General features: G+C 72.2%; 48 protein-coding genes (1 of these 48 running past the window's edge). 20 read left to right on the forward strand and 28 right to left on the reverse strand.

The features are described from left to right. Positions 1-2834 precede the first annotated feature (2834 nt). From ACYVOM_RS00220 to hflX, 3 genes are all read right to left on the reverse strand, one after another. Positions 2835-3677: a DegV family protein gene (locus ACYVOM_RS00220; RefSeq protein ID WP_460301108.1), complete on the reverse strand. Its 843-nt coding sequence runs from the start codon at positions 3675-3677 to the stop codon at positions 2835-2837. A 144-nt stretch (positions 3678-3821) separates the two neighbouring features. Further along, complete coding sequence (gene hutI / locus ACYVOM_RS00225; RefSeq protein ID WP_460301109.1) at positions 3822-5033, reverse strand: imidazolonepropionase; 1212 nt, start codon at positions 5031-5033, stop codon at positions 3822-3824. A gap of 282 nt (positions 5034-5315) precedes the next feature. After that, positions 5316-6746, reverse strand: coding sequence for a GTPase HflX (hflX, locus tag ACYVOM_RS00230; RefSeq protein WP_460301110.1), 1431 nt, complete (start codon positions 6744-6746; stop codon positions 5316-5318). A gap of 276 nt (positions 6747-7022) precedes the next feature. Between hflX and aceB the strand changes: the two genes are divergently transcribed. The 5 genes from aceB to ACYVOM_RS00255 all read left to right on the forward strand — a co-directional run bounded on the left by aceB (position 7023) and on the right by ACYVOM_RS00255 (position 13165). Further along, positions 7023-8618, forward strand: coding sequence for a malate synthase A (aceB, locus tag ACYVOM_RS00235; protein WP_460301111.1), 1596 nt, complete (start codon positions 7023-7025; stop codon positions 8616-8618). A gap of 23 nt (positions 8619-8641) precedes the next feature. Continuing rightward, positions 8642-10060: an FAD-linked oxidase C-terminal domain-containing protein gene (locus ACYVOM_RS00240; RefSeq protein WP_460301112.1), complete on the forward strand. Its 1419-nt coding sequence runs from the start codon at positions 8642-8644 to the stop codon at positions 10058-10060. Continuing rightward, entirely contained in the window at positions 10060-11184 is a 1125-nt protein-coding gene (locus ACYVOM_RS00245) for an FAD-binding oxidoreductase (RefSeq protein ID WP_460301113.1), read from the forward strand. The genes ACYVOM_RS00240 and ACYVOM_RS00245 overlap by 1 nt, the downstream gene beginning before the upstream one ends. Next, positions 11185-12483 (forward strand): (Fe-S)-binding protein, encoded by a 1299-nt coding sequence (locus tag ACYVOM_RS00250; protein WP_460301114.1) that lies wholly within the window; start codon positions 11185-11187, stop codon positions 12481-12483. A gap of 97 nt (positions 12484-12580) precedes the next feature. Then, positions 12581-13165 carry a hypothetical protein gene (locus ACYVOM_RS00255; protein ID WP_460301115.1) on the forward strand — a complete coding sequence of 195 codons (585 nt, stop codon included), beginning with the start codon at positions 12581-12583 and terminating at the stop codon, positions 13163-13165. Positions 13166-13193: 28 nt separating this feature from the next. Here the strand turns inward: ACYVOM_RS00255 and ACYVOM_RS00260 are convergent, their stop codons facing one another. The 7 genes from ACYVOM_RS00260 to miaA form a co-directional block, all read right to left on the reverse strand. Further along, positions 13194-14789, reverse strand: a complete 1596-nt coding sequence (locus ACYVOM_RS00260) for an ABC transporter family substrate-binding protein (RefSeq protein ID WP_460301116.1) — start codon at positions 14787-14789, stop codon at positions 13194-13196. Next, positions 14786-16168, reverse strand: a complete 1383-nt coding sequence (locus ACYVOM_RS00265) for an ABC transporter ATP-binding protein (protein ID WP_460301117.1) — start codon at positions 16166-16168, stop codon at positions 14786-14788. The genes ACYVOM_RS00260 and ACYVOM_RS00265 overlap by 4 nt, the downstream gene beginning before the upstream one ends. Next, positions 16165-17004 carry an ABC transporter permease gene (locus tag ACYVOM_RS00270; protein WP_460301118.1) on the reverse strand — a complete coding sequence of 280 codons (840 nt, stop codon included), beginning with the start codon at positions 17002-17004 and terminating at the stop codon, positions 16165-16167. Before ACYVOM_RS00270 ends, ACYVOM_RS00265 begins: the two co-directional genes overlap by 4 nt. Before the next feature lie 5 nt (positions 17005-17009). After that, a complete protein-coding gene (locus ACYVOM_RS00275) occupies positions 17010-17978 on the reverse strand; it encodes an ABC transporter permease (protein ID WP_460301119.1) in 969 nt (322 codons plus the stop codon). Between the two features lie 323 nt (positions 17979-18301). After that, positions 18302-19042 carry an SCO6745 family protein gene (locus tag ACYVOM_RS00280; RefSeq protein ID WP_460301120.1) on the reverse strand — a complete coding sequence of 247 codons (741 nt, stop codon included), beginning with the start codon at positions 19040-19042 and terminating at the stop codon, positions 18302-18304. A 105-nt stretch (positions 19043-19147) separates the two neighbouring features. Beyond that, positions 19148-19969: a diaminopimelate epimerase gene (gene dapF / locus ACYVOM_RS00285; RefSeq protein ID WP_460301121.1), complete on the reverse strand. Its 822-nt coding sequence runs from the start codon at positions 19967-19969 to the stop codon at positions 19148-19150. Beyond that, on the reverse strand, positions 19966-20856 hold the full coding sequence (gene miaA, locus ACYVOM_RS00290) for a tRNA (adenosine(37)-N6)-dimethylallyltransferase MiaA (RefSeq protein ID WP_460302323.1): 891 nt from the start codon (positions 20854-20856) through the stop codon (positions 19966-19968). Before miaA ends, dapF begins: the two co-directional genes overlap by 4 nt. A gap of 120 nt (positions 20857-20976) precedes the next feature. Between miaA and ACYVOM_RS00295 the strand changes: the two genes are divergently transcribed. Next, complete coding sequence (locus tag ACYVOM_RS00295; protein ID WP_123662887.1) at positions 20977-21168, forward strand: antitoxin; 192 nt, start codon at positions 20977-20979, stop codon at positions 21166-21168. A gap of 16 nt (positions 21169-21184) precedes the next feature. Here the strand turns inward: ACYVOM_RS00295 and ACYVOM_RS00300 are convergent, their stop codons facing one another. Continuing rightward, positions 21185-21847, reverse strand: coding sequence for a class III extradiol ring-cleavage dioxygenase family protein (locus ACYVOM_RS00300; protein WP_460301122.1), 663 nt, complete (start codon positions 21845-21847; stop codon positions 21185-21187). Between the two features lie 10 nt (positions 21848-21857). Further along, positions 21858-23339: a tRNA (N6-isopentenyl adenosine(37)-C2)-methylthiotransferase MiaB gene (gene miaB / locus ACYVOM_RS00305; protein ID WP_460301123.1), complete on the reverse strand. Its 1482-nt coding sequence runs from the start codon at positions 23337-23339 to the stop codon at positions 21858-21860. Positions 23340-23521: 182 nt separating this feature from the next. Between miaB and ACYVOM_RS00310 the strand changes: the two genes are divergently transcribed. The 6 genes from ACYVOM_RS00310 (at position 23522) to ACYVOM_RS00335 (ending at position 29225) form a co-directional block, all read left to right on the forward strand. After that, on the forward strand, positions 23522-24271 hold the full coding sequence (locus tag ACYVOM_RS00310) for an amino acid ABC transporter ATP-binding protein (protein ID WP_460301124.1): 750 nt from the start codon (positions 23522-23524) through the stop codon (positions 24269-24271). Between the two features lie 88 nt (positions 24272-24359). Next, complete coding sequence (locus ACYVOM_RS00315; RefSeq protein WP_460301125.1) at positions 24360-25205, forward strand: glutamate ABC transporter substrate-binding protein; 846 nt, start codon at positions 24360-24362, stop codon at positions 25203-25205. A 47-nt stretch (positions 25206-25252) separates the two neighbouring features. Further along, the gene (locus tag ACYVOM_RS00320; protein ID WP_460301126.1) at positions 25253-25939 is read left to right on the forward strand and encodes an amino acid ABC transporter permease; all 687 of its coding nucleotides are present in this window, start codon (positions 25253-25255) and stop codon (positions 25937-25939) included. After that, positions 25936-26829 (forward strand): amino acid ABC transporter permease, encoded by an 894-nt coding sequence (locus ACYVOM_RS00325; protein WP_460301127.1) that lies wholly within the window; start codon positions 25936-25938, stop codon positions 26827-26829. Before ACYVOM_RS00320 ends, ACYVOM_RS00325 begins: the two co-directional genes overlap by 4 nt. 71 nt (positions 26830-26900) lie before the next feature. Continuing rightward, positions 26901-28883, forward strand: a complete 1983-nt coding sequence (locus tag ACYVOM_RS00330) for a S9 family peptidase (protein WP_460301128.1) — start codon at positions 26901-26903, stop codon at positions 28881-28883. A 147-nt stretch (positions 28884-29030) separates the two neighbouring features. Then, positions 29031-29225, forward strand: coding sequence for a DUF3046 domain-containing protein (locus ACYVOM_RS00335; protein ID WP_460301129.1), 195 nt, complete (start codon positions 29031-29033; stop codon positions 29223-29225). A 19-nt stretch (positions 29226-29244) separates the two neighbouring features. Here ACYVOM_RS00335 and ACYVOM_RS00340 read toward each other — a convergent pair whose 3' ends face one another. From ACYVOM_RS00340 to ACYVOM_RS00355, 4 genes are all read right to left on the reverse strand, one after another. Beyond that, positions 29245-29688: a DUF350 domain-containing protein gene (locus ACYVOM_RS00340; RefSeq protein ID WP_460301130.1), complete on the reverse strand. Its 444-nt coding sequence runs from the start codon at positions 29686-29688 to the stop codon at positions 29245-29247. A 64-nt stretch (positions 29689-29752) separates the two neighbouring features. Next, positions 29753-30889: a glutathionylspermidine synthase family protein gene (locus ACYVOM_RS00345; RefSeq protein ID WP_460301131.1), complete on the reverse strand. Its 1137-nt coding sequence runs from the start codon at positions 30887-30889 to the stop codon at positions 29753-29755. Positions 30890-30892: 3 nt separating this feature from the next. Beyond that, positions 30893-31216 carry a hypothetical protein gene (locus tag ACYVOM_RS00350; protein WP_460301132.1) on the reverse strand — a complete coding sequence of 108 codons (324 nt, stop codon included), beginning with the start codon at positions 31214-31216 and terminating at the stop codon, positions 30893-30895. A gap of 143 nt (positions 31217-31359) precedes the next feature. After that, entirely contained in the window at positions 31360-32223 is an 864-nt protein-coding gene (locus ACYVOM_RS00355) for an ATP-grasp domain-containing protein (RefSeq protein ID WP_460301133.1), read from the reverse strand. 257 nt (positions 32224-32480) lie between these two features. Here ACYVOM_RS00355 and recA point away from each other — a divergent pair, with 257 nt between their 5' ends. From recA to ACYVOM_RS00385, 6 genes are all read left to right on the forward strand, one after another. Further along, positions 32481-33608 carry a recombinase RecA gene (gene recA / locus ACYVOM_RS00360; RefSeq protein ID WP_460301134.1) on the forward strand — a complete coding sequence of 376 codons (1128 nt, stop codon included), beginning with the start codon at positions 32481-32483 and terminating at the stop codon, positions 33606-33608. 269 nt (positions 33609-33877) lie between these two features. Next, positions 33878-34441, forward strand: a complete 564-nt coding sequence (locus ACYVOM_RS00365) for a regulatory protein RecX (RefSeq protein WP_460301135.1) — start codon at positions 33878-33880, stop codon at positions 34439-34441. Positions 34442-34798: 357 nt separating this feature from the next. Continuing rightward, positions 34799-35920, forward strand: coding sequence for a hypothetical protein (locus ACYVOM_RS00370; RefSeq protein ID WP_460301136.1), 1122 nt, complete (start codon positions 34799-34801; stop codon positions 35918-35920). Then, positions 35917-37008, forward strand: a complete 1092-nt coding sequence (locus tag ACYVOM_RS00375) for a hypothetical protein (protein WP_460301137.1) — start codon at positions 35917-35919, stop codon at positions 37006-37008. The genes ACYVOM_RS00370 and ACYVOM_RS00375 overlap by 4 nt, the downstream gene beginning before the upstream one ends. Positions 37009-37065: 57 nt before the next feature. After that, positions 37066-42102, forward strand: coding sequence for an Lhr family helicase (locus tag ACYVOM_RS00380; RefSeq protein ID WP_460301138.1), 5037 nt, complete (start codon positions 37066-37068; stop codon positions 42100-42102). A 235-nt stretch (positions 42103-42337) separates the two neighbouring features. After that, entirely contained in the window at positions 42338-42487 is a 150-nt protein-coding gene (locus tag ACYVOM_RS00385) for a hypothetical protein (RefSeq protein WP_460301139.1), read from the forward strand. A gap of 224 nt (positions 42488-42711) precedes the next feature. On the opposite strand, the gene ACYVOM_RS00390 is transcribed toward ACYVOM_RS00385, so the two are convergent. Continuing rightward, positions 42712-43905: an ROK family transcriptional regulator gene (locus ACYVOM_RS00390; protein WP_460301140.1), complete on the reverse strand. Its 1194-nt coding sequence runs from the start codon at positions 43903-43905 to the stop codon at positions 42712-42714. A gap of 271 nt (positions 43906-44176) precedes the next feature. Between ACYVOM_RS00390 and ACYVOM_RS00395 the strand changes: the two genes are divergently transcribed. After that, positions 44177-44656, forward strand: coding sequence for an RrF2 family transcriptional regulator (locus tag ACYVOM_RS00395; protein ID WP_460301141.1), 480 nt, complete (start codon positions 44177-44179; stop codon positions 44654-44656). Positions 44657-44964: 308 nt separating this feature from the next. Here the strand turns inward: ACYVOM_RS00395 and ACYVOM_RS00400 are convergent, their stop codons facing one another. From ACYVOM_RS00400 to ACYVOM_RS00450, 11 genes are all read right to left on the reverse strand, one after another. Then, positions 44965-45429, reverse strand: coding sequence for a Dps family protein (locus ACYVOM_RS00400; RefSeq protein ID WP_460301142.1), 465 nt, complete (start codon positions 45427-45429; stop codon positions 44965-44967). Between the two features lie 174 nt (positions 45430-45603). Beyond that, a complete protein-coding gene (locus ACYVOM_RS00405) occupies positions 45604-45969 on the reverse strand; it encodes a helix-turn-helix domain-containing protein (protein ID WP_460301143.1) in 366 nt (121 codons plus the stop codon). A 111-nt stretch (positions 45970-46080) separates the two neighbouring features. Further along, positions 46081-47358 (reverse strand): CinA family nicotinamide mononucleotide deamidase-related protein, encoded by a 1278-nt coding sequence (locus ACYVOM_RS00410; protein WP_460301144.1) that lies wholly within the window; start codon positions 47356-47358, stop codon positions 46081-46083. 5 nt (positions 47359-47363) lie between these two features. Further along, entirely contained in the window at positions 47364-47897 is a 534-nt protein-coding gene (pgsA, locus tag ACYVOM_RS00415; protein ID WP_460301145.1) for a CDP-diacylglycerol--glycerol-3-phosphate 3-phosphatidyltransferase, read from the reverse strand. Positions 47898-47914: 17 nt separating this feature from the next. Continuing rightward, entirely contained in the window at positions 47915-49345 is a 1431-nt protein-coding gene (gene rimO / locus ACYVOM_RS00420; RefSeq protein WP_460301146.1) for a 30S ribosomal protein S12 methylthiotransferase RimO, read from the reverse strand. A gap of 38 nt (positions 49346-49383) precedes the next feature. Next, positions 49384-50133 carry a helix-turn-helix domain-containing protein gene (locus tag ACYVOM_RS00425; RefSeq protein ID WP_460301147.1) on the reverse strand — a complete coding sequence of 250 codons (750 nt, stop codon included), beginning with the start codon at positions 50131-50133 and terminating at the stop codon, positions 49384-49386. 84 nt (positions 50134-50217) lie between these two features. Beyond that, positions 50218-52791 (reverse strand): DNA translocase FtsK, encoded by a 2574-nt coding sequence (locus ACYVOM_RS00430; protein ID WP_460301148.1) that lies wholly within the window; start codon positions 52789-52791, stop codon positions 50218-50220. A gap of 72 nt (positions 52792-52863) precedes the next feature. Next, on the reverse strand, positions 52864-53547 hold the full coding sequence (locus ACYVOM_RS00435) for a Crp/Fnr family transcriptional regulator (protein WP_460301149.1): 684 nt from the start codon (positions 53545-53547) through the stop codon (positions 52864-52866). A gap of 79 nt (positions 53548-53626) precedes the next feature. Then, the gene (locus ACYVOM_RS00440) at positions 53627-54484 is read right to left on the reverse strand and encodes a 1,4-dihydroxy-2-naphthoate polyprenyltransferase (protein ID WP_460301150.1); all 858 of its coding nucleotides are present in this window, start codon (positions 54482-54484) and stop codon (positions 53627-53629) included. Next, positions 54481-56043, reverse strand: a complete 1563-nt coding sequence (locus ACYVOM_RS00445; RefSeq protein ID WP_460301151.1) for an MFS transporter — start codon at positions 56041-56043, stop codon at positions 54481-54483. Before ACYVOM_RS00445 ends, ACYVOM_RS00440 begins: the two co-directional genes overlap by 4 nt. Positions 56044-56159: 116 nt before the next feature. Beyond that, positions 56160-57140: a DMT family transporter gene (locus tag ACYVOM_RS00450; protein WP_460301152.1), complete on the reverse strand. Its 981-nt coding sequence runs from the start codon at positions 57138-57140 to the stop codon at positions 56160-56162. On the opposite strand from ACYVOM_RS00450, the gene ACYVOM_RS00455 reads away from it, so the two are divergent. Beyond that, positions 57139-57311 carry the beginning of an aminotransferase-like domain-containing protein gene (locus ACYVOM_RS00455; protein WP_460301153.1) on the forward strand. Its footprint extends 1219 nt past the window's final position, so the window shows 173 of its 1392 coding nt (coding positions 1-173); its start codon is at positions 57139-57141; its stop codon lies off the right edge, out of view. The two genes, ACYVOM_RS00450 and ACYVOM_RS00455, sit on opposite strands and share 2 nt — an antisense overlap.

The following is a 57311-nucleotide window of genomic DNA, read 5'->3' on the forward strand; positions in this document are numbered from 1 at the left end:
GACCTCCCCCGGCCACCGCCCCACCCGAGACGCGCCCGCCCGCTCAGAACGCACCGCAGCATCTCCCCCACCCGCGCGAACCCCCTCCCCAACCGAAGAACCGCCACCGCCATCAGAACGCACCCCGGCCTCCACCACCGCCCGCACACCCTCCTCAGCCGGAGCATTGCTGGCTCGATCAGAACGCTCCCCGGCACCCTCCGAGCCGCAGAATCCCTCACCCACAGGAGATTCGCCCGCACGATCGGAACGCAGGGCAGCATCTCCCACACCGGTACGGACACCCTCCGACGCCCAGGGACCCCCCGCACGACCACGACGCGCCACAGCGTCCCCGGTGCCCGGGGCTCCCTCCTCCGCCAGCCAGGCACCCGCATGATCGGGACGCGCCGCAGCATCTCGCACACCAGCACCGACACCTTCCATCACCCAGGGACCGCCCGCACCGGCGCGACGCGCTACGGCGTTCCCCGGGCCCGAAGCGCCCTTCCCCGCCTGCGACGTGCCCGCGCCAGCGGGACGCACCGCTGCATCTCGTGCGTTCGGATGGGTGCCCTGCCCTTCGCCGGGGTGGGCGGCGCGGTCGGGGCGTGTCAGCGCGTCGCCGGGAGCGATGTCGTCATCGGGCGGGGCATCCTGGGCGAGCGCCTCGGAAGGGTTCGGGGTCTTCGCCCGTGCCTCCGCGTCGAGGTCTTCGGGCTGGGGTTTCGGCTCGGGCGGGGGCACCGGGAGGCGATGCGGCCGAGGCTCCGCATCGAGACGGGCGCACACCTGAAGTCCGCCTGAGGCGGCGGTGTCCCTCCCAAGGCGACGACGGCCCGTGGGGACAGGGCGGGCCATGGCATCGTCTCCTCTCGCGGGCATTCCGCTGTTCCAAGTGCGACCTGAACCATGGGGAGGCGCTATGGCATCGCCCGCGCCTGATCCGTCAGCTCCGCCGAAGCGAGGGCGACCCGGACCGGAAGCGCGGACTGCCGCGTCATCCGGGCTCGATCGGTCGGCCTCATCGGAGCGAGAGTGACCCGAACCGGAAGCGCCGACCGCGAGATCGCCCCCGTCCGAACTGTCGAAGCGAAGGCGACCTGAATCGGACGCGCGAATTGCCGCGTCATCCGCACGCGGTCGGTCGGCCTTATTGGAGCGAGAGCGAGCTGAACCGGGAGCACGCACCGCAGGGTCTCCTGCGCCCGAGCGGTCCGTATCGCCAGAGCGAGGGCGATCCGGGTCTGTAGCGCCAACCATGGGATCGCTCGCGCTGGATCGGTCGGCGTCGGCGGAGCGGGGGCGCCCCTGGGCGGTGGCGCGAGGTGCGGCGTCGGTCGGGAACGATCGGCCGGTCTCGCGGGAGTGAGGGTGGGCCGGCGCGGTGGCGCGGGGTGCGCTGTCGTCTGCGGGCGTGTGGTCGGGCTCGGCGGATCGGCCGTGGTCGGAGTCGTGGGGGCGAGGCTCGGGGGCGGGATCGGGCGGGGTCGGGTGGGGGGCCTGTTCAGGGGGTGCCTCGGTGTCGGCCGGGGGTGCGGCGGTGGCGTCCCCCGCCGGGGCGGGCGGGGGTGCGGCGAAAGGGGTGCGGGGCCTCGTGGGCTCGGGAGCGGTGAGGCGGTGCGCGGTGGGAGGGTCCGGTTGGGAGGGATCGCGGGTCGGCGGCGGTGCTGTGGAGAGGTGTGAGCCCGGCTGTTCGGGGGTGAACTGAGCAGGGTCAGGACGGAAGGCGGCTGCGGTGCGGGTTGAGCGGGCCGGGGAGTCCGGGTCGGCTTTGGGTGCCGTGCTTGTCGTGGATCGGCGGAATCCGGTGGCCGAAGGCCTTTCGGGGGATCGCGGCGAAGATGCGGCGAATCGGAGGGCTCCGCGCGGCGGCATCGCCGACAGGACGATCACGGGGCTCTCCACGGCTTCTCGGGCCGTGCCGCGCGTCCACTCCGGCACGGGCCGCTCGTGAAGGGTGCGGGCTGCCTGCCATGCGCCGGTCGTGCCTCTGACGGGCGGGAGGGCGGCCACGGGCGGAGGGGTGGCACCAGCGCGGTTGGCGGGCGGAGAAGTGGTGCCGGGGCGGGCGGCAGGGAGGGTTCTGATCTCCTGGCGGCGGGACTTGCGGCGGGGACGGCCGCCACGGGACGGACCTGACCTGTAGGTCGCCGAGGGAGGCGCCACCGCCTCGGCCGGTCCGCCCGCATCCGACGGAACTGCCTCGGATCCGGGCAGGAGCCGTGCCTTCTGAGCGGTGGCCGCAGCGCGTCGCCGGTGCCGACCGCGCTCGTCGGGTGAGGCGGCTCCCGCGACGCGTTCACGCCTCGTCGCCTCCGGGCGAGCGGGCAGGCGGTCGCCGGGCACGGTGCGCTCCCCGCCGCCCCGAGGCTTCCCGCCGGAAAGGAGCCGTTCGGCGGGCTCGGAGCCGCGCGAGCGTTCCTCGGTCGGTGTGACGGCACGTTCCCGCCCGTGGGGCTCCCCGGCCACCTCCGTGGAAAAAGGCTCGCTGCGCGGCCTCTCCGCCGGGGGTACCCGGTCAAGGGCCGGCCGGCGCGGACGGCCCCAGAAATCGACGTCCTGGCTGTCGTCCCAGCGGACCCACTGCTCGCTGTTCCTGCCCCACATGTCCGTTCGCCCCTTCGTCTCCCCGCACCGCCGGACGGGCTGCCGTCGGCGGTGTGCTCCCGCGCTGAACCGTTCGTGCGCGGGCAGGGCGGAGCACGGGCGTGGCGGCGGGCCGCGCAGGGCAGGGCGAAGGACCGCTCCAGGTGGCGGATCCGACACGTCGCGTGATCACTCATGCAGCCGACGCTAGGCCCGAAATCAGCCCGCGAACGGACCGAATTCGATTCTGTGGATAACTTCTCGCGTCAGGCGCGGGGCGAGATGGCCACGCCGAGCATCCCCGGCCCGACGTGCGCGCCGATGACGGGGCCGACCTCGCCCAGATGCAGGGTCCGCAGCGCCGGAATGCGGCGCCGCAGGCTCTCGGCAAGGCTCCGCGCCCGCGCCGGGGACGCGACGTGCTGCACGGCGACGTCGACCGACCCCGACCCGGCCCGGGACACCGCAAGTTCCTCAAGACGGGACAGCGCTTTCGCCGACGTGCGGACCTTCTCCAACGGGGCGATCCTGCCGTCGGCGAGGCCCAGCAGCGGCTTGACCATCAACGCTGATCCGAGAAGGGTCGCGGCGGCGCCGATGCGGCCGCCGCGTCGCAGATGCTCCAAGGTGTCGACGTAGAACAGCGCGCTGCTCGCCTCCGCCCGTTCCCGGACGGCCTCGGCGACCTCGTCCAGGGTGCCGCCCCCTTCGGCCGCGACGGCCCCGGCGAGCGCGGCGAACCCGAGGGACATCCCGATGGTCCGGCTGTCCACGACGCGGACGGGCACCGCGGCCTCCGCCGCGGCGATCCGGGCACACTCCACCGTGCCGGACATGTCGCCCGACAGGTGGACGGAGACGACGGCGTCCGCGCCCGCCCCGGACGCGGCCTTGTAGGCGTGCGCGAACCTGTCGGGCGAAGGACGCGACGTCGACACCGGCTGCCAGGACCGGAGCGCGTCCGCGGCGTCGGCCGAGGTGATGTCCACCCCGTCGTCGCGCACCTTGCCGCCGATGATGATCTGGAGCGGCACGACACCGATGTCGTACCGGGCGAGGAGTTCGGGAGGCAGATAAGCGGAGGAATCCGTGACTATCGCAACGCCCATACCGGCCAACCTACCGCCGTACCGTTAACCGGCCGTCACAGCGAAGTGACCGCGATGCTGCCGGTTGCGGACCCCCGAAACACGGCCGCCACGGGAACTCCCCGGGCGGCCAGGAACGTTCCCGAACCGGACATACGCCGATGATCAGGGCTGAACCGGGACACCGCCCCGCCAGACGCGCAGGGCACGCAGCCCGTACGCCCAGGCGAAGGCGCCCTCGTGGTCGGCGTCCCACAGGACGATGTCGGCGTACATGCCGCGGGCGAGGGTGCCGCGGTCGGACACCCGCAGGGCCGCCGCGCCGCCGATGGTCGCCGCGCGCAGCGCCTCGGTGACGCTCATGCCGAACATCGCCACCGCGAGCCCGACGACGAGCGGCATCGAGGTGATCCCGCTCTCGCCCGGGTTGTGGTCGGTGCCGAGTGCGACGGTGACGCCGCGGTCGAGCATCGCCCGGACCGGTGGCACGCGTCCGCTGCGCAGCGCGCTGGGCGGGCAGACGGTGGCGGCGACGCCGGCGTGGGCGAGCGCCTTGATGTCCTCGTCGGTGGCCTCGGTGAGCAGGTCGGCCGAGGCGCAGCCGATCTCGGCGGCGACCTGGGCGGCGCCGCTGCGCTCGGACAGGCACGCGTGCAGGCGGGGCTTCAGCCCGACCTGCTGGGCCGTGTAGAGGACGGCCCGCGCCTCGTCGGCGGAGAAGTGTCCCTCGTCGCAGTACACGTCGACGCTGTCCGCGCCGGCCGCCTGCGCGTCCGCGGTCCACTGCCGGACTGCGTCGATGTAGTCGCGGCGGCGGCCGAAGAACTCGGGCGGCAGCACGTTGGCGGCGAGGAAGGTGGCGTGGATGCGCGGCATGGCCGGTTCGTTCTCCAGCGACCGGAGCATCCGGATGTCGGCGAGTTCGCCGTCGCGCGTGAGGTGGAAGCCGGTCTTGGCCTCGACGGTCGTGGTGCCCGACATGACCCAGGCGCGCAGCCGTTCGCGCACGGCGCTGCACAGGGTCCACGGGTCGGTGCCGCGGGTGACCGTCACGGTCGAGCCGATGCCGCCGCCCGCCGAGGCGATCTCCTGCTGGCTCGCGCCGCTCGTGCGCATCGCCAGCTCCGCCCAGCGGTTGCCCGCGTAGACGGGGTGGGAGTGCGCGTCGATCAGGCCCGGGGTGACCAGGCCGCCGCCGAGGTTCTCCACGTGGTCGACGTCGACGATGTCGTTGATGACGCCGGGAACGCTTTCCGGAAGGTCGGCGGACGGGCCCGCCCAGACGATCCTGTCGTTGTGGATCAGAATCGCGGCATTGCTGCACACATCGGTGCCGGTCCACAGGCGCCCGATGTTCGTCAGCAGACGAACCGTCATAGTCGTGTCACCGAACCGTCCGCTGGGAGGGGTCGACCGGGGAGCGTCAAGAGCCACCTGCTCTCGCTGGTACCGTCCGGCTGGCTGCCGGTCGGCGGAAACTGGCCGCTGCTTCGACGGGCGCCGAGCATCGGGACGACAAGACCGGAGATATCGGTTTCGTCACGGTAGTGCACGTCCGGGCTGCCAGACAAGCTCTTGACATGCCCAACGTGACACGGTCCGCCCGGGTTCCTCAGCGTAGTCCGCGTGTCCGCGAAACGTGGGCGAAACGTCGGAGAATCACGACCCCGAAGGCGCCACCTCGAAGACTTCCAACTCGGCGGCGAGGGCGAGGGGAACGCGGGCGATGAGCTCGGTCCCGTCCTCCCGGTGCTCGGTCTTCACGACCTCGCCCTGCTCGTGCACGCGGGCCGCGAGCGCGCCCTGGCTGTAGGGCAGCAGCACGTGGACCTCGCGGTCGAACTCGGGCAGTTCGGCCTCGATGAGCTCCAGCAGGTCGGCCATGCCGGCGCCGGTGCGCGCGGAGACGACGACGCTGCGCTTGAACTCGCGCCGGAGCCTGCCGATGACGACGGGGTCGGCCGCGTCCGCCTTGTTGATGACGATGACCTCGGCGATCGAGGTGGCGTCGACGTCCGACAGGACCTCGCGCACGGCCGCGATCTGCGCCTCGGGGTCGGGGTCGCTGCCGTCGACCACGTGGAGGATGAGGTCGGAGTCGGCGACCTCTTCCAGCGTCGAGCGGAACGCCTCGACGAGCTGGTGCGGCAGGTGCCGGACGAACCCGACGGTGTCGGCCAGCGTGTACGGCCTGCCCGACGGGGTCGCCGCCTTGCGGACGGTCGGGTCGAGCGTGGCGAACAGGGCGTTCTCCACCAGGACTCCCGCACCGGTCAGCCGGTTCAGCAGCGAGGACTTGCCCGCGTTGGTGTAGCCGGCGATCGCGACGGCGGGGACCTGCCTGGCCCGCCGTACCGCGCGCTTGGTGTCGCGGGTCTTGGACATCTCGGCGATCTGCCTGCGCAGCTTGGCCATCCGGGTGCGGATGCGCCGCCGGTCCAGCTCGATCTTGGTCTCACCGGGACCTCGGCCGCCGATGCCGACGCCGCCGGCCGCCCGGCCGCCGACCTGGCGCGACAGGTTCCCGCCCCAGCCGCGCAGGCGCGGCATCAGGTACTGCAGCTGGGCGAGTTCGACCTGGGCCTTGCCCTCGCGGGACTTGGCGTGCTGGGCGAAGATGTCGAGGATCAGCGCGGTCCGGTCGATGACCTTGACCTTGCAGATCTCCTCCAGCGTGCGCAGCTGCGACGGGGTCAGCTCGCCGTCGGCGATGACGGTGTCGGCGCCGGTCGCGAGGACGACGTCGGCGAGCTCCTCGGCCTTCCCGGACCCGATGTAGGTCGCGGGGTCCGGCTTGGCCCGCCGCTGGATCAGGCCCTCCAGAACCTCGGACCCGGCGGTCTCGGCCAGCAGCGCGAGCTCCCGCAGGGAGTTCTCGGCCTGGACGAGGGTGCCGTCGGTCCAGACGCCGACGAGGACGACCCGCTCCAGCCGCAGCGAGCGGTACTCGACCTCGGTGACGTCGGCCAGTTCGGTGGACAACCCGCCCACGCGCCGGAGCGCGTGCCGTTCGGCGAGGTCGTAGTCGCCCGTGGTCTCAGGACCCTCGTAGGCGTCGTCGAACTCGTCGAACTGATTGAACTCGGTCATGTTCCTCCTGGTTGGCACAACGCCGCCGACCGGCGGGTTCTTCCCCCAGCCTGCCACGACGAGGTGACGTTCTCACCTCAATATCCCCCGCGCGGGACCACCCTCGGCCACCGGGGTGGGCGCGCGGAAGGCCCCGGCTTGGACTCGCCGCTGCCGAGTCGGCTAGTCTTTTCATTACTCAGAAGTAGTTTTTCATCTAGCGAAAATCGACTACTGAGCCCGTTCCACCGCAAGCACGGGATAGCCGACATCCCGAGACGACAGGAAGGTCCCGAGATGGGCATCGAGGTCACCGGAACCCGAAACGAGCGATTCGACGAGATCCTCACCCCCGAGGCCCTTGATTTCGTGGCCTCCCTCCAGCGGGAGTTCGGGGCGCGCCGCCTCGAACTGCTCGCCAAGCGCGCCGAGCGCCAGGAGGCGCTGAACAACGGCGGCACGCTGGACTTCCTGCCCGAGACCGCGGGCGTCCGCGCCGACGACACCTGGCGCGTCGCCGAGCCCGCGCCCGGTCTGGAGGACCGACGGGTCGAGATCACCGGCCCGACCGACCGCAAGATGACGATCAACGCGCTCAATTCCGGCGCGAAGGTCTGGCTGGCGGACTTCGAGGACGCCAACACCCCGCTGTGGGACAACATGATCGAGGGCCAGATCAGCCTGCGCAGCGCCCTCGACCGCACCATCGACTTCACCGACGAGCGCACCGGCAAGTCCTACGCGCTCAAGGCGGACGAGGAACTGGCGACCATCGTGGTCCGCCCGCGCGGCTGGCACATGGAAGAGAAGCACGTCACCGTCGACGGCCAGACGATGTCCGGCTCGCTGTTCGACTTCGGCCTCTACCTCTTCCACAGCGGCAAGCGCCAGATCGCCAAGGGCAAGGGCCCGTACTTCTACCTGCCGAAGATGGAGTCGCACCTTGAGGCCCGCCTCTGGAACGACGCCTTCACCTTCGCCGAGAACGCCCTGGAGATCCCCCACGGCACGATCCGGGCGACCGTCCTGATCGAGACGATCCCCGCCGCCTTCGAGATGGAGGAGATCCTCTTCGAACTGCGCGACCACTCCGCGGGCCTCAACGCGGGCCGCTGGGACTACCTGTTCTCGGTGATCAAGAAGTTCCGCTCGCGCGGCGCCCAGTTCGTCCTGCCCGAGCGCAACGCGATCACCATGACCGCGCCGTTCATGCGCGCCTACACCGAGCTGCTCGTCCGCACCTGCCACAAGCGCGGCGCCCACGCGATCGGCGGCATGGCCGCCTTCATCCCGTCCCGCAAGGACGAGGAGGTCAACCGGGTCGCGTTCGAGAAGGTCCGCGCCGACAAGACCCGCGAGGCCGGCGACGGCTTCGACGGCTCCTGGGTCGCCCACCCCGACCTCGTCCCGGTCTGCCGGGAGGTCTTCGACGGCGTCCTGGGCGACAAGCCCAACCAGCGCGACCGCCTGCGCGAGGAGGTCAAGGTCTCCGCGAGCGACCTGCTGTCGGTCGACAAGACCCCGGGTGAGATCACCGAGGCGGGCCTGCGCAACAACATCGACGTCGCGCTGCGCTACCTCGCCGCCTGGCTGAACGGCTCCGGCGCGGTCGCGATCCACAACCTGATGGAGGACGCGGCGACCGCCGAGATCTCCCGCTCGCAGGTCTGGCAGTGGATCAACAACGGCGTCAAGCTGCCCGACGGCACGCTCATCACCAAGGAACTGGTCACCACGCTCCTCGACGAGGAGCTGGCCAAGATCCAGACCGAGCTGGGCGACGCCTACAATTCCGACCGGTACAACGAGGCGGTGGCCCTGTTCAAGGAGGTCACCCTCGCCGACGACTACAGCGAGTTCCTCACCACGCCGGCCTACGTCCGTTTTCCCTGACGAGCGTCCCGTAAGGAGCGCCGATGCTGCAGAGCCTGGCCGAACACCTCCGGAGCGTGCTGCGGCCGGACTCTGTCATCGATGACCCCGTCCGGCTGCGCACCTACGAGTGCGACGGGCTGACCGTCCACCGGGCGTCCCCGGGGCTCGTGGTGCTCCCGGAGTCGGCCGAGGAGGTCGCCGCGGTGGTCCGGGCCTGTGTCGCGCGCGGCGTCCCGTACGTCGCGCGCGGCAGCGGCACGGGCCTGTCCGGCGGCGCCCTCCCCCGGACGGACGGGGTCCTCATCGTCACGTCGCGGATGCGGCGCATCCTGGAGATCGACCTCGACGACCAGCGCGCGGTCGTCGAGCCCGGGGTGATCAACCTGGACGTCTCCAAGGCGGTCCGGCCGTACGGCTACCACTACGCGCCCGACCCTTCGAGCCAGCAGATCTGCTCGATCGGCGGGAACGTCGCGGAGAACTCCGGCGGCGCGCACTGCCTGAAGTACGGGTTCACCGCCAACCACGTGCTGGCCTGCGAGATCGTCACGCCCGACGGCGACATCGTCACGCTCGACGACGGGCCCGGCTACGACCTGCTGGGCGCGTTCGTCGGGGCGGAGGGCACCCTCGGGATCACCACGAAGGTGACGGTCCGGCTGACCCGGACGCCGCAGGCCGTCCAGACGCTCCTCGCGGCGTTCCCGTCGATCGAGACCGCGGGGGCCGCGGTGAGCGCGATCATCGGCGCGGGGATCGTCCCGGCCGCCATCGAGATGATGGACGCCCTGGCCATCGAGGCCGCCGAGGCGTCCGTCGCGTGCGGGTACCCGGCCGGGGCTGGCGCGGTGCTGATCGTGGAGCTCGACGGCCACGAGGCCGAGGTCGCCCACCAGTTCGCGCAGGTGACGGCGCTGTGCGGGGACGCCTTCGAGCAGCGGGTGGCCCGCGACGACGCGGAGCGGGCGCTCATCTGGAAGGGCCGCAAGTCGGCCTTCGCGGCGGTCGGCCGCATCTCCCCCGCCTACATCGTCCAGGACGGGGTCGTCCCGCGCACCGCCCTCCCGGACGTCCTGGCGGCCATCGACACGCTCTCCCAAGAGTCGGGGGTAAGGGTGGCGAACGTGTTCCACGCCGGAGACGGCAACCTCCATCCCCTGGTCCTCTTCGACGACGCGGAGCCGGGCGCCGAGGAGCGCGCCGAGGCCGTGTCGGGGGCGATCCTCGACCTCTGCGTCTCCAGCGGCGGCTCCATCACGGGCGAGCACGGCGTGGGGGTGGACAAGGCCAAGTACATGCCCCGCATGTTCACCGAAGCCGACCTGGACACCATGCAGCTCCTGCGCTGCGCCATGGACCCGTCGAACCTGTGCAATCCGGGCAAGGTGTTCCCCACGCCGCGGCTGTGCGGGGAGATCCCGCGCGTCCGGCGGGGCGCGCCCGAGGGGGAGCTGTTCTGATGCGCGAACCGCGGACCGGCGGCCCGGGGGACGAGATCCTCGGAGTCGTGCCCGAGCAGGTCGTCCGCCCCGAGACGGTCGAGGAGGCCGCGGAGGCGATGCGCGCGGCGCACGCCGCCGGGCGGACCGTCGTAGCGCGCGGCAACGGCACCCGGCTGCACTGGGGAGGAGCGCCCCGGTCCTGCGACGTCCTGCTCGACACCCGTTCGCTGGACCGGGTGGTCGAGCACGCGGCGGGCGATCTCGTCGTCACCGTCGAGGCCGGGATGCCGGTGGCCCGCCTACAAGAGCTTCTGGCCCCCGCTAGGCAGCAGCTCGCCTTGGACGCCCCGTTGGAATCGACCGTCGGCGGCACCCTCGCGACCGCGTCGGCGGGCCCGAGGCGCCTGCTGTACGGGACGCCCAGGGACCTCCTCATTGGCGTCACCGTCATCCGCGCGGACGGGGAGATCGTCAAGTCCGGCGGCAAGGTGGTGAAGAACGTCGCGGGGTACGACCTCGGCAAGCTCTACACAGGGTCGTTCGGCACCTTGGGGCTCATCGTGCGCGCCTCCTTCCGCCTGCACCCCCTGCCCGAGCAGCGCGTGTTCGTCACGGCGGCCGAGCCCGATCCGCTGCGGGCCGTCCTGGCGCTCCTGCACTCGCCGCTCGTGCCGAGCGCGATCGAGGTCGACGGCGCCGGAGCGAACTGCACGCTGGCCGTCCTGTTCGAGGGGAGCGCGGCCGAGACGCGGGCGGCGGAGGCCGTCCGGCTGCTCGGCGGCTCCGCTCGGGTCGCCGAAGAGCCGGCGTGGTGGGGCCGCTACCCGGACGGCGAGGTGCTCCTGGAGGTCAGGGCGAAGCCGAGCGACCTGGCGGAGGTGCTGGCGCTGGGCGGCTCCCGTATTCGCGGCTCGGCTGGGAGCGGCGTCTGGTTCATAGGCACCTTCGCCGCCTCCGCTCCCGATCTCGTGGCCCGCCTCCGGCGCCGCTGGACGACGATCGTCCGCAGCGCGCCTCCCCGTCTGCACGGCTCCCTCGACCTGTGGGGCCCGTCTCCGGCCCTTCCCCTGATGCGCAGGGTGAAGGACCGGTTCGATCCCGGCCACCGGCTGTCCCCCGGCCGCTTCATCGGAGGTGTCTAGATGAGCGACGAGTTCGGCGAGCTGCTCGGCGACTGCGTCCACTGCGGCTTCTGCCTCCCGACCTGCCCGACGTACGTGCTGTGGGGCGAGGAGATGGACTCCCCCCGCGGCCGGATCCACCTGATGGCCCAGCACCACGAGGGCACCCCGCTGACGCCGGAGATGGCGGGCCACTTCGACGCCTGCCTGGGCTGCCTGGCATGCGTCTCCTCGTGCCCTTCGGGGGTGCGCTACGACCGGCTCATCGACACGACGCGCGCCGAGGTCGAGCGCGTCCATCCGCGCTCCCGCGCCGAGCGGGCGCTGCGCGAGGCGGTCTTCGCCCTCTTCCCGCATCCGCGCCGCCTGCGCGCCGTACGCGGCCCGCTGCGGCTCTACCAGGCCACGGGCCTGGCCAGGGCGGTCCAGCCCGTCCTCGCCCGGCTCAGCCCCGCCCTGGCCGCCATGGAGCGGCTGGCGCCGCCGCTGGGCCGGGCCGTGCGGCTGCCCGAGCGGGTCGCGGCGCGCGGAGAGCGCCGCGCGGTGGTCGGAATGCTCACCGGGTGCGTGCAGCGGGAGTTCTTCCCGCAGGTCAACTCGGCGACCGCGCGCGTGCTGGCCCTGGAGGGCTGCGACGTGCTGATCCCCAAGGGCCAGGGCTGCTGCGGCGCCCTCTCCCTGCACTCGGGCCGGACGGAGGAGGCGAAGTCCTTCGCGCGCAAGGCGATCGAGGCGTTCGAGCGGGCGGACACGCTCGTCGTCAACTCCGCCGGCTGCGGCTCGGCCATGAAGGAGTACGCGCAGCTGTTCTCCGACGAGCCCGAGTGGGCCGAGCGGGCGGCGGACCTGTCGGGCAGGACCCGCGACTTCACCGAGTTCCTGGCCGAGCTCGGCCCGCGGGCGGTGAGGCACCCGCTGAACCTGACGGTCGCCTACCACGACGCCTGTCACCTCGCCCACGGGCAGGGCGTCCGGGCGCAGCCCCGCGCGCTCCTGAGCGGCATCCCGGAGCTGCGGATCCGCGAGGTGGCCGACCCGGACGTGTGCTGCGGCTCGGCCGGGACCTACAACCTCTTCCAGCCGGAGGCCGCGGCGGAACTCGGCGACCGCAAGGCCGCCCAGGTCGGGGCGACCGGGGCGGACCTGCTCGTGGCCGGCAATCCGGGGTGCACCGCCCAGATCGCCGCGGCGCTGGCGCGGAACGGCGCGCCGATGGCGGTCGCGCACCCCGCGCAGGTGCTCGACGCGTCGCTGCGGGGACTGGGCGCGAAGTCACTCGTGTCCCTGCCGCACCATGTTGCCCGTGCAACGGTGCGCTAGGCTCCGGTCTCCAGCACCTCAGATTGGACGCTCCATGTCTGGATCGCACCGTTCTCCAGGTAGCCGGCGCAAGAGCCAGAGCCGAAAGGGCGCCGTGGTGGCCACCACCGCCCTCGCCGGTCTGCTCGCCATCGCCGCCATAGGCGCGGGCTCCTACATCGCCCGCGAGACCGGCGCGGGAGCCGGCGAGCCCAAGGCCGGCCCCGCACCCGCCGCCTCCGGGCTGGCCCGCCCCGCGACGGGCGAGCCGATGACCCTCACCGACACCGACGGCTTCGGCTACACCATCGCCGCCGTCGCCGCCGGACGCGACGACGAGGGCCACGCCTACGCCGACTACGTCATCGCCAACACCGGAGACGAGCAGGCCCCGCTGGAGACCCCTGGCGACCTCTTCGTCCCCAAGGCCAAGGCGAAGTCTGCGGCCTGCATGGAGCAGCCGGGGGCGCCCGGCTCGATGTGCACCCCGCCGAACTCCTCCAAGGTGGTGGGCCCTCTGGAGGGATCCGCCGCGGTCGTCGAGGAAGGCGTGGACAGGTACATGCCTCCCCACTCCGAGTTCCTCATCCGGGTGACCACCGACGACAAGGTCGGCGAGGTGTCCGAAGACGACCTCGGCCTCTACGTCTGGGACGCCCGCTTCGTCGAGGACCGCAAGGCTCGCCTCATCTCCTTCCCCTGACCCCGCCCGGGAAGCCGACCCGCCGCCTTCACCTGAAGCCGATGTCCTCGTACACGAGGTTCGACAGGCCCGGCGCCCCTATGTTCGCGAGGCGGGCGTCGACGGCGACGAGTTGAGGCCGCTGGTACAGGGGCAGCACCGTGGCGAGCCCCCAGAGCCGGGCGTCGGCTTCGTCGAGCAGTTCGCGGCTCTTCGCCGGGTCCAGGGAGCGGCCCGCCTTGGCGAGCAGGTCGTCCACCTGCCCGTCCCCCGCGCCGGTGAAGTTCTGGCCGCCGTCGGAGGTGAACACCGACGCCATCAGGGAGGCGGGGAAGGGCCCGCCCAGCCAGGAGAACGCGACGAGGTCGAAGTCGCCGCGCGCCACATACTGGGCGATCATCGCGTTCTGCGGCACGGGGCGCAGCACCACGTCGAATCCCACCTCGCCCAGCAGCTTCTGGACGAGTTCGGCCTCCTCCCGGTAGGCGGTGTTGCCCGCGGGGATCACGTACCGCAGCCGGGGTCTCGCCCCGCCGAGCAGCCTCTTCGCCTCGGTCACGTCCCGGGCCGGGCCGAGGTCGCGGTAGCCGGGCTGCCCCGCGACGAAGAAGCGGCTGCCGAGGGTGCGCGGCGGGGCGTCCAGGCGCGCCAGGGCGGCGCGCGCCAGCAGGTCGCGGTCCAGCGCCAGCAGGACGGCGCGGCGCGCCGCCGGGTCGGCGAGCGGCCCTTGGGCGGCGTTGAGGGTCAGATGCCTCCAGTCCGCGCCCGCCGCGCGCCGGATCCGCGCCCACGGCAGGTCCCGGGCGCGCAGGTAGGCCGCGACGTCGCCTCCGACGTCGAGCAGGTCGATCTCGTGGTTGGCGAACGCGCCCGCGCGCGCCGCGGCGTCCAGCGCCCGGAACCTGATCTCCGCGAGCTTGGCGGGCTCCCCCCACCAGGCGGGGTCGCGCTCCACCGTGACGGTGCCCGCCGTCCGGTCCAGCGCCGCGGGGCGGAACGGGCCCGCCGAGACGGGCAGCGCGGACACCCAGCCCCGGTCGAAGACCTGGGGATCGCGCATGGTGGAGGCCGGGTAGAGCGGGGAGAACAGGCCCTGCCAGTCCGCGAACGGCCTGCGGAAGACGACCACGACCTCGTCCGGAGCCTCCCCCTTGCGCACTTCGGCTATGTCGGCGTACCCGGTGCTGGAGGCGACCTTGAACCTGCGGTCCCTTCCCGACAGGGCGCGGGCCTGCGCGGCGAAGTCCTCGTAGCCGATGCGCCTGCCGTCCGACCAGCGCGCGCGCGGGTTCAGCAGATACCTGACGGTCTGAGGCGAGCGCCGGACGACACGCGCTTCCAGGAGGTAGTCCGGATCCGGCGTCACGTGTCCCGAGGGGTCGGACACCATCGGGAACGGAAGGATCGCGCGCAGAACGAGCTCGGCGGCCCCGTCCATCCCGCTCACGTGGTGGGCGTTCCACTGCGCGGGGAAGGAGGGGAGCGGCCAGCGCAGAACGCCGCCCTCACGGAGCTCCTCGCGCGGCACAGGGGTGAGGTCGGAGGCGGCGGCCTCGGCCGGCGCCCTGGTACGCGCGGCCGTACAGGCCACCATGCCGGACGCGGCGACGAGCAGCGCCGCCAGCGCGTGCGCGGTCCTGTTCACCAGATCCTCCCCTCGCGCAGCACCAGCGTCCGGTCGGCGAGCGCGGCGAGCACGTCCTCGTCGTGGGACACCAGCAGGCAGGCCAGGTCGAGCGCGGCCCGCAGCTCGCCCAGCAGGTCGACGATCCCGGTCTTGGCGCGCGCGTCCAGCGCCGACACCGGCTCGTCCAGCAGCAGCAGGCCGGGGCCGAGCGCCAGGGCGCGGGCGATGGCCACCCGCTGGCGCTGCCCTCCCGACAGCGCCCCCGGCCGGCGCGCGGCCAGGTCCGCGGGCAGCCCGACCAGCGCCAGCAGCTCCGCGACCCTGCCCCGCACGGGCCGGCGGTGGACGCGCAGCGGCTCCGCGAGGCTCTGGGCGACCGTCATGACCGGGTCGAGGGCCGCCCACGGGTCCTGGAAGACCGGCTGGACGCGGGTCCGCAGCGTCCGTCTCGCGGCCGGCTGGAGGGTCCTGGTGTCGCGCCCGTAGACGGTCACGCGGCCCGACTGCGGCGGGGCCAGCCGCAGCACCTCGCGCAGCAGCGTGGTCTTGCCCGCGCCCGACGCCCCCGCCAGCCCGACGATCTCTCCGGCGCCCACCTCCAGCGTCGCCCCTTCCAGCACTTTGCGGCCGTCCACGACGCAGCCGAGTTCGGTCACCGAGAGCACCGGGGCGCCCGTCGGCCGGGCCCGCGGCAGGCGCCCGGCGGGCGCCCTGCCGGGTGCGGGCGCGCCGAGCAGGCCGTCGCGCAGCGCCAGCACCCGGTCGGCGCGGCGGGCGACGAGCCCGGGGTCGTGCGAGATGAGCAGCAGCGCGCTGTCGGCGTCGCGGCACAGCCCGCACAGCAGATCCATGATCCGCTCGCGGACGGCCGGATCGAGCGAGGCGGTCGGCTCGTCGGCGACGACGACGGCGGGCCGGTGCGCGACGGCCATCGCGATGAGGACCCGCTGCCGCATCCCGCCGGAAAGCTCCGCGGGATAGGCGCGGTACCTGTCGGCCGGGATGCCGACCAGGGCCAGCAGCTCCGCCGCGCGCTCACGGGCGCCCGGCCTCCCCGCGTGGATCCGGACCGCCTCGGCGACCTGGGCGCCGACCCCGCGCACCGGGGTGAGGGCGGCGAGCGGGTCCTGCATGACCAGCGCGATCCGGCTTCCCCGCAGCGGGGACCAGGCCCGGTCGCCGAGGCCGTGCACGGGCGTCCCTGCCACGTGGATCTCGCCGGACGAGCGCGCCTGCCGCGGGAGCAGCCCCAGCAGGGCCAGGGCGACCGCCGACTTGCCCGCTCCCGACGGCCCCGTCAGGGCGACGACCTCGCCCGGCGCCGCGTCGAAGCCGATGCCTTTGATGATCTCCGTGTCGCCGTAGGCGATCCGCAGATCCCGCACCCTGAGGTTCACCGGTCCTCCAACGCGCGGTGCAGGCCGTTGCCCAGGAGGTTGACGGCCGCGGTGAGGGCGACGAGCACCAGGGCGGGGGGCAGGAACAGCCACGGCTGCACGGTGGCCAAAGGCGCGCCCTCGGCTATGAGCGTGCCGAGCGAGACGTCCGGGGGCGCCACGCCGAAGCCGAGGAAGGCGAGTCCGCTCTCGCCGAGGATCGCCATTCCCACGTTGACCGCGACGTCGGCGAGGAGCAGCCCCGCGAGGTTCGGCAGGATGTGCCGGAGCACGATCCAGCGGCGCGACGCCCCCAGGTACACGGCGGCCAGCACGAACTCCCGCGCCCGCAGCGACCGGGTCTGCGCCCGCACCGCGCGCGCGGTGAGCGGCCACAGCAGGAGGGCGAGCAGCAGCACGAGCACGGCCGGGGAGGTGCCTTGCGGGGCGACCACGGCGACCAGGAGCACGCCGGGCAGGACCAGCAGCAGGTCCGTCGCGCCCATCAGCAGGCGGTCCGGCAGGCCGCCCACGAGCCCGGCGAACGCCCCGACGAGGGCGGCGACCGCCGTGGCGGCGATCCCGGCGGCGACGCCCACCAGCAGCGACGAGCGCAGGCCCCGCATCGTCAGCGCCGCGACGTCGCGGCCCGTGCCGGTCGTGCCGAACCAGTGGCGCGCCGAGGGTCCTTCGCGCAGGGCGTCCAGATCCATCGCGCGCCAGCCGTCGCCGCCGCGCGCGAGCGCGGCGAGGGCGAGGACCGCGAGGACGAGCAGCCCTCCGGCGACTGCCTTATCGCCGTACAGGGCGCCGATGAGGCGCGTGCCCGGCTTCGCGCCGCCCAGCGGCTGCGTCACGCCCGTCACAGGGCACCCGCCCGCTTGCGGGACGCCATCGGATCCAGAAGGCGGTGCGCCACGGCTGCGGCGAAGGTGGCGACCGGGACGGCGAGGGCGGCGACGGCGGTGCAGGCCGCGACGGGATGCGGGTCGGAGGCCCGCAGGGAGTCCAGGAGCCAGGCGCCCATCCCTTGGCGGCCGAAGGCGACCTCCACGTAGGCGGTGCCCAGGAGCAGGAAACCGAGGCTGTAAGCGAAGTAGGTGACTGTGGGCACGAGGGCGGTGCGCAGGCCGTGGCCGAAGTACGCGGGGTACAGCCGGAGGCCCCGTGCGCGCGCGGCGCGCACGTGCTCGGACTCGGCGGCGTCGCGCATGAGCGCCTGCTGGTATCGCCCGAACAGGGCGAGCTGGGCGAGCGCGATCGTCAGGGTGGGCAGCAGCAGGTGCTGGAGGCTCGCGGCGAGCCCTCCGTCGCCGTCGCCGACCCACCGCACAAGCGGGATCCCGGTGGCGGTGTTGAGCCGCTCCCCGAGGAGCTGGAGCCCGATCGCGATGACGAAGACCGGGGTGGCCAGCAGCACGTGCGACACGGCGGTGAAGACCCGCCCAGGCCCCCGCGCGAGCGCCGCCCACGCGCCGAGCGCGATCCCGGCGAGCGCGCCGAGCGCGGTGCCGGGCAGTAGCAGGCCGACGCTCGTGGCGAGCCTGCCGGGCAGTTCCGCGGAGACCTCCGCGCCCTGGACGGTCCGGCCGAAGTCGCCCCTGAGCACGCCGGACGCCCATGTGAGGTACCGCTCGTGCAGCGGCGTCCGGTCGTTGAGGTTCAGCTCCGTCAGCTCTGCCTCGACGGCCTCCTGCGCCGGGCGCGGCTGCCGCCCTTCGAGCCGCGCCCGCGGATCGAGGCTCAGCGCCGCGAGGAGGTACCCCAGGCTGGCCGCGGCCGCCGCGAGGGCGAGCGCCACGGCGGCACGCCGGACAAGGGGGAAGAGCAACACCGCTCCCGTCGGTCGGCAACGCAGAGCAAGTGAGATATCACGTTGAGACACATCCGCGCGCTCGAGCCGAGGGATTGGGCATGGGACGAACCGCCCTCCCGGGGCCCCGGCCGACTCCCGGGGACTTCGGGACAGCTGTCCCTTCGGGGCGGGATGCCCGGGACCGTACCTTCGTAGACGTAAGGGGGTACGCGCCCCCCGGGTCGGGAGCCCCGGGACGCGAACCAGATGAGCCGGTGGTCATACTCTTGGCGGGGGACGACCACCGGCTCTCTTCGTTTCCGGTTCCTTTCTCTGGCCTCGCCCGAGGCGTCCCGGGCCTAGCGCGTGAACGCGGCGGTGTGGGCCGCGGCCAAGAGCGCGACGAGTTCTTCGCCTTCGGCCTTGTCGAGGGCCTCGAAGGCCTGCTGGGCGAGCCTGTCGGTGACGGCCTCGGCGTCCCGCCACAGCGCCTGATGCGCCTCGGTGATGTCCGCGAACGGCTCCGGCCAGCCGAACAGCCGGGCCTGGTCGGGTCCGGAGTTGAGCGGGGAGCCGCCGATCAGGACGGCCTGGAGCGCGGTCAGGCCACTGGCCTTGACCGCGACGAAGTGCAGTCCGCCGCGCAGTTCGCGCAGCGCGTGGACGAGGTGCATGACGCGGCCGCGCGGGTCCTCGTCCAGGGGCAGCGCCCGCCAGCCGCCGAACAGCGGCGCGCCGATAGGGTCCGCGTGCCGGACGACGGCGAGCAGGAGTTCGGCGAGGCGCTCGGGCTGGTCGAACGAGGCGAGCTTGCGCTTTCCGAAGGCCTGGCAGGCGCGCAGGTAGCCATCGGCGGCCTCCTCGGGGGCCATGGCCACAGACTCCCAGGAGGAGCGCACGACCTCCCCGGGGAAGAACCCGGCGGCCGAGGCCACGACGTCGGCGTCGACATCGCCGAGGACGCCGCAGCGGCCCCGGAAGTAGGGGCCGAGGAAGCCTTCGACGCCTGTCGTCTGCCCGAACTCCCGGACCTCGCGCGAGAACATGAATGCCCCGCCCAGTTCCTGGATGTGCCGCTGCACGGCGCTCGCGAGGGTCATCGGCGCTTCCTCCCACTAGAAACCGAATCCTGTTCAGGAGAGGCTAGGACACCCGTCGCGGGCGCGCCATACCGCCCCCTGACGCGCAGGCGGCGGCTTCGGACCTCAGCGCAGGACGCCGTCGGCGACGAGGACGGCGGGCCCGCGCAGGAAGCTCGTCGCGCCGTCGAACAGGACCTCGACCGTGCCGCCCAGCACCTCCACGGTCCAGGTGGAGGCCTCGCGCAGCGGGTCGCTCCCCTCCGCCACGGCCGCCGCGACGGCGGTGGCGACCGCGCCGGTGCCGCAGGACCGGGTCTCGCCGGAGCCGCGCTCGTGCACCCGCATGGCGACGCGGCGCGCGCCGACCGGGCGGAAGAACTCGACGTTGACGCCGGCCGGGAAGTCGGCGGCGGAGAAGGCGGGCTCGCGGGTGAGGTCGAGGTCGGCGACGTCGTGGCCGATCAGGCAGGCCAGGTGGGGGTTGCCCATCGAGACCTTGAGACCGCGGTAGACCGTGCCGCCGATCGCGGCCTCGCTCTCGGTGAAGACCTCCGGGGCGCCCATGTCGACGGTGACGTCGCCGCTCGCGCCGAGCGAGACCGCCTTGACGCCGCCACGCGTGGCCACGGGCAGGTCGCCGGGGGCGGCGAGGCCGGAGTCGACGAGGTAGCGGGCGAAGACGCGGACGCCGTTGCCGCACATCTCGGCGATGCTGCCGTCGGCGTTGCGGTAGTCCATGAACCATTCGGCGGGGGCGTCGAGGCCGGCGGCCTTGGCGCGGACGACCCGCAGCACCCCGTCGGCGCCGATCCCGGCGCGGCGGTCGCAGATCCGGGTCACCTCTGCGGCGGTGAGGTCGAGCTCGCCGTCGGGGTCGGGGAGGATCACGAAGTCGTTCTCGGTGCCGTGCCCCTTGGTGAAGGGGTGCCCGCTGAGGGTGCTCATGTACCGATTTTAAGGGCGCGATCGAGGAGGTCAGGGGCGTCGTAGGGCAGCCACTCGATACGCGGGTCGCGCCTGAACCACGATTCCTGACGGCGGGCGAAGCGCCGCGTGGCCCGGACGGTCTCCTCCTTGGCCTGCTCCTCGGTCCACTCCCCCGACAGGTGCCGCAGGACCTGCGCATAGCCGAGAGCCGCCGAGGCGGTACGCCCCTCCCTCAGGCCCTCGGCCTCCAGGGCGCGTACTTCCTCGACAAGGCCGGCCTCCCACATGCGGTCCACCCGCAGCGCGATCCTGTCGTCGAGTTCGGGGCGCGGTACCAGCAGGCCTATCTGGACGGTCCGGGGATCACGGTAGAGGTGGGCGGGAAGGGTGGCGGTGAAAGGGCGCCCGGTGATCTCGATGACCTCGAGCGCGCGCACGATCCGTCGGCCGTTGGACGGCAGGATGGTCTTCGCCGCCAGCGGGTCCGCGTCCTTCAGCCGCGCGAACAGGACCCCGGAGCCGACCTCCTCCAGCTCCGCCTCAAGGCGGGCGCGCACCTCCGGGTCGGTACCGGGGAACTCCAGGACGTCCAAGGCGGCCCGGATGTACAGCCCCGAGCCCCCGACGAGGACGGGGACGGCGTCCCTGGCCCGGATGTCCTCGATCGCCCGGTGCGACAGCTCCTGGTACTCCGCGACGCTGGCGGGCCGGGTGACGTCCCAGATGTCGAGGAGGTGGTGCCGGACCCCTCGCCGCTCGGCCTCGGTGAGCTTGGCCGTCCCGATGTCCATGCCGCGGTAGAGCTGCATCGAGTCGGTGTTCACGCACTCGCCGCCCAGGCGCAGCGCCAGCTCGACGGCGAGGTCGGACTTGCCCGCCGCGGTCGGTCCGGCCACGGAGATCACGTTCACGTTTTATCGGTTTCCAGGAGGCATGATGATAGCGGTAAGGATATGGGTAGTAACACAGTGAAATCGGGCGCTCGGAAGACCCGTGCCGCCCGGACCAGTATCGGGGGGAAGCCGATGAGCATCGTCCAGAAGGTCATGGACATGTTGGGCAAGCACGCCGACAAGGCGGACTCGACCATCGACAAGACCGGCGACATGATCGACAAGAAGACCGGCAACAAGTACAAAAGCCAGATTGACTCCGCGCAGCAGAAGGCCAAGGAGACCGCCCGGCAGATCGCCGACAAGCAGCGCCGGAGCCGCTAACCGTACAGCGGACCCGCTAACGCCACACGGCGGCGAAATAGCCCACGCCGTAGGGGGCCTCGTCCGCGAGCAGTTCGCCGCTGAACCGACGCCCTCGGGCCGCCCCGGCGAGCACCTGCCAGGCCGCCCGCCCGGCCGCCATCAGCTCGTCCGACAGCCTCGGATCGAGCAGACCGAGCGCGGCGGCATCCGCATCCCCGAGAGCCCGGGCGACCTCCCTGTCGTAGGGCGCCGCCCGCTCGTCCAGGTAGCCGGGCGCCTTCTCGTCCCGGCAGGCCGAGCCGTCCCCCATAACGAGCAGGGACACATCCCTTGCCGCGAGCCTTGCCCCGAGCGCCAGGCACTCCTCCACGGGCGCGTCGAACGCGATCGCCTGGAACGCCGAAGGCTCCCGTCCGCCCAGGAGCCATCGCCCGATCGTCAGGGAGAGCGGCAGGACAGGTTCGCCCTCCCCCACCCGAAGGTCCAGCCCATAAGGCGCGAACGTGCCTGAGGCCGTTCCGGGATACTCCGCTGTGCGCTCGGCGCCGCCGACCACCACCAGCTCCCCGCCACCGGCCACGGAGGCCGCGGCGCGGAGGCAGGAGCCGCGCAGCGCGTCGAGCTCCGGGGCCGCCAGCCCGGCGAGTTCCGGGACGAGCATGGGCGGATGCGGGCACACCGCCGCCGCGATCAGCACACGGTCTCCTTCAGGGGCAGGTCGAGCAGCCGGACGCCGCCGGCGCGGGCGCGGGCACACCGATCTTGGGCATCCCCAGCGAGACCGAAGCTCCGGCCGCGGCCGGCGCGGCCTGCCGGGCCTCCCAGGCGTCGCCCGCCCTGGTCCGCCGGACCTCCTGCACGGGGGCGTCGGCGAGCAGGTGGTGGGGCGCGGCGTAGGTGACCTCGACGGTGACCATGTCGCCCGGGCGGACCGGACCGTCCGGGCGGGTGAAGTGCACGAGGCGGTTGTCGGGGGCGCGGCCGGACAGGCGCCGCGTCTCGGCGTCCTTGCTGCCCTCGCCCTCGGCGACCAGCACCTCCAGGGTGCGGCCGACCTGCTTCTTGTTCTCGTCCCAGGAGATCTGCTCCTGGAGCTCCACCAGGCGCTCGTAGCGCTCCTGGACGACCTCCTTGGGCACCTGGTGGTCCATGGTCGCCGCCGGGGTGCCGGGCCGCTTGGAGTACTGGAAGGTGAACGCGCTGGAGAAGCGGGCCTCGCGCACGACGTGCAGGGTCTGCTCGAAGTCGGCGTCGGTCTCGCCGGGGAAGCCCACGATGATGTCGGTGGTGATCGCCGCGTCGGGGATCGAGGCGCGGACCCGCTCGATGATCCCGAGGTAGCGGTCCTGCCGGTAGGAGCGGCGCATCGCCTTCAGCACCGGGTCCGAGCCGGACTGGAGCGGCATGTGCAGCGACGGCATGACGTTCGGGGTCTCGGCCATGGCCGCGATCACGTCGTCGGTGAAGTCGCGGGGGTGCGGCGAGGTGAAGCGGACCCGCTCCAGGCCGTCGATGCCGCCGCAGGCGCGCAGCAGCTTGGCGAAGGCCTCGCGGTCGCCGAACTCCGAGCCGTAGGCGTTGACGTTCTGGCCCAGCAGGGTCACCTCCAGGACGCCTTCGGCGACCAGCGCCTCGACCTCGGCGAGGATCTCACCGGGACGGCGGTCCTTCTCCTTGCCGCGCAGCGAAGGCACGATGCAGAAGGTGCAGGTGTTGTTGCAGCCCACCGACACCGAGACCCAGGCGGCGTAGGGCGACTCGCGCCGGGTGGGCAGGGTGGAGGGGAAGACCGACAGGGACTCTTCGATCTCCACCTGCGCCTCCTGCTGGACGCGGGCGCGCTCCAGCAGCACCGGCAGGGCCCCGATGTTGTGCGTGCCGAACACCACGTCGACCCAGGGCGCCCGCTTGACGATCGTGTCGCGGTCCTTCTGGGCGAGGCAGCCGCCGACGGCGATCTGGAGGCCGTTCTCGGCCTTCTTGCGCAGATGCCCGAGGTTTCCGTAGAGCCGGTTGTCCGCGTTCTCCCGCACCGCGCAGGTGTTGAAGACGATGACGTCCGGCTCGCCTTCGGCCTTGACGTACCCGGCCGATTCCAGCAGCCCTGCCAGGCGCTCGGAATCGTGGACGTTCATCTGGCAGCCGTAGGTGCGCACCTCGTACGTGCGGGGAGACTCAGCAGTGTTCATGGCGTGCCCAGGGTACCCCCGGGAGACGAACGGCAGGTGGGCGTCCGGTACGGAAGGGGTAGGGACCCTGGGAAAGGCGGCGAGATGATACGACCAACGCGATCCGGATAACACGCTCGTGACCAGATCGGTACCCGCAGATCCCTCCCTTCTCGTGATCAAGTGAACTAGCGTCTCGCCCTATGACGGTGAGCGGCGACCCCTTGGTGGTCCTGAAGAACGTCAACAAGTACTTCGGCGATCTCCACGTGCTGAAGGACATCGACCTCGAGGTCGCCAGGGGCGAGGTCGTGGTCGTCGTCGGGCCGTCCGGCGGAGGCAAGTCGACGCTCTGCCGGACCATCAACCGGCTGGAGACGATCGACTCCGGGTCCATCACCCTCGACGGCGTGCCCTTGCCGCAGGAAGGCAAGGCCCTGGCCCGCCTCCGCTCGGAGGTCGGGATGGTGTTCCAGAGCTTCAACCTCTTCTCCCACAAGACCATCCTCCAGAACGTCACCCTCGGCCCAGTCAAGGTGAACAAGACGCCCGCGGCGCAGGCCGAGAAGGAGGCGATGGAGCTCCTGGAGCGGGTGGGGATCGCCGCCCAGGCCGGCAAGCACCCCGCCCAGCTCTCCGGCGGCCAGCAGCAGCGCGCGGCCATCGCGCGGGCGCTGGCGATGAAGCCCAAGCTCATGCTCTTCGACGAGCCCACCTCCGCCCTCGACCCCGAGATGGTCGCCGAGGTCCTCGAGGTGATGACCGGCCTCGCCGAAGGCGGCATGACCATGATCGTCGTCACCCACGAGATGGGGTTCGCGCGCAGCGCCGCCCAGCGCGTGGCCTTCATGGCCGACGGCCAGATCGTCGAGGAGTCCTCCCCCGGGGAGTTCTTCACCGAGCCCCGGACCGACCGGGCGCGCGACTTCCTGTCGAAGATCCTCCGCCACTGAAACTCGCCGCCGGCCTTCGCCACGACCCCACCCGGCCACTTTCGAGGACGCCCCAGACCCGCACCACCGGACCTGAAGGGAACTCCCCATGAGACGCATCGGCATGGCCCTCGCCGCGTTCGCCCTCGGCGCCGCCACCTTGGCGGGCTGCGGCGGCGGTGACGCGACCGACCTCGTCACCAAGGCCAAGGAAGACAAGAAGATCAAGGTCGGCATCAAGTTCGACCAGACCGCGCTCGGCGTGAAGAAACCCGACGGCACCGTCGAGGGCTTCGACGTGGACGTCGCCAAGTACGTCGCGGGCAAGCTCGGCGTCCCGGAGAGCGGGATCGAATGGGTCGAGACGATCTCGGCCAACCGCGAGCCCTACATCATGCAAGGGCAGGTCGACATGGTCGTCGCGACCTACTCGATCCTTCCCGAGCGCAAGGAGAAGGTCACCTTCGCGGGCCCGTATGTCATCGCCCACCAGGACATCATGATCCGCGGCGCCGACACCTCCATCACCAAGGTGGAGGACCTCAAGGGCAAGCGCATCTGCCAGGCCTCGGGGTCCAACTCCTACAAGCGGATCACCGACCCGCCGCCCAACGGCCGGGAGATCGCCGCCGACCTCGTCCCGGCGGGCAGCTACTCGGAGTGCATCCAGAAGCTCTCCGGCGAGACCCTCGACGCCGTCACGACCGACGACTTCATCCTCGCCGGCTTCGCCTCGCAAGGCGGCGACTTCAAGATCCTCGGCACCCCGTTCACCGATGAGAAGTACGGCATCGGCATCAAGAAGGGCGACGTCGCGTCCTGCGAGGCGATCAACACCGCCCTCTCGGAGATGTACTCCGACGGAACCGCGACCAAGCTCCTCCAGAAGTGGTTCGGCACCGCCAAGGGCCTCGAACTGCCGACGACCGTACCCCCCGCAGAGGGCTGCTCCTGACCTGGAGAGGCCCGTGACACCGGCGTGAGCGGAGGACCCACCCGCGCATGGACGCGTTGATCGACAACCCCCTGTTCGAGAACTGGGAGGCCGTCAGTGCCGCCTTCTGGGCGACCATACGGCTGACCGCGGCGAGCGCCGCGTTCGCCTTCGTCCTCGGCACCCTGCTGGCCGCGCTGCGCGTCTCGCCGGTGCCCGTCCTGCGCTGGATCGGGACGATCTACGTCAACATCGCGCGCAACACCCCGCTCACGCTGGTGCTGCTGTTCTGCTCCCTCGGGCTCAGCAGCACCCTCAAGATCAACTTCGACGTCGAGGACCCGTCGTTCAACGGGTACTGGCTGGCCGTCCTCGGCCTGTCCGGCTACACCTCGGCGTTCGTCTGCGAGACCCTGCGGGCCGGGATCAACACCGTCCCGCTCGGGCAGGCCGAGGCCGCCAGGGCCATCGGCCTGTCCTTCGCCCAGTCGATGCGGCTCGTCGTCCTGCCGCAGGCGTTCCGGGCCGTGATCGCGCCGCTCGGCAGCGTCCTGATCGCCCTCACCAAGAACACCACGGTGGCCGCCGTCGCCGGGTACGCCGAAGCGGCGTTCCTCATGCGGGAGATGCTCTACGAGAGCACGGGAGGGGCGATCGAGATCTTCCTGGGCTTCGCCGCAGGTTTCGTCGTGCTCACCCTGCCGGTCGGCGTCATCACCGGACGGCTCGCCAAGCGGCTGGAGGTCAAGCGATGAAGACCGCCGCGCCCCGCAGGCGCCCCCGGCCCTCCGGGGCCGCCGGGGTCCTGTTCGACGCGCCGGGCCCGCGCGCCAGGGCCCGGCACAACGCCCTCACCCTCGTCGGCGTCGCCCTCCTGCTCGTGCTCGCCTGGTTCGGGTGGAAGCGCATGGACGAGGCGGGGCAGTGGGACGGCGGCCTGTGGAGCCCGTTCCTCGACCCCCAGGTCTGGACGGGGCTCATCCTGCCGGGCCTGTGGGGGACGCTGACGGCCGCGGCGACCGCGTCGGTGCTCGCCGTCACGTTCGGGATCGTCTTCGGTCTGGGGCGGCTCTCAGAGCGCGCCTGGATACGGCTGCCGTCGGCGTGGATCGTCGAGATCTTCCGCGCGATCCCCGTGCTCATCATGATCTTCTCCGCGCAGTACCTCAGCTTCGCGCTGGGCGGCGAGATCCTCCCCGCGTTCTGGGCCGTCGTCGTCGGGCTCACGCTCTACAACGGCTCCGTGCTGGCCGAGGTGTTCCGGGCGGGCGTCCTCGCCGTCCCGCGCGGCCAGTCCGAGGCCGCCTACGCCCTCGGACTGCGCAAGGGGGCGGTCATGCGCCTCGTGCTGCTCCCGCAGGCGGTGACCGCGATGCTCCCGGCGATCGTCAGCCAGCTCGCCGTCCTCCTCAAGGACACCGCGCTCGGCTACATCATCAGCTACGAGGATCTGCTGAACTCCGGCTTCCGGATCGTCCCGGCGAACTTCGGCAACCTCATCCCCGCCGCCGTGGTGATCGCGCTCATCTACATCCTGATCAACCTCGCGCTCGGCTGGGCGGCCAACCGCCTCGAGGCGCGCGGCAGGCTCGGCCGGAAGTCCGCGGCCGAGCCGGTCACCGCCCCGCCCGTCCCCGGTTCCTGATCACGTTACTTTCAGGTGGCAAACGCCCGGTCTTGGCTTCAATGGGCCTCAGCATGCGGGACGATTCCGGTATGACCGCTCGCGTGACCTCCTTCGGATCCTGGCCCTCACCTATTTCCGCCGCCGACGTCGCCCGAACGCGCGTCAAACTCAGTTTTCCCACCGCCGTCGGAGACGACGTGTGGTGGCAGGAGAGCAGGCCGGAGGAGAACGGTCGCACGACGGTCGTCCGCAACGGGCGGGAGGTTCTCCCCGCTCCGTGGAACGCGCGCACCAGGGTCCACGAGTACGGCGGCAAGTCCTATCTTCCGACCCCTCGCGGCGTCGTCTTCGCCAACTACGAGGACCAGCGCCTGCACATGCTGTCCCCCGGCGACGCCCGGCCGCGTCCCCTGACGCCCGAGCCGGCGATCCCCGGCGGGCTCCGCTACGCCGACATGGTCCTGTCCCCGGACGGCTCCGAGGTCTGGTGCGTCTGCGAAGGGCACGTGGCCGCCCCTCCCGCGGCGGCGGGCGATCCCGTCCCCCCGGCGGGCGTGCGGCGGGCCATCGTGGGCATCCCCCTGGACGGGCGAGCGGCCAACGACCCCGGCGCCATCAACGAGATGGTCACGGGCAGCGACTTCTACGCCTCCCCCGCGCCCTCGCCGTCCGGCGGGCACCTGGCGTGGGTGCAGTGGAACCACCCGCGCATGCCGTGGGACGGCACCGAACTGCGGGTCGGCGTCATCGAGCAAGGCAGGGTCGTCTCTCCGCGCACGGTCAAGGGCGGCATGTCCGAATCGGTCCTCGCGCCGCTGTGGCGCGACGACACCAGCCTGTACGTCGCGTCGGACTGGCCGGGCTGGTGGAACATCTACCAGGTGGGCCTGTACGGCGAGTCCCCTCAGGCGCTCTACCCGGCCGAGGAGGAGTTCGCCGGCCCTCTGTGGACCCTGGGCGGCATGCCTTACGCGCTGCTGGCCGACGGCCGCCTCGCGGTGACGCACGGCCAGGGCAACCAGCGGCTCAGCCTGTACGACCCCGAAACGCTCGAACTGGAGTCCCTCGACCTGCCCTACACCGACTGGCAGATGAGCCTGTCGGCCGACGGCTCGACCATCGTCGGGATCGGCGCGTCCCCCGCGCAGCCCGCCTCCGTCGTCCGGATCTCCGCGGCCGACGGACGGGCCACCGTGCTGCGCCGCGAGCTGGACCGGGTGCCTCCGGAGGCCTACCTGCCGGTCCCCCGCGACGAGATCTTCGAGGGGCAGTTCGGGCGGCCCGTCCACGCGCTGGTCTACGAGCCCGCCAACCCCGACGCGATCGCGCCCCAAGGAGACCTGCCGCCTTACGTGGTGTGGGTGCACGGCGGCCCCACCGCGCGCTCGTCGGGCACCCTCAACCTGGAGCGCGCCTACTTCACCAGCCGCGGCATCGGCGTCATCGAGGTCGACTACGGCGGTTCCACGGGCTACGGCCGCGCCTACCGCGAGCGGCTGCGCCGCCAGTGGGGCGTCGTGGACGTGGAGGACGCGGTGTCCGTCGCGGCGGCGATGGTCAGGACCGGGCGGGCGCACCCCGAGCGGCTGGCCATCCGGGGCGCCAGCGCCGGCGGGTGGACCACCCTGGCGGCCGTCACCTCCGGCACGGTCTTCAAGGCCGCCACCTCGTACTTCGGCGTGAGCGACGCCACCACGCTGCTCGCCGAGACGCACGACTTCGAGTCGCGCTACCTCTTCGGGCTCATCGGGCCGGTCCCCGGCTACGAGCGGGCGTACGAGGAGCGCTCCCCCCTGCACCGGGCCGACAAGACGTCCTGCCCGGTGCTGCTGCTCCAGGGCCTGGACGACCCGGTCGTGCCGCCCGCCCAGTCCGACGCCTTCGCCCGCGCGCTCGGCGACAACAAGGTCCCCTACGCCTATCTGGCGTTCCGCGGCGAGTCCCACGGCTTCCGCAAGGCCGAGACCCTCCAGACCTGCCTGGAGGCCGAACTCTCCTTCTACGGGCAGACCCTCGGCTTCCAGCCGCTCGGGGTGCCCGTCCTGAAGCTCACGGACGGCGAAGCCGCCTGAAACCCGCCCCTCGGATCCGCCTCCTGAACCGGTCGAAGTCCTCCGCCCTCCGGCGCGTCCCTTGCGGGGCGTACCGGAGGGCGGAGGGGTTCCGGGCCGTCGGGGAACGCGGTCCAGGCGGTTCCCTGCGGCTGGCAGACTGACCGGGTGAGGCTGACCGCGTTCTGGGAGAAGATGAACCGCCAATTCGGCGAGGCGTACGCGCAGAGCGTCGCCAAGGACTACGTGCTGGCCGAACTGGGCGGGCGCACCGCCTACCAGGCATTCGCCGAAGGGGTCGACACGCGGACGGTCTGGAGGGCCGTCTGCTCGGCCTTCGACGTGCCCGACCGGCTGCGGTAGCGGCCCGCCCGGATCCGGGTCAGATCAGCGCGAGGGCGGTGACCAGGCCGATCATCACGTGGGTGACGGCCAGCAGCCAGGTGCCCGGCTGGAGGGTGGTCTCCTTGCACAGCTCCTTGATCTTCAGCCCGATGAGCAGGTCGAAGACGAGCATCGCGACCACCTGGCCGATGATCCCGACAAGGCCGTAGACCGCGGTCGCGATCAGGCCCTCCAGCAGCACCGCGTCGGTGGCGAAGATCGACGCCGACACGATGACGCCGACCGCCACCATGCCCGCCGCGGCCAGCAGCGTCGCGTTGGGGTTGCGGTCGTGGCGGATGACCGAGACGAGCCGGCCCGGGGTCGCGAGGTCGACGACGTAGAAGCCGACCACGAACAGGACGAGGCCCAGGGCTGCGTAGGCGAGGATCGCCAGGACGTTCTCGCCCAGGATCTCGGCGAAGGCGCTGTCGAGGGACATGGTGTGGGTTCCTTACGGGGGATGCGGGGGTTCTACGGGGCTGAGAGGGGTTCGGCGAGCGGGATCACAGAGGGATGCGGTGCGGGATGAAGGAGGAGGTGTCGTCGGTGATGAGCCCCGAGGTCTCCCGGATGCCCAGCCCCGCCGCCTCGTCGGCGACCATCCACGCGCCGAGGACGGGGTGCTGTCCGTCGAAGTCGGGAAGCGGTACGAACTCCTGGAAGACGAACCCTTCCGCGCCGTACGCTCCGGCCGTCTCCGTCCGGTAGGTGGGCGTCGTCACCGTCATGCTCGCCCCTTCCCTGCCCAGGAGGGGCTTGCGGATGTGCGAGGCGAGGTCGCGGGGGCCGTCCAGGTAGGCCGGCAGCAGGTTGGGATGGCCCGGGAAGAGCTCCCAGAGCAGGGCGAGCAGCCCCTTGTTGGACAGGAGCATCTTCCACATCGGCTCGACCCAGTCGGCCTCGTCGACGTGCGCGCCGAACGGCTCGGCGACGATCCACTCCCACGGGTAGAGCTTGCAGAAGGTCCTGATCTCCGACCCGTCCAAATCGCGGTAGTACTCGCCGTCCCAGCCGATGTCCTGCATGGAGATCGGGACGCCCCCGCGCCCCGCCTGCGCGGCGGTCTCCTGGAGGTAGGCGATCGTCATCAGCTCCTCGCCCGACTCGTCCGCCTCCGTCCAGGCGAAGTGCACGGGGCCGGGCCGCAGAGGCATCTCCCGCCAGCGGTCGACCAGGCGCTCGTGCAGGGAGTTCCACTGGTCGTCGGCGGGGAAGACGTCCTCCTTCCAGAACCACTGGATGATCGAGGACTCCACCAGGGAGGTGGGGGTGTCGGCGTTGTACTCCAGGAGCTTGGCCGGGCCCGTGCCGTCGTAGCGCAGGTCGAACCTGCCGTAGAGGTGCGCATCCCCGCGCCGCCAGGACTGCTCGATGGCGGGGGCGAACCTCTCGTCGATCCCCAGCACCTCGTACCGGCCCGTCTTCACGACGTGCTCGGCCGCCTCCAGGCACATCCGGTGGAGGTTCTCGACGTCCTCCTCCACCCGGAGCACCTCGTCCATCTCCAGCACGTAATGGACGGACTCGTCCCAGTACGGCCGGGTGAGGTTCTCGGGGTGGGCGGTGCGGTGGTAGGCGAGCCCCTGGGATTCGACGGTCTCGGCCCAGCCGTCGCGCGGCCGGGAGCGCTCCCTGCGCAACGGTCAGCTTCCGCCGCCGCCGGACCAGCCGAAGCCGCCCCGCAGCGTCGTCCCGGAGTTCGTCTTGATGCTGCCCTTCTTGGGCTTGAGCGAGCTGCCGCCGGTGATCATGCCGCCGGAGGTGCTGCCCCCGTAGTACCAGCGGTAGGCGGACGACGAGGAGCCGGAGCAGTAGGAGTCGCTCACGACCCGGTAGCCCTCTCCGGGAAGCAGTTTGCTCTCGACGCAGGTGGCGGTGTGCGAGCCGCCGCAGGCGGTCAGTGACATCGACAGGGTGCCGAGCAGACCGACCTTGACGGCCCGGGAGCTCATGCGGCGCTGCGGCATGTGGGGGGTCCCTCCGTGGAAATGCGGTGCTGGGGAAGTCTAGGGGCTTGCGTATGTTCGGTGTTAGGACGCGATGGGAGACGATTCGGTTTCGCGAAGAAGATCGCAGTCGCCCGGGTTCGCACCATCGGCTTTCCGCCGGTTCATCCGGGGTCGGGCAGATGAAAGTACAGATCGCCCGCGTCGGCCCCGCGCGGCAGATCGCTCACCTGGCCGTCGCCGACCTCCACGACCCGCCAGGCGCCGTCGGACCGGCGCGCGAGATCCGTCGTGACGAACCGGCAGCCCAGCGCGCGGACGGCGGGCCGCACAGGGTCGAGGTCGGGAAAGGCGTCGGCGCCGGGGGTGTCGGGATGCGGCCCGACCAGCACCGGATCGCCGTCCACCCACCACACGCGCGCCTCGGCCGTCGAGTACTCCTCGTAGGCGCGCAGGACGACGCCGCCGTTCAGGAAGTCTTCCTGGAGCTCCACCATCCGGTGCACGACGCGGACCAGCACGTCGAGGTCGGCGGAGTCGGGCACGAAGCAGGCCTCTCCCCACTCGTGCTTGCGCGACTTCACGTAGTCCTTGACCACCAGGGGGCCGTGCGGAAGCCGTCCGGCGGCCTCGGCGAGCGGCGCACGCGCGGGAAGCTCTCCCGGCAGGAGCGGAAACCAGACGCTGGGCGGGGTCAGCCCCGCGAAGGTCTCGTACCAGCCGGGCAGTTCGTGCGCGCGCTGGTAGCCGTCCGGAGGGGTCATCAGCGGAGCGCCGCGCGCCGCCAGCGCCTTGGCCAGCTCCTGGTACTCGGCCGCGGTCAGCATCCAGCCGCGGTACCACAGCGCGCCGATACCGCGCGGCACCCTGCGGACCGCCTCGGCGGCATCGCCGCGGCGCAGTGCCTCCAGGTCGAGCAGCACCGGAGCGCCGCCGGAGGCGCGAAGGGTCTCGGCTTCGGGAAGGAAGTGCTCATCGACGCGCCGAGGCCGGAGCGGATCGGCGCAGAAGAGGACGGTCAGGGTCATGGTGGGCCCCACGGGTGATCGCCTGCTGCGCCGCCAGGGTACGTCGCGCCGCGCCTCGCGCGCAGCAGGATTGCGGGTGAACGCCTCGCCAGGACCGGCCGCCGCACGGGTTTCCGTGAGTTATCCACAGGCTTGCGCACTGATCGAATTTATGTTCGGTAGAGTTGCGGCGCACGGGGTCCCCGATTCTGTCAGTGGGCTCTCGTAGCGTCGATTCCGACATGACGAAGAAGCAACCGACCCGACAGGGGCACACGATGGCAGCAGGTAACGACCGCGAGAAGGCGCTGGAGACAGCTCTCGCCCAGATCGAGCGGCAGTTCGGCAAGGGCTCGATCATGCGCCTCGGCGACGATGTGCGCGCGCCCATGGAGGTCATCCCCACCGGGTCGATCTCCCTGGACATCGCGCTGGGCATCGGCGGCCTGCCGCGCGGCCGGGTCGTGGAGGTCTACGGCCCCGAGTCGTCCGGTAAGACCACTGTGGCGCTGCACGCCGTCGCCAACATCCAGAAGGCCGGCGGCATCGCGGCCTTCGTGGACGCCGAGCACGCCCTCGACCCGGACTACGCCGAGAAGCTCGGCGTCGACACCAAGTCCCTGCTGGTCTCCCAGCCCGACACCGGCGAGCAGGCGCTGGAGATCACCGACATGCTGATCCGCTCCGGCGCGGTGGATCTCGTCGTCATCGACTCCGTCGCGGCCCTGGTGCCGCGCGCCGAGATCGAGGGCGACATGGGCGACAGCCACGTCGGCCTCCAGGCCCGTCTGATGTCGCAGGCGCTGCGCAAGCTCACCGGCGCCATCAACCAGACCAAGACCACCGCGATCTTCATCAACCAGCTGCGCGAGAAGGTCGGCGTCATGTTCGGCTCGCCGGAGACCACCTCCGGCGGCCGGGCGCTGAAGTTCTACGCCTCGGTCCGGCTCGACGTGCGCCGCATCGAGACCCTGAAGGACGGCACCGAGGCGGTCGGCAACCGGGTCCGCGTGAAGGTCGTCAAGAACAAGGTGGCCCCGCCGTTCAAGGTCGCCGACTTCGACCTGCTCTACGGCCACGGCATCAGCCGCGAGGGCGGCCTCATCGACCTCGGCGTCGAGCACGGCTTCGTCCGCAAGTCGGGTGCCTGGTACACCTACGAGGGCGACCAGCTCGGCCAGGGCAAGGAGAACGCCCGCAACTACCTCAAGGGCCACCCCGAGACCGCCGACGAGATCGAGAAGAAGATCAAGGAGAAGCTCGGCGTGGGCCCGCGGGTGGACGCCCCGGCCGCCGCCGGCGACGCCCCTGCCGCCCCAGCCGTCCCGCCGCCGGCCGAGGCCCCCGCCGCCGCTGCCCCGGCCCGCCGCACCCGCACCGCCTCGGCCCCCAAGCCCGGCGACTGACGCCCCGCGCCCTCTCCGTCGTGTCAGGGCCGCCCCTCCCGGGGCGGCCCACCCGGAAAGGGAAGCAACCGCACCGCCCGAGCAGCCGCTCCGCACACCGCAGAAGACTCTTTCCACCGCTGACCTGCCCCCGCACCCGGGCCGACCGCCCCGCGATACATCGATGGCTCCCGGGCAGCCCGGCATCGGCCTGCGTGCGCAGACGCAGGACCGCGCATGACGGGGCGGCAGCGTGATCCGGTGGGGGCGCAGGAGAAGAAGGGGACGGCATGGCTTACCGGCGAAGGCGTTGGGGTGGGGACGAAGGCGAGGTCAGGCCGCCCGCGGATCCGGAGGCCGCGGCGCGGGAGATCTGCCTGCGGCAGTTGACGCTGGCGCCGAAGACGCGGGCTCAACTGGCCGAGGCGCTGGCGCGCAAGGCGATCCCCGCCGAGGTCGCCGAGCTGGTCCTGGGCAGGTTCACCGAGGTGGGCCTCATCGACGACGAGGCGTTCGCCCAGGCGTGGGTCCGCTCGCGTCACGCGGGCAAGGGCCTGGCCCCGCGCGCGCTGTCCGCCGAACTGCGCCGCAAGGGCGTGGACGAGGAACTGGTGAAGGAGGCCGTCGCCGACCTCCAGCCCGAGGACCTCGAAGCCACCGCCCGCGCCCTCGTCGCCCGCAAACTCGCGTCCACCGCGGGCCTCGACCCCGCCAAACGCACCCGCCGCCTCGTCTCCATGCTCGCCCGCAAGGGCTACTCCCCCGGCCTCGCCTACGAGATCGTCCGCGACGCCGTCAACGCCGAGCAGCCCTTCCCCGACGACGACCCCGACCCTGACATCTCCGACTTCTAGCCCAGGTCCCGTGAACGCGCCGGAGCACCCCCGCCGCAGCCGGCAGCCGACCCGCCGGAACGGCACAGGCCCAGAAGCGCCGCTCAGGACGGCGGACGCGACAGCGCTCTACCTCGCACGCCCTCCCGCCGGAACGGCGGCGCACTCAGAAGCGCCGCCCAGGTCGACGGGCGCGACGACGGCCCGCCTTACGCGCCCTCTCGCCGAGACCCAGGACCCGCATGCCGGGTGTCGGAAAGTTTGCGCTCTGTCTATCTGGAGGGGGTTGCGTATGACATGATCCTGCGTCACTTGACGATCATGTCTGGGAGCTGCCGGGTGGAGAGACCAAGACGGGGCGAACGGGTTCGGCGAGCGGTGGCGGCGGGACTCGCCGGAGTACTGCTCGCCGGGGCGGCCGGCGCGGGTTCGGTGGCGCAGGCGGCCGAGGGCGGCGTGCCGGAGAAGGCGGCTGAGCAGGCCTCGGGCTACCAGTGGAAGAAGCTGTACACCGGCACGTCCTACACGGGCGCTCTGCTGGCCGTGGGCGACAAGGACGTCTGGCGGTTCGCCGGGCGGTATCCGGACGGCGGGTACATCACCCCCCTGGCCTGGCACTGGGACGGCAAGACGTGGCGCAAGTCCGCACTGCCCAAGAAGGCGAAGGGCGCGGTGGAGCAGCCCGCGGCGGCCTCGTCCCGCGACGTGTGGGTGAGCCTGAACAGCGGGGTGGACTCCTACGGGTACGCGACGTTCCTGCACTGGAACGGCAAGGCCTGGAAGATCTCCAAGATGCTGCCCGAGTACTCCTCCTACACGGCCGGGCCCGTCCTGCCCTTCAAGTCCGGCAAGGCCGCGGGTTTCTTCGGCGGGCGGCTGTGGCTCTACGACGGGAAGACCTGGCGGGAGAGTTACGCCGACCGGGCCGTCTACGGCGCCTCGGGCACGTCGCCCACCGACCTCTGGGGCATCGGCGAGTGGGAGAGCCCGAAGCTCTACCGGTTCGACGGGCGCCGCTGGAAGGCCAAGCCGACCGGCACCGCACTGAAGATCGACAACACGTCCTGCCTGGAGGAGCGGCCCAACAAGTCCTACCGCTGCTCCGCGACGATGCGTCCCGTCCTGACGCTCGCCCAGTCCTCCCGCCGTGTGCTCGTCGTCGCCGCCACCGACGACTGGCCCACCGAGAACTGGCGCGTCCTGCGCTGGAACGGCGAGCGCTGGAGCAAGCTGACCGGCACCTACCAGGGCTACTTCATCGGTGACCCCGTGGACGACGGAGCGGGCGGCTTCTGGTCGGGGGCCTCCTCCGACGGGAACGAAAGCCATGTCCTGCATGTCACGGGCAAGGGCCGGGTCGTGAAGTACGACCTCCCGGCGAAGGGCATCGAACTCGGCGCCCTGTCCGTCAGTCCCCGCGGGACCGTCTTCATCTCCGGCGGCCGGCCGACCGCCGACGGGAACGACTACACCCACTTCGTCTGGAGGCTCGCCCGATGAGAGGCCGCACCGTGGTCGCGCTCACCGCCGCGACGCTGCTCGTGCTGCCCGCCGGGGCCGCCGAGGCCGCCCCCAAGTGGACGACGATCCTGAAGGACCCGTCCATCGACTGGGTCCAGTCCCTGCACGCCGTCGGCGACCGGAGCCTGTGGGCCTTCCTCTCCGTCGTCGCCGAGGGGGGCACGAAGACCGTCGCGCGCCACTGGAACGGCGCGAAGTGGCGCACGGTGCCGCTGCCGCTGGCGGGCGGCTTCATCGAGTCCGCCGATTCCGCGGCGCCCGATGACGTCTGGGCGGTCGTCGGGAAGCAATGGGACAGAGAGGACACCGTCAACGCCATCATCCACTGGGACGGCATCCGCTGGTCGACCGTTCGGACGTTCGGCGAAAACGGGCCGTCGGACGTCATCGCGCTCGGCGGAGGGGCCGCGCAGACCTCGGTCTACAGCGCGAGCGGCGCGCGCATCCTCACCTACCGCAAGGGTGCCTGGACCGGAAAGACCGTCAAGGGCCTCAGCCTCGGCCCCGCGGGGCAGCCCGGCAAGCCGTACTCATGGGCGCTGGGCGGGAAGGTCGACTCGGACGAGAACACGGTCTACCGCCGTGTCGGCGCGCAGTGGCGGCGCCGGCAGCCGCCGCGCTCGCTCCTGAGGATCGGGACCGCGGACTGCCAGCGGATCTGGCCCGGCCTGCCCCGCTCCGAGTGCCCCACGGGCCGGCCGTCCGAACTCATCGTGAACGGCCCGAAGAACGTCCTCCTCGTCGTCAGGTACACCGCGCCGACCGATGTCAGCCGCATCCTGCGCTGGAACGGAGCCAAGTGGAGCCTCGTCGGGGGACGGACCTGGCGTAACGCCGTCGGGACCCCCGTCCCCGATGGGAAGGGCGGATTCTGGGCCGCCGACGTCTCCGGGCCGGAGAGCCTCCTGCGGTACCGGGACGGGAAGCTGGTCTCGGTGCCCATGCCGAAGGGCATCACCCAGATCATCGCGCTCGCCCCGGCTCCTTCCGGCAGGCTCTATTTCAACGGCGCCGACTACGAGGGCCACTACGGCACCGCGATCCGCCACCTCACCGGCGTGCGCTGAGGCGCTCGCCCCGGCCCGCCGCCGCATTCTGTCGGTGGGCCGGGGCAGGATGGAGGCATGACGGAACGTTCGGGGGCCGGGGGGTTCTCGGCGGCCACGCGGGAGTGGTTCGCCGGGTCCTTCCACGAGCCGACCGCCGCCCAGCAGGGGGCGTGGCGGGCGATCTCGCGCGGGGAGAACACCCTGGTCGTCGCGCCCACCGGCTCCGGCAAGACCCTCGCGGCGTTCCTCTGGTCGCTGGACAGGCTGGCCGCCGAGCCGCCGCCGGAAGATCCCAAGGCCCGCTGCCGGGTCCTTTACGTCTCGCCGCTGAAGGCGCTGGCGGTCGACGTCGAGCGCAACCTCCGGGCCCCGCTCACCGGGATCAAGCACGCCGCCCGCCGCCTCGGCCTGCCGGAGCCGGACGTCCGGGCGGCGATCCGCTCCGGCGACACCCCGGCCGACGAGCGGCGCCGCCAGCTCACCCGCCCGCCCGACATCCTGATCACCACGCCCGAGTCGCTGTTCCTCATGCTCACCTCACGGGCGCGCGAGACGCTGCGCGGCGTCGAGACGGTGATCGTCGACGAGGTGCACGCGGTCGCCGCCACCAAGCGCGGCGCCCATCTGGCGCTCTCCCTGGAGCGCCTGGACGCGCTGCTGCCGCGCCCGGCCCAGCGGATCGGCCTGTCGGCGACGGTCCGGCCGCCGGAGGAGGTCGCGGCGTTCCTCGGCGGCGCCCGCCCGGCGACGGTGGTGCAGCCGCCGAGTGAGAAGTCCTTCGACCTGCGGGTCGTCGTCCCCGTCGAGGACATGGGCGAGGTGCCGCAGTCCGGGGAGGATCCGCGGCAGCGCTCGATCTGGCCGCATGTGGAGCAGGAGGTCCTCGATCTCATCGCGGCCCACCGCTCGACCATCGTCTTCGCCAACAGCCGCCGTCTCGCCGAGCGCCTGTGCGCCCGTCTGAACGAGCTCGCCACCGAGCACCTGTACGGGCCACTGGAGGAGGACCACTCCCCCGCCGCGATGATGGCCCAGGCGGGGTCCACGAAGCGCCGTCCCTCGCCCGCCGATCTGGAGAACCTCTGGAATCTCCCGTTCGACGCCGCCGAGGAGGCCGGGGAGGGAGCCGGCGAGTCCGACGAGCCGAAGCCGTCTGGGGGCGTCGAAGGCCACGCGGAGCCTTCGGGCGAAGCGGCCGCCGACGAAGGGCGCGAAGACGGCGGCCGCTGGGTGGCCGACGAAGCGGCCGGGCCGGAAGGGCTGCGCAGGGTCGACTTCGGGGGCGTGGCGCTCGGCGGCCCGCCCGCCGATCCGGAGAAGACCCGCCGCCTCGACGCCCTGGTCAGGCGGGTCGCCCACGACGGTTCCGTGGAGGTCGCGCGGGCGCACCACGGCTCGGTGTCGAAGGAGGAGCGGGCCGCCATCGAGGACGCCCTCAAGGGCGGAAGGCTGCCTGCGGTGGTCGCCACCTCCAGCCTTGAGCTGGGCATCGACATGGGCGCGGTCGATCTCGTCGTCCAGGTGGAGTCGCCGCCGTCGGTTGCGGGCGGGCTCCAGCGCGTCGGCAGGGCGGGGCACCAGGTGGGCGCGGTGTCCCGGGGCGTGATCTTCCCGAAGTACCGGGGCGATCTGGTGCAGACCGCCGTCGTCGCCGAGCGGATGCGCGAGGGCGCGATCGAGGCGCTGCGGTACCCGCGCAACCCCCTCGACGTCCTCGCCCAGCACATCGTCGCCATGGTCGCGATGGACGAGTGGGACGTCGACGAGCTGGAGGCCGTCGTCAAGCGGGCGGCGCCCTTCGCCGGGCTCACCCGCGGTGTGTACGAGGCGACCCTGGACATGCTCGCGGGCCGCTACCCCAGTGAGGAGTTCGGCGAACTGCGCCCCCGCCTGGTGTGGGATCGGGTGGCGGGCGTGCTGCGGGGCCGGCGCGGCGCGCAGCGGCTCGCGGTGGTGAGCGGCGGCACCATCCCCGACCGGGGGCTGTTCGGGGTCTTCCTCGTCGGTGAGAAGTCCTCGCGGGTCGGCGAGCTGGACGAGGAGATGGTGTACGAGTCGCGCGTCGGCGACGTGTTCGTGCTCGGCGCCAGCTCGTGGCGGATCGAGGACATCACGCCCGACCGGGTGCTGGTCTCGCCCGCGCCGGGCCGTCCGGGCAAGCTGCCGTTCTGGCACGGCGACTCCCCCGGCCGCCCCGCCGAGCTGGGCCGCGCGTTGGGCGGGTTCACCCGGGCCCTCGCGGCGCTGCCGCGCGAACGCGCCCTGGAGCGGGCCGCCGAAGCGGGGCTCGACCCTTGGGCCGCCGACAACCTCGTGTCCTATCTGGCCGAGCAGAAGGAGGCCACGGGCCGTGTCCCGGACGACCGCACCCTGGTCGTCGAGAGGTTCCGCGACGAGCTGGGCGACTGGCGGCTCGTCCTGCACTCGCCCTACGGGGCCCTGGTGCACGGGCCGTGGGCGCTGGCCATCGGCGCCCGCCTGCGCGAACGGTACGGCGGAGACGCGCAGGCGATGCACGCCGACGACGGCATCGTGCTCCGGGTGCCCGACACCGACACGCCGCCCTCGGCCGATCTCTGCGTGTTCGACCCCGAGGAGATCGAGCGGATCGTCATCGCCGAGCTGGGGTCCTCGGCGCTGTTCGCGTCCCGGTTCCGCGAGTGCGCGGCCCGCTCGCTGCTGCTGCCGCGGCACCGCCCCGACCGGCGGATGCCGCTGTGGCAGCAGCGCCAGCGCGCCGCACAGCTCCTGGCGGTCGCGGCCAAGTACGAGACCTTCCCGATCATCCTGGAGACCGTGCGCGAATGCCTCCAGGACGTCTTCGACGTGCCCGGCCTCGTCGCGCTGATGAAGGACATCGCCGCGCGGCGCACCCGGGTGGCCGAGGTCGAGACCCCCACGGCCTCGCCCTACGCCCAGTCCCTGCTGTTCCGCTACATCGCCGCCTTCATGTACGAGGGCGACTCCCCCCTCGCCGAACGCAAGGCCCAGGCCCTCTCCCTGGACTCCTCGCTCCTGGCCGACCTCCTCGGCCAGGCCGACCTGCGCGAACTCCTCGACCCCGAGGTCCTCGCCGAGGCCGCCGCGGAGCTGCAGCGCCGCACCCCGTCCCGCCGCGCCCGCGACGCCGACGCCCTCACCGACCTCCTGCGCGCCGTCGGCCCCCTCACCACCGAGGAGACCGCCGCCCGCATCCGCCTCCCCGAACCTCCCGAGCCCGGTCCGAGTGCGTCCGAGAAGGATGCCGGGGAAGGCGGAGTGGGGGCGGGCGGTGGGTCGGAGGGGGCGCGAGGGGGTGTGGCAGAGGACGGGGTGCGGCTTGGGGAGGCTCGGCGGGTGGCTGAGGGCTGGCTCGGCGGGCTGGAGGCCGAGCGGCGGGTGATCCGGGTGCGGGTCGGCGGGGAGGAGCGCTGGGCGGCGGTGGAGGACGCGGGAAGGCTGCGGGACGCCCTCGGGACGCCGCTTCCCGTGGGGATCCCCGAGGCGTTCCTCGAACCGTCGGACGATCCGCTCGGCGGGCTGCTGCTGCGGCACGCCCGGACCCACGTGCCGTTCGGCGCGGCTTCGGCGGCGGTGCGGTACGGGCTCGGCGCGGCCGTCGTCACCGAGACGCTGCGCAGGCTGCCGCAGGTCGTCGAGGGCGAGTTCACGCCCGACGTCTCGGGCACCGAGTGGGTGGACGCCGACGTGCTGCGGATGCTGCGCCGCCGCTCCCTGGCCAGGCTCCGCGCGGAGGTCGAGCCGTCGCCGCCGGAGGCCCTCGCCCGGTTCCTGCCGCGCTGGCAGGGCGTCGGCGCGCGGCACTCCGGGATCGACACCGTCGTCGGCGCGATCGAGCGGCTGCAAGGCTCCGCGGTGCCCGCGTCGGCGCTGGAGACCCTGATCCTGCCGTCCCGCGTCCGCGGGTACAGCCCGGCGCTGCTCGACGAGCTCACCTCGTCGGGCGAGGTGCTGTGGACCGGCCGCGGCGCGCTGCCCGGCGGCGACGGCTGGATCTCCCTCTACCTCGCCGACACCGCGCCGCTGCTGCTGCCCGAGCCGCTGGAACTCACGCTCACCCCAGCCCACGAGGCGGTCCTCGATCTGCTGTCCGACGGGTCCGCGCCGTTCTTCCGCACCCTTTCCGACCGCCTCAACTCCCCGGGCCGGCCGACGGGGCGCTCCGGCGAAGACGGCCCGGAGCCTTCGGCGAGCGCGCGGATCGATGATCGCGAACTCGTCCAGGTGCTGTGGGATCTCGTGTGGTCCGGGCGCCTCACCAACGACACCCTCGCGCCGCTGCGCGCGGCGCTCGGCGGCGGCCGTCCCGCGCACCGGGCCCCTTCCTCGCGGCGGGGCAGGCCGGTGCTGCCGAGCCGCACGGGCCCGCCCACCGCGGCGGGCCGGTGGTGGCTCGCGCCCGCGCCCGTCCCGGATCCGACGCGCCGCGCGCACGCCCTCGCCGAGACGCTCCTCGACCGCTACGGGATCGTCCTGCGCGGCGCGGTCGCGGCCGAGCACACCCCGGGCGGTTTCGCAGCGGTCTATCCGGTGCTGCGCGCGTTCGAGGAGTCCGCCCGCTGCCGGCGCGGCTACTTCGTCGAAGGCCTGGGCGCCGCACAGTTCGCCCTTCCCGGGGCGGTCGACCGCCTCCGCTCCCTGCGCTCCCCCGCCTCGGCAGACCCGAGCGCCCCGGACGACCTCTTCCACGAGCCGTTCGCCGCGACGCCGCCTTCCGCGGGTCCGCGCTCCGGCGGAGCACACCCGTCGTCCGGCGGGCGGGCGGACGTGCTGGCGGCGACGGACCCGGCGAACCCTTACGGCGCCGCCCTGCCCTGGCCGGAGACCGAGGGCGGGCATCGGCCCGGGCGCAAGGCGGGGGCCCTGGTCGTCATCGTGGACGGGACGCTCACGCTGTACGCCGAGCGAGGCGGCCGCACCCTGCTGACCTGGAACCGCGCGGCGCTGCCCGCGGCGGTCTCGGCGCTCGGCGCGGAGATCCGCGGGGGCGCGCTGGGGTCGCTGACCGTGGAGCGGGCCGACGGGACGCCCATCCTGGACAGCCCCCTCGCCGACGTCCTGGAGGCCGAGGGGTTCGTCCCGACGCCGCGCGGCTACCGGCTGCGCCGCTGACCCGAGGTAATTCGATCGACTTTCCCGGCGGGTACTGGGAATCTTCCGGTGTGGAGGGCGGTTGCCCATCACTGGATGGCAGTAGGGGTGTGCCAGCGCGGATCATCCGCCGGAGGGACACGAAAGTCGTTCTCGCGGTTGATGAGACGGGCACCGGATTCTGTCACTGTGAACTGGTAGGGGTAGAAGTTCTCCGGGCGGGACCCCGCCCGGCCGAAGATCACGGGGAGGCGGCATGACACCGACCGCTCGCTGGGCCGAGGCCCGGCGCCGCAGGCTCCGCACCATCTCCCGGACCGTCCGCGACCGCGCCCAGACCGACCCGCGCCGGACGAAGGCCGCGGCCTCCGTCCCCATCGAGCAGCCGGCGCCCCAGAACGCCTGATCCCGCATCCATCCCCAGGCCGTCCGCCCTCCGCGGACGGCCTTCGCCGTTCGACGCGCTGCTGCGCCATCCCGCCGCCGCCCGGCTGCGCCGCCTCGACGTGCGCCTCGCCGACCACCGCCGCTCCGCGGCCCGCGCCGCCGCCGCGCCGGCCGCGCGCCGCAGGGACGCACCTCGCCAAGACGCGGGGCGACGGCGGGAGTGTCTGGGGTGCGGGTAGGTGGTCAGTCGGTGGTGGTGGAGAAGACTTGTTCTTGGGCGTGGGTCACGGCGGTTTGGAGGGCGCCCTGGAGGACGGGGGTGCGGGTGATGCGGCCGGGGACCACGCGGGGACGGGTCGGGGAGATGCGGGCGGCGGCCTGTTCGACGCGGCGGGCCAGGGGGATGCCGCCGGCGGCCCCCAGGGCGCCGGTGACGACGACCAGACCCAGGTCCAGGACGATGTTGACGGCGGCGACGCCGAGGGCCAGGCGGGTGGCCAGGGCGTCGAGGAAGGCCGCAGCGGGGCCCTCGTCGACGGCGGCGGCCTCCGCGACGGCCTCCAGCGCCGACTTCGCGGTCAGACCGTGCTCGGCGGCGAGCGCCGCGACCGCGTCCGCGCCCACCAGCGAGCCGAAGCCGCCTGCGAGCGCGGGCTGCCCGTAGGTGACGGACTCGGTGACGCCCTCGGGCAGGGCCGCTCCCGGCACCGGCAGGTATCCGATCTCTCCCGCTCCGCCGGACACGCCCCGGTGGAGCCGGTCGCCCATCATCACCGCGAGCCCGAGGCCGCGGTCGATCCACACCAGCGCGAAGTCGGCGACGCCCTCGGCCGCGCCGTGCGCCCGTTCGGCGACCGCGACCAGGTTGACGTCGTTCTCGATGATGACGGGGCTGCCCAGCTCGCGGCGCAAGGCGTCGAGGACGCCTTCGTGCCAGGCGGGCAGGTCGAAGGCGAACCTGACGTCTCCGGTGCGCGGGTCGACGACTCCAGGGGTGCCGATGACGAAGGCGCGCAGATCCGTCACGGGGACGCGGGCCGTCCGGCAGGCTTTGGCGACGGCGGCGTGCACGCTCCGCACGGGATCGGCGCCGTCGTCGAGGGCGACGGTGGCCCGGGCGCGCTCTTCCCCGGTGATATCGGCGATGCCCGCGATGACCGCTTCAGGCCCGACTTCGATGCCCGCTACGAAGGCCGCGGATGGTACGACGGCGTAGAGCGCGGCGTTGGGTCCGCGCCCTCCGGCCTGTTCCCCGACGACCTGGACGAGCCCGCGCTCTTCGAGTCTGCCGAGGAGTTGGGAGGCGGTCACCTTGGACAGCCCGGTGCGGTCTCCGATCTGCGCGCGGGTCAGCGGACCCTCGCCGATGAGGAGTTCCAGCGCGGCCCGGTCGTTGAGTTCGCGCAGCAGGCGGGGGGTTCCCGGCCTTCTCGCCATCAGGCCCACCTCGTCATCCACGGTCCGCGCCGTATCCCTCAGTAAAGTTTGTTACTAGTTTAAGGACGGGAGGGACCGCACCGCCAGCGCCGCGGCCCCCAGCGCCGACGATCAACCCTCCCGCAGCCGGAACACGGAAATGATCTCTTCCCGATCACGGTTCGTGCGCGGTGCGGTGACCGAGTCGAGTTCTCCGCTCGAATCGGTCTATCAAGGCTGCTCTACCGGGGTGGTGGTGAAACCAGCCCCTGGCACAGGGGATACTTGGGACATGCGACTGTCTGCCAGGGTTGATTACGCGTTGCGCGCCGCCTCGGAGCTGGCCGCCGCGGCCGAGTCCTCGACGGGCGGCCACCCGGTGACGGCCGTCCAGCTCGCGGAGACGCAGGCGATCCCGCCCAAGTTCCTGGAGAACATTCTGGGGCAGCTTCGGCGTTCCGGCATCATCCGGAGCCAGCGCGGTCCGGACGGTGGCTACTGGCTGGCCAAGCCTGCCTCCCAGATCGCCCTCGCCGACATCATCCGGGCGATCGACGGCCCGCTGCTCGGCGTGCGCGGCGAGCGGCCCGAGGACGTCGGCTACAGCGGCGCGGCCCGGGCCCTGCAGGAGGTGTGGATCGCGCTGCGCGCGAGCGAGCGCGCCATCCTGGAGGAGGTCACGCTGGACCACATCGCCTCGGGCGACCTTCCCGAGATGGTCCAGCGCCTCACGTCCGACCCCGCCGCCTGGAACAGCCCGACCTTCAGCTGACCCCGCGGCCTCTGAGCCGCCCCGTCACAGCGAAGCCCCCGCCGGCATGACGCCCGCGGGGGCTTTCTCTCGTTCCGAACCCGCCGCCGTCCCGCAGCGGCGAGGACACGTTCCGGCAGTTCCCTCTCCTGGCCGCCCATCGCGGCCCTGAAGCGCCTGAGCGAGCCGAGCAGCCCCTCCCGGGCGCGAACGCCCCACAGACCCTCAGCGGGCCTCCTGGGGACGAAAAAGCCGCGTCCCGTCGGGAATCGGGACGCGGCCCTGTCGGAGGTGCTGCGCCACCTCCGGTGCGGGGCTTTCCAGGAAGGTCAGCGCTGGACGGCGAACATCCAGTGGTGCTTCTCCAGCTCCGCGGTGATGCCGATGAGCAGGTCCTGGGTGACCGGCTCGTCCTCGGTCTCGTTGATCCGCTCGCGGAACCGCGCGATGGCGGTGGCGAGGAGCTCGGTGATCGCGGACACCGCCTTGTCCTCGGGGATCTCACCGGACGGGAGTTCGGCGAGGACCGTGCCGTCGGCGACGGTCCTGACGCGCCCGTCGGGGTGGACCCCGATCATCATGGCGCGCTCCGCGACGGAGTCGGCCGCCTCGCGCACGGTGGCGACGACTTCGTCGAGGTGCTCGTGAACGGTCTTGAAAGTGCGCCCGCTGACGTTCCAGTGGGCCTGCTTGGCGGTCAGTGACAGGTCGATGAGGTCGACCAGGGCTCCTTGCAGGGCCCGGCCGGCAGCTCGCTGGACGTCCTCGGACAGCGGACTGCTCACGGCGGCCATCTGGATCCTCCTGTGTGCTGTGGAGACCTTTGCGTCCTTGCTTGGTCCCTACAACGCCGGTGGGCCCCTTCATATGCCCGCGGGGCCCACCGCGAGTCGGAGCGCCCTGAAGGCGCCGATCATCCAGCAGTCAGGTGCACCGCGCGGTCGGTCGCGCAGCGCACATCAGTCGCGTCAGGCCGCGACCATGTCCCCCCGGAAGGCGTCGCCGGCGATCGCTTCGGGCGAATCGGGTACCGGAGAGGCCGGGATGGTCTCGGAGATGCGCTCGTGAGGGGCGCCGGCCATGACCGGTTCCGCCTGGAGTTCCGCGAGCGCGAGTAGATCGGACACTTCTCGCAGGACGTGCGACAACGGCACGCCCAGCGCCTTGCAGATCGCCGCGAGCAGCTCAGAAGACGCTTCCTTCTGACCGCGCTCCACCTCAGAGAGATATCCCAACGACACCCGGGCCGCGGCGGACACCTCGCGGAGGGTGCGACCCTGGCGCAGCCGGAGCTGCCGCAGAACGTCACCCAGCAGCTGGCGAAGCAGGACCATCGCTCGCTCCCTCCCCATCGTGCGGACCATCTGACTGTTCCACCGTACCCGTCTCCACCCTGAGCTTGGCAGAGCAAGGAAATCGTGTTCGCTGCGAACGTAACGCCTTATTCAGCGCAAACCTTCCAGATCTTCCTGATCCTGTTCCCACTCGCGGATCATCGCAACCCTCAAAACTTCGTGTCGAAGCAGGTCGAGAGCGTGAACCACCGTCATCTCACGGACCAAGGAACGGGCCCGTGACCCATCCGAAGGCAAAGTCAGGGTCGGTGTGAAGGATCGAGAACCTTCGGGACCGCACACCCCGATATGCACCGTCCCCACCGGTTTGCCGTCCTGGGGGTCGGGTCCCGCGACGCCGGTGACGGCAAGGCCGCGGGTCGCGCCGAGCCTGTCCCGCACGCCCTCGGCCATCGCGATCGCGACGTCCGGGTCGACCGCGCCGCGCTCGGCGAGCAGGCCCTCCGGGACGCCCAGCAGCGCGGCCTTCAGCGGGGTCGCATAGGCCGTGACGCCGCCCCGGAAGACCGCGGAGGAGCCTGCCGGGGCCGTCAGCTCAGCGCCCAGCAGGCCGCCGGTGAGGCTCTCGGCGACCGCGACGGTCTCGCCGCGCCCGAGCAGGAGATCGAGGACCGACGCGGCGAGGGTGTCCACCCGGCCTTCGGCGTAGACGGACTGGCCGAGCAGGTCGCGTGCCTTGTCCACCGCGGCCTTGAGCAGTTCCGGGGAGTCCGCGGTGATCCGCACGTCCACCCGGGCCGGGTTCGGCAGATAGGCCAGCGCCACCCCGTCCATCCGCTCCACCGGCGCCAGGCGCCCGGCCAGCACCGTCTCCCAGACGCCCGCTGTGCGCAGCGTCAGCACGGCGGGGGCGGCCGGGCCGCGCAGCTCCGGCAGGACCGTCTCGGTCATGATCGCGCGCATCTCGAACGGCACCCCGGGCAGCGCGTAGACGGGCTTGCCGGCGAACTCCATCCGGATGCCGGGCGCCGTCCCCACCGGGTTGGGCAGCCGCACCGACCCCGCGGGGAGGTCCGCCATGCGCAGGGCCGAGGAGCGCAGCCGCACGCCGTACCGGGTGCTGCGCTCGCGGATCGCCTCCTCGGTCTGCGGATCGCGCACCAGCCCGACTCCGGCGAGGCGCGCGAGGGCGTCGCGGGTGAGGTCGTCGTTGGTCGGGCCGAGCCCTCCGGTGACGATCAGGGCGTCGGCCCGGTCGAGGGCCGCCATGACGGCCTCCCCGATGGCGTCGAGGGTGTCGCCGACGACGGTCGAGCGGACGACCCGAACGCCCGCGCGGGTGAGCTCCTCGCCCATCCACGCGGCGTTGGAGTTGACGATGTCGCCGATGAGCAGTTCGTCCCCGACGGTCAGCAGTTCAACGCGCACCCGACTCAGCCTAGTGCCGCGCGCCGCCTTGCGTTCAGGTACTCCAGGCCCGAGACGACGGTCATGACGACGGCGACCGCCATGAGGATGCCGTTGAGCGGGTCGAGCCGGACCGGCAGCAGGTAGACGAAGATCGCCAGCATCTGGATCGCCGCCTTGTATTTGCCGAGCTTCTCCGCCGCCACGACGACGTCGCTCCGCAGCAGGAACAGCCGGTGGACCGTCACCGGGATCTCCCGCGCGAGGATGATCCAGGTCGCCCACCAGGTCAGCTCGTCGTTCATGGACAGCCCGACGAGGGCCGCGCCGGTGAGCAGCTTGTCGGCGATCGGGTCGACGATCTTGCCGAAGGTGGTGATCTCCTTGCGGCTGCGCGCGATCCTGCCGTCGGCGTAGTCGGTGAACGCCGCGACGACGAACAGCGCGAGCGCGGTGAGCCGCCAGCCGGTGCCCTCGGTGAGGACGAGGATGGCGAAGAACGGGGGGACGAGCGCGATGCGCAGCACCGTCAGCACGTTGGCGGGGTTGAGCGTGCTCACCCGACGGTCCTGCGAGGTCACGGACGCGGGCCCTCTGCTCCGGAGACGAGGTCGCCGTACAGGTCGACGCCCTCGGTGTCGGTGATCACCGCGGTGACGAGGTCGCCGACGGCCAGGCCCGCTCCGCGGACCGTGGTGGCGCCGTCGACCTCGGGGGCCTGGTGGAAGCCGCGCCCTTCCCAGACGCCGGGTTCGGTCTCGCGCTCGACCAGGACCGCGATCTCGGTGCCGATCCGCTCCTCCGCGCGCTGGGCCGTCAGCTCCTCGGCGAGCGCGCTCGCCTCGGCCAGCCGCTCGTCGACCTCCTCGGGGTCGAGCTTGCCGTCGAAGGTCGCGGCCTCGGTGCCGTCCTCGTCGGAATAGCCGAAGACGCCGATCGCGTCCAGCCGGGCGGCCTCCAGGAAGCCGGTCAGCTCGGCGAACTCCGCCTCGGTCTCGCCGGGGAAACCGACGATGAAGTTCGACCGCACGCCGGCCTCCGGCGCGAGCGTCCGGATCTGGGCGAGGAGGTCGAGGAACCTGACCGGGTCGCCGAAGCGGCGCATGCGGCGCAGGACGGGGCCTGACGCGTGCTGGAAGGACAGGTCGAAGTAGGGCACGACGCCGGGGGTGCTCGCGATGACCTCCAGGAGGCCGGGCCTCAACTCGGCGGGCTGGAGGTAGCTGACGCGGACGATGTCCATCACCTGGGTCAGCCGGGGCAGCAGCTTCTCCAGCGCCCTGAGGTCGCCGAGGTCCTTGCCGTAGGAGGTCGAGTTCTCGCTGACCAGGACGATCTCCCGGACGTCGTGGGAGGCGAGCCACTCGGCCTCGGCGAGGATCTCCTCGGGCTTGCGCGAGACGTACGAGCCGCGGAAGGCGGGGATCGCGCAGAAGGCGCAGCGGCGGTCGCAGCCGGACGCGAGCTTCAGCGGGGCCACCGGGCCGCCGCCCAGGCGCTTGCGCAGGACGCGCGGGCCGGACGCGGGCGCGAGGCCCGCGGGAAGGTCGGCGGGCTCCCCGTGCCCCGGCACGTGCACGTGGGCGGCAGAGCGCGCCACGGGGGTGATCGGCAGCAGGGTGCGGCGGTCGCGGGGCTTGTGCGCGGTCAGCGCGCGGCCCTCCACGACGTCGTCGAGGCGCTCGCCGATCGAGGCGTAGTCGTCGAAGCCGATCACCGCGTTCGCCTCGGGCAGCGCGTCCGCCAGTTCCGCGCCGTACCGCTCGGCCATGCACCCCGCCGCGACGACCTTGGCGCCGGTGTCGTGCGCGGCGAGCAGGGTGTCGATCGAGTCCTTCTTGGCGGCGTCGATGAACCCGCAGGTGTTCACCAGGACGACGTCGGCAGCCTCGGACCCCTCCTGGAGCCGCCATCCTGACGCCTCGAGGCGGGCGGCGAGTTCTTCGGAGTCTGTCTCGTTGCGGGCGCAACCGAGGGTGACAAGGGAGACGGTGCGGGGCTCGGGCATGCCTCTAAAGGTAGTGGCCCCGACACCCCACCCGTGACTCAGGAGGCGCCGAGCTTGTCCCCGTCGAAGAACAGGCGGACGACCTGGCCGTCCTTGCCCGGCACGCCGAGGTCCTTGCCGTTGACGGTGAGGACGACTCCCCCGGCGTTGCCGAGCGTGATCCCGACCTTCTTGCCCGTCCAGCTCCCGGTCTTGCCCTTGGCGAGGGTGCCCATGAACAGCTTGTCGCCCTCGACCGGCTCGACCCGCACCCACGACTGTGCCGTCGCGCGGATCTGGACGAGCACGTGGCCCTTCTTGACGGGGGGCACGGCGGCCACCGCGTCGGGGCCCGGGGTCTTCTCGGCGGCGGGCGCGGCGGTCACCGTGTCCTTGGCGACGACGGGGGCCGCCTTCTCCCCCTGATCGCCGCTGAAGAACTGCACGATGCCCCACACGGCCACCAGAGCGAGCACCGCGGCCATCGCGGCGCTCCAGTTGGTCTGGCGGCGCTCCTTGAACTTCAGGGGCGTCTCGGGCTCGAAGGCCATCGCCGCGGAGGCCGTCACGCCGGGCGCGCCGCCATGGGTGTCGTCGTACTCGCGGATCAGGGGTTCGGGGTCCACCCCGAGCACCCGGGCGATGCTGCGGATGTGGCCGCGGGCGTAGAAGTTGCCCCCGCACATCGAGTAGTCGTCCTGCTCGATGCTGCGGATCACGGTCTCCCGGATCCTGGTCCGCTCGGCGACGTGCATGACGGTGAGACCCGAATCACGCCGTGCCTGACTCAGGACTTCACCGATGCTCATGAGGAACCTCCACCGCGAACGCTGTCATGATCAGTCTAGGACCGTGATCTACGCCGTTCCGTAAGGATCGGCCCCGTTTCCGAGTCACGAATTGAGCAAGGCCAGCACTTCGGCGAGTCCATCAGGCTTGACGAGGACGTCCCGCGCCTTCGAGCCCTCCGACGGTCCGACGATGCCCCGGCTCTCCATCAGGTCCATGAGCCGACCCGCCTTGGCGAAGCCGACGCGGAGCTTGCGCTGGAGCATCGAGGTCGAGCCGAACTGCGTGGACACCACGAGTTCGATCGCCTGGACGAGCAGTTGAAGGTCATCGCCGATCTCCTCGTCGATCTCCTTGCGGGGTCCCGCGTCGGCCTGTACGTCTTCGGCGTACTCGGCTTCCATCTGGGCCTTGCAGTGAGCGACGATGCCCGCGATCTCCTTCTCGGAAACGTAGGCGTTCTGCAGCCGCATCGGCTTTGACGCGCCCATGGGCAGGAACAGGGCGTCACCCTGCCCGACGAGCTTCTCGGCGCCCGGCTGGTCGAGGATGACCCGGGAGTCGGCGAGGGACGAGGTGGCGAACGCCAGGCGCGAGGGCACGTTGGCCTTGATGAGGCCGGTGACGACGTCGACGGACGGCCGCTGGGTGGCCAGCACGAGGTGGATGCCGGCGGCGCGGGCGAGCTGGGTGATCCGGACGACGTGGTCCTCGACGTCGCGGGGGGCGACCATCATGAGGTCGGCCAGCTCGTCGACGATGACGAGGAGGTACGGGTAGGGCGTGTAGACGCGTTCGCTTCCGGGGGGCGCGGTGAGCCTTCCCGCCCGGACCGCCTTGTTGAAGTCGTCGATGTGCCGGAAGCCGGACGCCGCGAGGTCGTCGTAGCGCCGGTCCATCTCGCCGACGACCCAGCCGAGCGCTTCCGCGGCCTTCTTGGGGTTGGTGATGATCGGCGTGATCAGGTGGGGGATGCCGGCGTACGAGGAGAGTTCGACCCGTTTGGGGTCGACGAGGATCATCCTGACCTCGTCGGGCGTCGACCGCATGAGGATCGAGCTGATGAGGCCGTTGATGCAGGTCGACTTGCCCGCGCCGGTCGCGCCCGCGATGAGGATGTGCGGCATCTTGGCGAGGTTCGCCACGACGGTGCGGCCCTCGACGTCCTTGCCGAGGCCCACCAGCATCGGGTGCTGGTCGGCGGCGGCCACCTGGGAGCGGAGCACGTCGCCGAGGGACACGAGGTCCTTGTCGGTGTTGGGGATCTCCACGCCGATGGCCGACTTGCCGGGGATCGGGGAGATGATCCGGACGTCCTGGCTCTTGACCGCGTAGGAGATGTTCTTGGTGAGCGCGATGACCTTCTCGACCTTGACGGCCGGGCCCAGCTCGATCTCGTAGCGGGTGATCGTCGGCCCCCGGGTGAAGCCGGTGACCTGGGCGTCCACGTCGAACTGCTCCAGCACCCCGGTGAGGGCGCTCACGACGACGTCGTTGGCCTTCGTGCGCGGTTTGATCGCCGAGCCGGACTTGAGCAGCCCGGGCTCGGGCAGCTGGTAGCCCTCGCCGGACGGGCCGATCTTGAGCTGCTCGGCGCTCGTGGGGGCCGGGGTGGGGTCGGGGACGGTCGGGGCCTCGATCGCGGGGGGCTCGGCCGCGGCCTCCGGCGCGGGCGGCTCCGCGTCGCCGAAGATCTCGTCCGACAGCGGTGGGCGCTTGCGCGACTTGTCCGGCTCGACGACGGGGGTGTCGTAGGGCCGGGTGTGCTGCCCGACCTCGAACTCGCCGTCCTGCTCCTTGTCCCTGTCCTTCTTGCGCCTGCTCCGGCGGCCTCCCCCTTCGCCCTTGCCCTTCTTGGGGTCCTTGGCGTCGCCGTCGGCGGGCCCGTCCGGGACGCCCCGGTCGCGCAGAAGGGTGAGGCGCATCATCTCGTCGAAGCGGTCCGGGATGCGGTGGACCGGGGTCTTGGTGACGACGAGGAGCCCGAAGAAGGAGATGAGCAGCAGCAGCGGCACCGCGACCCACGCCGACAGCAGGGTCTCCAGCGGCGCCGACACCAGCCAGCCGAGGACGCCGCCCGCCTTGCGGACGTGCTCCATGTCGGAGGGCGCGGGGCTGCCCGAGGCGATGTGGACGACCCCGGCGATGCCGAGGAACAGGGCGCTGCACCCGATGGCGATGCGGCCCGCGTCCTCGTGCCGCTCGGGGTGGCGCAGCGTGCTCCAGGCGAGGAAGGCGAGCAGGAGCGGCAGGGCCATCGCGAACTTGCCCAGGCCGCCGCGCGTGATCATTTCCAGGACCTCGGTGAACCAGCCGTGCGGCGTCCACCAGGTGACCGAGGCGAAGACGATGGCGACGCCGAGCAGGCCGAGGCCCGCCCCGTCCCTGCGGTGTTCGGGTTCCAGTTCGCGCGCTCCGTCTCCGTAGGCTCGGAACATGGAGCCGACCCCCCTGGCGACCAGCATCCAGAACGAGGCGAGCATCCGGAAGAAGCCGAGGAAGAGCCTGCTGAGCGGCCCCGGGCCGCGCCGGGGCTCGGGCGCCTTCTTGCGGGGCGGCTGCCGCCTGCCCGTGTGGGACGCCTTCGCGGGGCGGCGTGCTGCGGGGGTTTTGCCGGCGGGCCCCGGGGACCCGCCACGCGAGGAGTTCCGCGTACCTCCGGACGCACGTGAGGCCATGCCGCCGAGCGTAACCCGAGGCGCAAGAGCAACCAAGAACAAAACGGGCGCGTGTCGCGCCGCCCGACCGGTTCAGCCCTCCCCGAGCAGTTTGCGCAGCCCTTCGGAGTCCATGAGGACGATCTTGCGCCAGCGGGTCCTGATGAGGCCCTTCTGGCGCCAGTCGCGCAGCGCGCGGGCGACGGTCTCGCGGGAGGCGTCCACGCAGCTCCCCAGCTCCTCCTGGGACAGCGGCGGCAGGCGCACGCCGCCCTCCTCGGGGGTGCCGCTCTCCTCGGCCAGGTTGAGCATGAGGCGGGCCAGGCGCGCCGCGCCGTCGAGGCTGCCGAGCGCGACGATCCTGCCGTCGGACTGCGCGAGCCTGCGGCTGGCCGTCCGGTAGATGAGCGGCCAGGCCTGGGGGTGGTCGCCGAGGAACGTGGCGAACCGGGCGCGGGTGACGGACAGGGCCGTGACCGCGTGCAGGGCGGTCAGGGTCGCGGTGCGAGGCGAGTCGTTCAGCAGGCCGGTCTCGCCGACCAGTTCGCCGGGCCCGCGCACGGCGATGACGACTTCACGGCCTTCGGGATCGCCGACGGCGACCTTCGCCCAGCCGCTCTTGATGATCAGGACCTGATCGGGGCGTTCGCCCTGGAGCAGCAGGTGCGCCCCGGTCGGATAGGAGCGCACGCGGCCGCCGCGCAGGAGCACCTCGCGCGCGGGGGCGTCGAGACTGCTCCAGAAATTCTCCGGTCGGGGGGGTTCGACGGGGGTCATGGTCTCATTTGACTACGGATTCCCTCCGCGCGATCCCTTCTCTGTAAGGAAATTGCCGGGGGTCCTTGCGGAGCGTGTCTCAGAGCGCGAGGCCGACGGCGAGGAGCACACCGAAGACGAGCTGCACCTTCCCGGCCTCGCCGAGCACCTCGACCAGCTCGGTTCCCTGCGCGCCGTGCAGGACGCGGCGCGACGGGCTGAGCGTCAGCGGCGCCGACAGCAGCGCGAGGAGCGCCCACGGGCGGGCCGCGCCGACGCCGATCACGAAGATGTACGGCACCGACAGGCAGAGGGTGAACAGCACCCGGGACATGGTGTCGCCGAGCACGACGGCGAGGGTCCGCTTGCCCGTGATGGCGTCGGTGTCGAGGTCGCGGATGTTGTTGACGACCAGGACCGCGCACGAGAGCAGCCCGATGGGCACGGCGGCGGCCCAGGCCGTCCAGGGCACGTACTCCAGCTGGACGTACACGGTCCCGACGACGGCGACGAGGCCGAAGAACACGAAGACGGACAGCTCGCCGAGGGCGCGGTACCCGTACGGGCGGGAACCTCCGGTGTAGAACCAGGCGGCGGCGATCGCGCCGGCGCCGACCAGCAGCAGCCACCAGGACGTGACGGCCACCAGGACGAGCCCGGCGGCGGCGCCCACGGCGAAGCTGATCAGGGCGGCGGCGAGCACCTGCTTGGGCGCCTTGACGCCGGAGCCGGTCAGCCGCAGCGGGCCGACCCTGTCCGCGTCGGTGCCCTTGACCCCGTCGCTGTAGTCGTTGGCGTAGTTGACGCCGATCTGGAGGGCGAGGGAGACGAGCAGCGCCAGCGCCGCGCGCCACCACACGAAGTGGCCCTCCCCGACGGCGAGGCCGGTGCCGACGGCCACGGGCACGACGGCGGAGGGCAGCGTCCTCGGGCGGGCGCCTGCGATCCAGGGGTTCATAGCTCTTTTCCGCGCAGCCGGAGGGTCATGATCAGTCCGACGGCGAGGATACCGGCGGTGACGAGGGCGGCGTGGCCGGTCGCGGTGGCCAGGCTCTCGACGGCGGCGCGGGACAGCTCGGGGTCGAGGCTGGAGATGCCGGTGCCGACGTTGGCCTGGAGTTCGGCGGCGGCTTCGGCGTCGCCGGTCCTGGCCTGCATCGCGTGGCCGAGGCTGGTGGCGAAGACCGTGCCGATGACCGCGATCCCGAGCGCGCTGCCCACCTGGCGGGAGGTGGACTGCGTTCCGGACGCCTGGCCCGACTGGCCCCTCGGCACGTCGGCGAGGGAGATGTTGGTGAGCTGCGCGGAGGTCATGCCGAGGCCGAGGCCGTAGAGCAGCATCCAGGGGGCGAGGCCGTAGCCGGTGGTGCCCGCGTGGGTCGTCAGGCCGATGGCCAGGACCGCCGCGAACTCCATCGCCATGCCGCACTGCACGACCCGGGCGGCGCCGACGCGGCGGCCGAGGCGGGCGGCGGTGCCGCCGGACAGGAACGAGCCGATCGCCAGCGGCAGGATCGCCACGCAGATCTGCAGGGGCGAGTCGCCGTGGGCGCCCTGGAGGAACAGCGGGAGGACGAAGAGCAGGCCGAGCTCGCCGACGCTGATGAGGGACGCGGCGGCGTTCCCGCGCCGGAAGTTGGCGATGCGGAACAGCCGCAGGTCCAGCATGACCGGCCGTCCGGCCCGCGCGCGGGCCCGCTCGACCAGCACGAAGGCGACGAGCAGGAGCACGGCGGCGCCGAGGGCGAGCGGCACCGGGGAGATCGGCCAGCCGGGCAGCTCGCCGGAGGCCTGCCACCAACCGTAGGTCTGGCCTTCGATGAGGCCGAAGACCAGCGCGCCGAGGCCGAGCGCCGAGAGCAGGCCGCCCTTCCAGTCGATGCCGCGCGGGCCTGACGCGTCGCGGGTCTCGGGGATGTACTTGAGCACGCCGGCGACGAGCAGCGCGCCGAGCGGCAGGTTGATGGTGAACGCCCACTGCCAGCCGTGGGAGGTGGCCAGCCAGCCGCCGAGCAGGGGGCCGACGGCGGTCATGCCGCCGATCATGGAGCCCCAGATGCCGAAGGCGATCGCGCGGTCGCGGCCGTGGAAGAGGCTGTTCACCGTGGACAGCGTCGCGGGCATGATCATCGCGGCGCCGACGCCCTGCAGGGCACGCGCGGCGATGAGCTCCGCGCCGCTGCCCGAGGCCGCCACCGCGAGGCTCGCCACGACGAAGACCGCGGTGCCGAGGACGAACATCCGGCGGCGGCCGTACAGGTCGGACAGGCGCCCGAAGCTGATCATCAGGGCGGCGAAGACGAGCGAGTAGATCGAGGTCAGCCACTCGGCCTGGGTGGCGCGCAGCCCGATGTCGTCGACGACGCTGGGCAGCAGCACGCTGACGATCGTGGCGTCCACGACGATGAGCGACACCGCGAGACTGATGACCGCGAGGCCGAGCCAGCGCCCCTTCCCGCCGGGCGGGGCGGCCGCCTCATCTCGGGGGTCGGCGGTCGTCGGCGCACTCATGCTCATCCCGGTCTTCGCTGGTGGTCGTGGAAACGGGCCCAAGCCTATTCCCGCCTCCGGAGCGTCCCGAACAGCCCCCTCCCCGCGCGTCCGACGGCCGGAAAGAGGGCCTCGGGGGCCGGTCAGACGAAGGGGCTCCGGTGCCGCACGCGAAGGTCGGACCTGCGGATGTCGTGCGGAGGACGGGACGCGGGACGGGGACGGGCGGCCGGGGTGCGGGGGGCACGGGAGGCGCGCTGGGTCCATGCGACGCAGCCGAGGACGGCCAGGGCGGCGACGTAGGTGAGCGGTTCGAAGGGGTCGTTCAGGAGGAGGGCCGCCCAGACGAGAGTGAGGGGCGGCTGGAGGAGCTGGACCTGTCCTGCCCTGGCGATGCCGGCCCGGGCGAGGCCCGCGTACCAGGCGAAGAAGCCGAGGAACATCGAGAAGAGCGTCACGTAGGCGAAGCCGCCGAGGGAGCGCGGTGTCCACACGGGCTCGGAGGTGGCCAGGAGCCAGACCGTGACGGGCACCGTCAGGGGCGTGTAGAGGACGAGCGCCCAGCAGACGACCTGCCATGCGGGACGGGAGCGGGCCAGGCGGCCTCCCTCGGCGTAGCCGACGGCGCACAGGACGAGCGCTCCGAGCAGCAGGAGGTCGGCCGGGCTGAACGAACCGCCGCCCTGCCACAGCGTGAAGGCCGTGACGCAGGCCGCGCCCGCCAGCGCCGCGCGCCAGAAGCCGGGTGCGGGCCTCTCCTTGGCGAAGAGGACCGCCGCTACGGCCGTGGCGGCCGGCAGGAGCCCGATGACCACTGCGCTGTGCGAGGCGGAGGCGCCGTGCTCAAGGGCGAGCGTGGACAGCACGGGGAAGCCGACGACCGTGCCGAGGCCGTTCAGCAAGAGGCCTCTGGGCTCGCGCGGGAGGCGGGCCTTCGCGCACAGAAGGGCGATCGCGGCGGGGACTGCCACGAACGCGGCCCTGCCCATGCCGATCAGGTAGGGGTCCAGTCCTTCGAGCGCCAAGACCGTGCTCGGCAGGGTGAGGGAGAAGGCGAGGACTCCTCCGAAGGCGAGGAGGAGCGCTATCGAATCGGAGGAAGTAGCGCTATCGTTATCTCTCATGAACAACGATAGCAGTGTGGCCTCCCTCGCCACCAGGCTCAGGCGCGAAGCCCATGGGCTGAGGGCGGGCACCCGGATGCCGTCGAGCCGGGTGCTGACCGAGCGCTACCGCGTCAGCCCGGTCACGGTGTCCAGGGCGCTGGCACTGCTCGTCGCCGAGGGCGTGGTGGT

The sequence above is a fragment of the Actinocorallia aurea genome (assembly GCF_054783995.1).

What these genes read in the sequence shown, in the direction of transcription:
- ACYVOM_RS00220 (WP_460301108.1), bottom strand. Translation starts at nt 3,677, where the DNA reads ATGGGCGTTGCGATAGTCACGGATTCCTCCGCTTATCTGCCTCCCGAA.
- hutI (WP_460301109.1), bottom strand. Translation starts at nt 5,033, where the DNA reads ATGACGGTTCGTCTGCTGACGAACATCGGGCGCCTGTGGACCGGCACC.
- hflX (WP_460301110.1), bottom strand. Translation starts at nt 6,746, where the DNA reads ATGACCGAGTTCAATCAGTTCGACGAGTTCGACGACGCCTACGAGGGT.
- aceB (WP_460301111.1), top strand. Translation starts at nt 7,023, where the DNA reads ATGGGCATCGAGGTCACCGGAACCCGAAACGAGCGATTCGACGAGATC.
- ACYVOM_RS00240 (WP_460301112.1), top strand. Translation starts at nt 8,642, where the DNA reads ATGCTGCAGAGCCTGGCCGAACACCTCCGGAGCGTGCTGCGGCCGGAC.
- ACYVOM_RS00245 (WP_460301113.1), top strand. Translation starts at nt 10,060, where the DNA reads ATGCGCGAACCGCGGACCGGCGGCCCGGGGGACGAGATCCTCGGAGTC.
- ACYVOM_RS00250 (WP_460301114.1), top strand. Translation starts at nt 11,185, where the DNA reads ATGAGCGACGAGTTCGGCGAGCTGCTCGGCGACTGCGTCCACTGCGGC.
- ACYVOM_RS00280 (WP_460301120.1), bottom strand. Translation starts at nt 19,042, where the DNA reads ATGACCCTCGCGAGCGCCGTGCAGCGGCACATCCAGGAACTGGGCGGG.
- dapF (WP_460301121.1), bottom strand. Translation starts at nt 19,969, where the DNA reads ATGAGCACCCTCAGCGGGCACCCCTTCACCAAGGGGCACGGCACCGAG.
- ACYVOM_RS00295 (WP_123662887.1), top strand. Translation starts at nt 20,977, where the DNA reads ATGAGCATCGTCCAGAAGGTCATGGACATGTTGGGCAAGCACGCCGAC.
- miaB (WP_460301123.1), bottom strand. Translation starts at nt 23,339, where the DNA reads ATGAACACTGCTGAGTCTCCCCGCACGTACGAGGTGCGCACCTACGGC.
- ACYVOM_RS00310 (WP_460301124.1), top strand. Translation starts at nt 23,522, where the DNA reads ATGACGGTGAGCGGCGACCCCTTGGTGGTCCTGAAGAACGTCAACAAG.
- ACYVOM_RS00315 (WP_460301125.1), top strand. Translation starts at nt 24,360, where the DNA reads ATGAGACGCATCGGCATGGCCCTCGCCGCGTTCGCCCTCGGCGCCGCC.
- ACYVOM_RS00320 (WP_460301126.1), top strand. Translation starts at nt 25,253, where the DNA reads ATGGACGCGTTGATCGACAACCCCCTGTTCGAGAACTGGGAGGCCGTC.
- ACYVOM_RS00325 (WP_460301127.1), top strand. Translation starts at nt 25,936, where the DNA reads ATGAAGACCGCCGCGCCCCGCAGGCGCCCCCGGCCCTCCGGGGCCGCC.
- ACYVOM_RS00330 (WP_460301128.1), top strand. Translation starts at nt 26,901, where the DNA reads ATGACCGCTCGCGTGACCTCCTTCGGATCCTGGCCCTCACCTATTTCC.
- ACYVOM_RS00340 (WP_460301130.1), bottom strand. Translation starts at nt 29,688, where the DNA reads ATGTCCCTCGACAGCGCCTTCGCCGAGATCCTGGGCGAGAACGTCCTG.
- ACYVOM_RS00350 (WP_460301132.1), bottom strand. Translation starts at nt 31,216, where the DNA reads ATGCCGCAGCGCCGCATGAGCTCCCGGGCCGTCAAGGTCGGTCTGCTC.
- ACYVOM_RS00355 (WP_460301133.1), bottom strand. Translation starts at nt 32,223, where the DNA reads ATGACCCTGACCGTCCTCTTCTGCGCCGATCCGCTCCGGCCTCGGCGC.
- recA (WP_460301134.1), top strand. Translation starts at nt 32,481, where the DNA reads ATGGCAGCAGGTAACGACCGCGAGAAGGCGCTGGAGACAGCTCTCGCC.
- ACYVOM_RS00365 (WP_460301135.1), top strand. Translation starts at nt 33,878, where the DNA reads ATGGCTTACCGGCGAAGGCGTTGGGGTGGGGACGAAGGCGAGGTCAGG.
- ACYVOM_RS00375 (WP_460301137.1), top strand. Translation starts at nt 35,917, where the DNA reads ATGAGAGGCCGCACCGTGGTCGCGCTCACCGCCGCGACGCTGCTCGTG.
- ACYVOM_RS00380 (WP_460301138.1), top strand. Translation starts at nt 37,066, where the DNA reads ATGACGGAACGTTCGGGGGCCGGGGGGTTCTCGGCGGCCACGCGGGAG.
- ACYVOM_RS00385 (WP_460301139.1), top strand. Translation starts at nt 42,338, where the DNA reads ATGACACCGACCGCTCGCTGGGCCGAGGCCCGGCGCCGCAGGCTCCGC.
- ACYVOM_RS00390 (WP_460301140.1), bottom strand. Translation starts at nt 43,905, where the DNA reads ATGGCGAGAAGGCCGGGAACCCCCCGCCTGCTGCGCGAACTCAACGAC.
- ACYVOM_RS00395 (WP_460301141.1), top strand. Translation starts at nt 44,177, where the DNA reads ATGCGACTGTCTGCCAGGGTTGATTACGCGTTGCGCGCCGCCTCGGAG.
- ACYVOM_RS00400 (WP_460301142.1), bottom strand. Translation starts at nt 45,429, where the DNA reads ATGGCCGCCGTGAGCAGTCCGCTGTCCGAGGACGTCCAGCGAGCTGCC.
- ACYVOM_RS00405 (WP_460301143.1), bottom strand. Translation starts at nt 45,969, where the DNA reads ATGGTCCTGCTTCGCCAGCTGCTGGGTGACGTTCTGCGGCAGCTCCGG.
- rimO (WP_460301146.1), bottom strand. Translation starts at nt 49,345, where the DNA reads ATGCCCGAGCCCCGCACCGTCTCCCTTGTCACCCTCGGTTGCGCCCGC.
- ACYVOM_RS00425 (WP_460301147.1), bottom strand. Translation starts at nt 50,133, where the DNA reads ATGAGCATCGGTGAAGTCCTGAGTCAGGCACGGCGTGATTCGGGTCTC.
- ACYVOM_RS00430 (WP_460301148.1), bottom strand. Translation starts at nt 52,791, where the DNA reads ATGGCCTCACGTGCGTCCGGAGGTACGCGGAACTCCTCGCGTGGCGGG.
- ACYVOM_RS00435 (WP_460301149.1), bottom strand. Translation starts at nt 53,547, where the DNA reads ATGACCCCCGTCGAACCCCCCCGACCGGAGAATTTCTGGAGCAGTCTC.
- ACYVOM_RS00440 (WP_460301150.1), bottom strand. Translation starts at nt 54,484, where the DNA reads ATGAACCCCTGGATCGCAGGCGCCCGCCCGAGGACGCTGCCCTCCGCC.
- ACYVOM_RS00445 (WP_460301151.1), bottom strand. Translation starts at nt 56,043, where the DNA reads ATGAGCATGAGTGCGCCGACGACCGCCGACCCCCGAGATGAGGCGGCC.
- ACYVOM_RS00450 (WP_460301152.1), bottom strand. Translation starts at nt 57,140, where the DNA reads ATGAGAGATAACGATAGCGCTACTTCCTCCGATTCGATAGCGCTCCTC.